Origin of the sequence: Pseudomonas sp. 2835 (assembly GCF_050435905.1) — a bacterium.
In the GTDB taxonomy this organism is placed as follows: domain Bacteria; phylum Pseudomonadota; class Gammaproteobacteria; order Pseudomonadales; family Pseudomonadaceae; genus Aquipseudomonas.
The window spans coordinates 224,243-277,980 of sequence record NZ_JBNDLE010000002.1 but is presented as its reverse complement, the minus strand read 5'-3'; the positions used below and the strand labels follow the sequence as shown (position 1 = coordinate 277,980).

Sequence of the window (53,738 nt, the reverse complement as noted above, 5' to 3'; positions counted from 1 at the left end):
TTCGCGCCTTCGAACGGGCAGGACGGCGGCTGGCTGGTGGGCTTTGCCAGCCAGAGCGGCTTTGCCGAGCAACTGGCCTGGCAGAGTGCCGGGCAACTGCAGGCTGCAGGTCTGCCGGTGCAAGTGCGGCCACTGGCCGAACTCACCGAACAGGACCTCAACCAAGTGCAAAAAGCGCTGTTCGTCGTCAGTACCTTTGGCGACGGCGAAGCCCCCGACAGCGCTCGCGCTTTCGAGCGCAAGGTGCTTGGCCAGCCTTTGGCGCTGGGCGACCTGAACTACGCCCTGCTGGCCCTTGGCGACCGCCAGTACCCGCACTTTTGCGGCTTTGCCCGGCGCTTGCAGGCCTGGCTCGGCGAACGCGGCGCCACCAGCGCCTTCACCCCGGTTGAAGTCGACAGCGCCGACCCGGCGGCCCTGCAACACTGGCAACAGCAATTGGCCCAACTGACCGGCAGCGCGCCTCCGGCAGCCTGGCAGGCACCCGAATTTGCCAGCTGGACCTTGATCAGTCGCGAACTGATGAACCCGGGCAGTCAGGGCTCGGCTGTCTATCTGCTCGGCCTCAGGCCTGAGCAACCTGCGCAGTGGGAAGCTGGAGACCTGGTGGAGATCCTGCCGCGTAACAGTGCCCACAGTCTTGAGCAGTTTCTCAAGGGCCTGGGGCTTGATGGCGAAACTCCCGTGCAGGTCGAAGGCCTGCAAGAGAGCCTGCTGCAGGCCCTGGCCAATCGTCAGTTGCCCAAAAGCCGCGAGCACCTGGTCGGCCTGCATGCACAAGCACTGGTCGATGCGTTGATTCCGCTGGCAGCGCGGGAATACTCGATTGCCTCGATCGCCAGTGACGGCGTGCTCGAGCTGATCGTGCGCCAGGAACGCCACCCCGATGGCAGCCTCGGCCTGGGCTCAGGCTGGCTGACAGAGCACCTGGCTGTGGATAACAGCGTCAGCCTGCGCCTGCGCCGCAACAGCGGCTTCCACCTGCCGCCACCCGCCACGCCGATGATCCTGATCGGCAACGGTACCGGGCTAGCCGGGCTGCGCAGCCTGCTCAAGGGCCGCATTGTGGCCGGCGAGCGGAGCAACTGGCTGCTGTTCGGCGAACGCAACCAGGCCTATGACTTCCTGTGTGGGGATGAACTGCAAGGCTGGCAGCGCAGCGGCGATCTGGCGCGGCTGGAGCTGGCCTTCTCCCGCGACCAGAGCCACAAGGTGTATGTGCAGGACCGTTTGCGCGAGCAGGCGACAGAACTGCGGCGCTGGCTCGACCAGGGTGCATCGATCTATATCTGCGGCAGTTTGCAGGGCATGGCCAGTGGCGTTGATGAGGTGCTCAACGAAGTGCTCGGGGCTGTCGAGGTTGAGCGGTTGATCGAGCAGGGGCGTTATCGGCGGGATGTGTACTAAGCCTTGAGGGCCTCATCGCTGGCAAGGCCAGCTCCCACAGGTCCGGTGTTCACCGATCCACTGTGGGAGCCGGCCTTGCCGGCGATTGCGATCAATGCAGATCGAAGGTGTCGGCATCCAGATTGGCCGGAAAACGCGTGCGATAGGCCGCGAGATCTGCCGCACTGAGCACCACGGTAAACACCCCGTCCGCCTCGCCTGCGCTCAGCAGGCTCTCACCCTGAAAGTCCAGCACCTGGCTGTCGCCGGTATAGGCAAAGCCCTTGCCGTCAGTGCCCACGCGGTTCACCGCAGCGACATAACACAGGTTCTCGATACCCCGCGCCGGCAACAGGCGGTTCCAGTGCTGGCGGCGGGCCGCCGGCCAGTTGGCGGTGTACAGCAGCAGGTCGGTATCCTGAGCATCGCGGCTCCACACCGGGAAGCGCAGGTCATAGCAGATCAACGGGCGTATCCGCCAGCCCTTGAGTTCGAACTGCACCTGGCGTTCGCCCGGGGTGTAGTGCTTGTGCTCTCCGGCCATGCGAAACAGGTGGCGCTTGTCATAGAACAGGATCTCGCCATCGGGCCGCGCCCACAGCAAACGGTTGCGGTGGCTGCCGTCGGCGGCCTGGATGATCACGCTGCCGGTAACCACTGCATCAAGCTTCTTGGCCTGGCTCTTGAGCCACTTGTAGGTCGGACCGTTCTCAGGCTCGGCGAGGCTCTCGGAGTCCATGGAAAAACCAGTGGTGAACATCTCCGGGAGGATGATCAGGTCGGCGCCACGGGCCTGTTCCAGCAGGCCTTCGAAGTGCTCGTAGTTGGCCAGGCGGTCCTGCCAGGCCAGGCTGGTCTGCACCAACGCGATGTTCAGGTTGGGCAGAGTACTCAGATCGCGCATAGTTTTTCCGCTGCCTGACGCAGCGTCTCCTCGCGTTTGGCAAAGCACAGGCGCACCAGGCGCTGCGCGGGGATGGGTTGCTGGTAGAACACCGATACTGGAATGGTCGCCACGCCATGCTCGCGGGTCAGCCACAGCGACATGTCGACGTCGTTCAGGTCCGGGCGAATCTGCGAGTAATCCACCAACTGGAAATATGTACCCGGAGTGGGCTTGAACTGAAAGCGCGAAGGCGTGAGCAATTCGCAGAACAGGTCGCGCTTAGCCTGGTAGAAGGCTGGCAGCTCTTCGACATGCTCGGGGTGCGCGGCCATGAAATCGGCCAGCGCCCATTGCAGCGGGGTCACGCCGCAGAAGTTGACGTATTGGTGGACCTTGCGCAGCTCGGCGCTGAGCGCCGCTGGCGCCACCACATAACCGGTTTTCCAGCCAGTGACGTGGTAGGTCTTGCCGAACGAGCTGACCACGAATGCACGTTGATACAGCGCCTCGTGGGCCAATACGCTGGCGTGCTGTACTCCGTCGAACACCAGGTGCTCGTAGACTTCGTCGCTGATCAAGTAGATGTCGCGGTCGGCGATCAACAGCGCCAGCGTGTCCAGATCATCGCGGCTGATCAAGGCGCCGCTGGGGTTGTGCGGCGAGTTGAGGATGATCATACGCGTACGCGGGCTGAGGGCGTCGGTGAGCTTCTGCCAGTCGATGGCAAACTCGCCGTCGGTCAGTTGCACATGCACGCAACGCCCGCCGGCCAGCTCCACCGAGGGCTCATAGCTGTCATAACTGGGATCGAAGACGATGACCTCGTCGCCCGCGCGGATCACTGCATGGATGGCGCAGAAGATCGCTTCGGTGGCACCCGGGGTGATGGTCACTTCATGCTCGGCATCGACGCTGACGCCATAGCTGCGGGCGATCTTGTTCGCCACCTGCTGGCGCAAGGCTGGCAAGCCGGTCATGGGGCTGTACTGGTTGTGCCCGGCACTGACATGCCGGCCGACCGCATCGAGCAGTGCTTGCGGGCCGTTGAAATCGGGGAAACCCTGGGACAGGTTCAAGGCGCCGGTTTGCGCGGCGAGCTGGGACATGGTGGTAAAGATGGTCGTGCCGACGTTCGGCAACTTGCTACTGATCATGGAGCCCTCTTTCCTGCAGCACTATCCGGCTCGAGGCGGCGCGGTCTGGGACCGAGCATAGCGGATTGATCGGTCAGGAAAAAGGTTGTTACGGTCGCAGGTCAATCGCGGGTCAAGCCCGCTCCCACAGAGTAGGAGCGGGCTTGCCCTGCGATGCTTTCTAGCGCTTGTCTTTACGCTTCTTCTCGGCTTTCTTGTGGTGCGACATCAAGCGACGCTTCTTGTTGACCTGGCGGTCGGTCAGCGTGTTCTTGTTGCCTTCGTACGGGTTGTCACTGCCCTTGTACTCGATGCGGATCGGCGTACCGACCAGCTTGAGCACGCGGCGGTAGGTGTTTTCCAGGTAGCGCGAGTAGGACTTGGGTACTTTCTCGACCTGGTTGCCGTGGATCACGATGATCGGCGGGTTGGCGCCACCGAGGTGGGCATAGCGCAGCTTGATCCGGCGGCTGTTGACCATCGGCGGCTGGTGCTCGCTGACCGCATCTTCGAGGATCTGGGTCAGGCGGCTGGTCGGCCAACGGGTAACCGCCGACTTGAAGGAGTTCTGCACCGACTGGTACAGGTTACCCACGCCAGTGCCGTGCAGCGCCGAGATGAAGTGGATGTCGGCAAAGTCGACGAAGAACAGCCGGCGTTCCAGCTCGGTCTTGACGTAGTCGCGCTCGCTCGGCTGCATGCCGTCCCACTTGTTCAGGGCGATAACGATGGCACGACCGGCTTCCAGGGCAAAGCCCAGCAGGTTCAGGTCATGGTCGACCACGCCTTCGCGGGCGTCCATGACGAAAATCACCACGTTGGCGTCCTTGATCGCCTGCAGGGTCTTGACCACGGAGAACTTCTCGACTTCTTCGTGGATCTTGCCGCGCTTGCGCACCCCGGCAGTGTCGATCAGGGTGTACTTCTCTTCGTTACGCTCGAAGGGAATGTAGATACTGTCGCGGGTGGTGCCGGGCTGGTCATAGACGATAACCCGCTCTTCACCGAGCATGCGGTTGACCAGGGTCGACTTGCCGACGTTCGGCCGGCCGATGATGGCGATCTTGATCCCGTCTTTTTCGCTCGGGCCAGGAATACGCACCGCTTCCTCGCCTTCGGCGACGTCGGTGTCGATCTCTTCCTCGTCCTTGTCCCGAGGGAAGTCGCTCAGCACGGCTTCCAGCAGGTTGTTGACGCCACGGCCCTGAGCGCCGGCAACACCGATGGCGTTACCCATGCCCAGCGGCGAGAATTCGGCGATGGCGGCCAGCGGATCGATGTTGTCGATCTTGTTGGCAACCAGGAACGAGCGTTTGTTGCGCTTGCGCAGGTGCTCGGAAATCATCTGGTCGGCGGCGGTCAGGCCGGCGCGGGCATCAACCAGGAACAGGACCACATCGGCTTCTTCGATGGCCAGCAGCGACTGCTCGGCCATCTTCTCGTCCATGCCTTCCTCGTCACCGGAAATACCACCGGTGTCGACCAGGATGTACGAACGGCCTTGCCAGCGCGCTTCACCGTACTGGCGGTCTCGGGTCAGCCCGGACAGGTCGCCGACGATAGCGTCGCGGGTCCTGGTCAGGCGGTTGAACATGGTGGATTTACCGACGTTCGGTCGGCCCACCAGGGCGATTACGGGAACCATTCGGCTCTCCACTTCATAAATTCGAAAAATACAAAGGCCGCTGCACTGCAGCGGCCGGAGTTCGAGCGGCACCGGAAGTGCCGCAGCCCGAGGCCGGCATGGCCTCAAGCATAGCCTCAGCGGATGGTCAGCGCCTCGAGCTTGCCGCTGTTGCCGTACACGTAGATGGTGTCACCCACCACCAGCGGACGGGCGCGCAGGCCATCGCTGTCGATACGCTCACGACCGACGAAACGACCATCGACCTGGCTGAGCAGGTGCAGGTAGCCTTCCAGGTCACCCACCGCTACATAGCTGGAGAACACTTCTGGCGCCGACAGCTGGCGGCGTGCCAGCGAATCGTTGCTCCACAAGGCGCTGGACGAACGCTCGTCGATGCCTTCCACGGTGCCCGAAGCCAGGCTCACGTAGACGTTACCGAAGCCCTGGGCCACACCGGTGTAGCTGGAAGCATCACGCTGCCACAGCAACCGGCCGCTCTCCAGGTCCAGGCCGGCAACGCGGCCCTGGTAGCTGGAAACGTAAAGGGTACCGCCGGACAGCAGCAGGCCGCCGTCGATATCCACAACACGGTCAAGCTCCGAGCGACCTTGCGGGATGGCCACACGCTGTTCCCAGACCGGCGCGCCGTTCTGGGTGTCGAGGGCAACCACCTTACCGGTCGAAAGGCCAGCAACGGCCAGACGGTTGGTCACGATCGGAGCGCCGGTACCGCGCAGGGTCAGTACCGCCGGGGTGCTTTCGTAGATCCAGCGACGGTCGCCGGTGCTGGCGTCCAGGCCAATGACGCGGTCGTCCTGGGTCTGTACTACCACCACGTCACCGTTGGTGGCCGGCGGTGCCAGCACCTCACTGGTAACGCGCGAGCGCCAGCGCTCTTCACCGGTGCTGGCATCCAGGGCAATCACTTCGCCCTTGAGGGTGCCAAGCATGACCATCCCGTAACCGACGCCGACGGCACCGGAAACCGGCAGTTCGAGGTCCTTCTTCCAGGCCACGTCGCCGTTGCTGCGATCCAGCGCCATTACCACGCCAGTGACATCGGCAGCGTAGATACGGTCGTTCTCGATCGCCGGCACCAGCATATTGAAGGTTTCGCCCTGACCGTCACCGATCGAGCGGCTCCACTGCTTCTTCAGGACCACTTCTTCGGTGAACTTGGTCAGTTCGGCCGGTGGCAATTCCTTTTTGCTGTTGCTGCTGCAACCCACGGCCAGAAGGGCCAGGGTCAGCACTGCTGCATGTTTCCAACCGATCACGTCACGCATCCCCTTTGGCCAGGTCGTCGAGCTTGAGTTGCAGGCCACCGATCGCGGCGTCATCAGACAGCGCAGCCTTGGCTTTTTCGTAAGCGGTATGGGCATCGCCAGCGCGGCCCAGTTGCACCAGCAGGTCGCCCTTGAGCTCTTCACGGCTGGCCAGGAACGCCTTGTCGGCATCGCCTTCAAGCAGCTTGAGCGCTTCGTCGACCTTCTTCTGCGCAGCCAGCACACGGGCCAGGCGCTGACGGGCGATTTCGCCCAGGGTCGCGTCGGCCGGCTTGTCCATCACCAGCTTCAGCTCGGCAGCGGCGTCGTCGAGCTTGCCGCTCTCGACTGCCACCTTGGCCACGAACAGGCTGGCGTACTGGGCATAGGCCGAGCCACCGAATTCGTTCTTCAGTTTGCCGGACAGCTCGGCAACCTTGGCCGCGTCAGGCTCGCCGCTTGGCGTCAGGGTAGTCTCCAGCAGGGCCTGGTAAAGGTTCGAGGCGCCTTGCGACTGGTTGGTCTGGTATTTCTGCCAGGCTTGCCAGCCGAACACCACGACCAGCGCCAGCAGGCCACCGGTTACCAGCGGCTTGCCATTGCGGTCCCACCAGTCCTTCATCGCGACCAGTTGTTCATCATCGGTACTCGACACCCCAATACTCCTTTTCACCAAATCGGCTGTTGACTCGCCTCACGCCTGCGCGAGCGAGGCTTCCAGGTGCTCTGCCAGAGCATCCCAGGCAATGTTTTGTTGTTCGCCCTGACCGCGCAGGGGTTTGAAACCTACCACTTGTTGCGCCAGCTCGTCGTCCCCCAGGATCAAGGCGAACAGCGCGTTGCTCTTGTCGGCTTTCTTGAACTGGCTCTTGAAGCTGCCGCCACCGGCGTTGACCTGCAGGCGCAGGTCCGGCAGACGGTCGCGCAGGCGTTCGCTCAGGGCCAGGCCGGCAAGCTCGGCCTGCTCGCCGAAGGCGCACAGGTAGACGTCGACCTGGCGGTTGATCGACTCAGGCACTTGTTCAAGGGTTTCCAGCAGCAGGATCAGACGTTCGATACCCATGGCGAAACCAACGCCCGTGGTCGGCTTGCCGCCCATCTGCTCGACCAGGCCGTCGTAGCGGCCACCGGCACACACGGTGCCCTGGGAGCCGAGCTTGTCGGTGACCCACTCGAAAACGGTCTTGCTGTAGTAGTCCAGGCCGCGCACCAGCTTGGTGTTGATCACAAACGGAATGCCGGCGGCATCCAGGCGCGCCTTCAGGCCCTCGAAGTGCACGCGGGACTCTTCGTCCAGGTAATCTTCGAGCTTCGGCGCGCCTACCAGTACGGCCTGGGTGTTGGCATCCTTGCTGTCGAGGATGCGCAGCGGGTTGCTCTTCAGGCGGCGCTGGCTGTCTTCGTCCAGTTGCTCCAGGCGCGCAGAGAGAAACTCGACCAGCGCGTCACGGTAGCGGGCACGTGCTTCGCTGGTGCCCAGGCTGTTGAGTTCGAGCTTGACCGCGTCACGGATGCCCAGCTGGCCCCAGAGGCGCCAGGTGAGCATGATCAGCTCGGCGTCGATGTCCGGACCGTCGAGGTTGAAGACTTCGACACCAATCTGGTTGAACTGGCGATAACGACCTTTTTGCGGGCGCTCGTGGCGAAACATCTGGCCGATGTACCAGAGCTTCTGTACCTGGCCGCTGCCGGTGATGCCGTGTTCGAGCACAGCGCGCACGCAGGCGGCGGTGCCTTCCGGACGCAGGGTCAGAGAGTCGCCGTTACGATCGTCGAAGGTGTACATCTCTTTTTCGACGATGTCGGTGACTTCGCCGATCGAGCGCTTGAACAGCTCGGTGAACTCGACGATCGGCGTGCGGATCTGGCGATAGCCATAGGTATCCAGCAGGCCGGCCACGGTGTTCTCGAAATAACGCCACAGCGGCGTCTGCTCGGGCAGGATGTCGTTCATGCCACGAATGGCTTGCAGCGATTTGCTCACGGAAAATCCCTTAACAATTCTGTGTCAGTCAGCCACGGGCGATCAGCGCCGCGTCGGCCTCGGCTTTTTCAGCCGCTTTCTGGCGGATGAGCTTTTCAAGCTCATCGACCAGGTTGTCATTGGTCAGCTTCTGCGCAGGCTTGCCGTCGATGTAGATCAGGTTCGGCGTGCCACCGGTAAGCCCCACGTGGGCTTCCTTGGCCTCGCCCGGACCGTTGACCACGCAACCGATCACAGCGACGTCCAGGGGTACCAGCAGGTCTTCCAGGCGCCCTTCCAGCTCGTTCATGGTCTTGACCACATCGAAGTTCTGCCGCGAGCAGCTCGGGCAGGCGATGAAGTTGATGCCACGCGAACGCAGGTGCAGGGACTTGAGGATGTCGTAGCCGACCTTGACCTCTTCGACCGGGTCGGCGGCCAGCGAAATGCGAATAGTATCGCCAATCCCGTCGGCAAGCAGCATACCGAGGCCCACCGCGGATTTCACCGTGCCTGAGCGCAGGCCGCCGGCTTCGGTGATGCCCAGGTGCAGCGGCTGGATGATCTGCTTGGCCAGCAGGCGATAGGCTTCGACGGCCATGAACACGTCGGACGCCTTTACGCTGACCTTGAAGTCCTGGAAATCCAGGCGGTCGAGGTGCTCGACGTGGCGCATGGCCGACTCGACCAGCGCCGCCGGGGTCGGCTCGCCGTACTTTTTCTGCAGGTCTTTTTCCAGGGAGCCGGCGTTGACACCGATACGGATCGGGATACCGCGGTCACGAGCGGCATCGACCACCGCACGGACGCGGTCTTCGCGACCGATGTTGCCCGGGTTGATGCGCAGGCAATCAACGCCCAGCTCGGCGACGCGCAAGGCGATGCGGTAGTCGAAATGGATGTCGGCAACCAGCGGTACGCTGACCTGTTGCTTGATCTTGCCGAAGGCTTCGGCAGCGTCCATGTCCGGTACCGAGACACGCACGATGTCGACGCCGGCATCGATCAGGCGGTTGATCTGCGCCACGGTCGCGGCCACATCATTGGTGTCGGTGTTGGTCATGCTCTGGACCGCGATGGGAGCATCGCCGCCAACAGGCACATTACCAACCCAGATTTTCCGGGATTCGCGACGTTTGATCGGAGATTCGCCGTGCATGACTTATTGTCCCAACTTCAGGCGAGCGGTCTCGCCACTGGTGAACGGCGCAACGTCGACAGGCTGGCCGTTGTAGCTGACCTGCACGCCGCGGGCAAAGCCCAGGCGTACCGAGAACGGCGGCTTGCCGGTCAGGTCCAGGCTGTCGCCTTTGCGCTTGATGGCGCTGAACAGCAGCTTGCCGTTGCCGTCGGTGACCGAGGTCCAGCAATCGGCGGTGAACTGCATGTGCAACTGGCCGCTACCGGCCGGGGCTGGAGCGGCGACAGCAGGTGCTGCTGGTGCGGCGGCAACCACTGCACTGTTGACCACTGGCGCCGCCGGGGCTGGCACAGGAGCCGGCACAACCGGGGCCACTGGCGTGGTCGCCGTGCTGGCAGCGGGCGCAACAGGTGCGGCGACCGGGCTGGCCGGTGCTTGCTCGGCCGGTGCGGCTGCGACCTGCTCGGCCGGTGCCGGAGCCTGCTCCAGGTTCAAGGTGGTGCTTTCCGGTTGCTGGCCAGCGGTCACAGCCTGGTCTTCAGGCTCGTCCAGCGGGTGAATCTGGGTGGTGCCGTCGGCGCTTTCAACTTCGACGTGCTCCAGGGCCATGTTGGCCAGGTCCTTGCCACGCAGGCTGGTCTGGTCCTGCCACCAGAAGAAGCCACCACCGATCACCACCACCAGCAGCACCAGGCTGACGATGCGCAGGATGTTGTGGGACAGGCGCACCGGTTCTTCGATGCGGCCAAGGGCGTGTACGTCGCTGCCCTGGGCGTGGGTGCCGGTGCACTGGTCGAAGGCTTGCACCAGGGCAGCCTGGTCCATGTCCAGCAGCTTGGCATAGGCACGGATGTAGCCACGGGCGAAGGTATGCCCCGGCAGCTTGTCGAAGGCGCCGGCTTCAAGATTGTTCAGGGAACTCACGGTGAGGTTGAGCTTGCGGGCCACTTCGGCCTGGGACCAGTCCCTGCTCTCGCGGGCCTGACGCAGGGTTTCACCGGGATTTTCGCGAGTCGCTGCTGCTGCTTCGGGATGCGCCGCTTTCATCATTGCTCCGACAGGTATTGCTGATATTCCGGCGTACCGGGATAAAGTCGTTGTAATTGCAGGCCCAGTTCGCTGGCCTTGTTCCGTTCTTCGAAGACGCTGGCCAGGCGACTGCCCAGCAGCAGGCTGCGGGCACTGTGGTCGCTCAGCTGGCTGAAACGATCGTAGTAGTCACGGGCCGGCACATAATGCCTGTCTTCGTAAGACAACTCAGCCATTTCCAGCAACGCGCGCGGCTGCTGCTGGTTGAGTCGCAAAGCTTTTACCAGGTATTCCTGCGCTTCGGCGCGCTGTCCCAGCCTGAGCGCGGTCAGGCCGAGGTTCTCGAACACCCGGGAGCGTTCAGGATACAGGGTATCGGCCGCCGCTTGGGCAAACATCTGCTGCGCCTGGGCGTATTGCCCACGAGCATAAAGGAAACTGCCGTAGTTGTTGCGAATTCGGGTGTCGTCCGGGCGGCGGGCCAGGGCCTTGCGAAAGTGCGCCTCGGCCAGTTCCGGCTCGTCTTCGGCCTGAAACACCAAAGCCAGGGCCGCATTGGCTGCGGCATCCTGGCTATCGAGGTCGAGGGCTTTTTTCAGCGGCGCCTTGGCCTGCTCGGTCAAACCTTGTTGCAAATAACCCAGGCCCAGCTGCACATAGGCCTGCCGTGCCTGCTCGCGACCTTCACGACTGCCCAGCGCGTCCGAACTCCCGCCGGACACGCAGCCTGCAAGCAGGGCGAGCGTCAGGATCGACAGCGCGAAGCGCAGGGTCATGGAGGTCCTCTCTTCAGTTGCGCGCGGCGCTTTCTTGCACTTCACCGTCGGCGTTCAACTGACGCACGGCGATATAGCGCTCGCTGCGGCGGGTGCGGTCCATCACCTGGCCAACCAGCTGGCCGCATGCCGCGTCGATGTCTTCACCACGGGTGGTGCGCACGGTGACGTTGTAGCCGGCGTGATGCAGGTGGTCCTGGAAGCGGCGGATGGCGTTGTTGCTCGGCCGCTCGTAACCGGAATGCGGGAACGGGTTGAACGGAATCAGGTTGATCTTGCACGGTACGTTCTTGAGCAGCTCGGCCATTTCCACGGCGTGTTCGAGCTTGTCGTTGACGTCCTTGAGCAGGGTGTACTCAATGGTCAGCACGCGCTTCTCGCCCAGCTGCGACATGTAGTTCATGCACGCTTCGAGCAAGACCTTTAGCGGGTACTTCTTGTTGATCGGCACCAGTTCGTTGCGCAGCGCATCGTTCGGCGCGTGCAGCGACAGGGCCAGGGAGACGTCGATGTGCTTGGCCAGCTCTTCGATCATCGGTACCACGCCGGAGGTGGACAGGGTCACCCGGCGCTTGGAAATGCCGTAGCCGAGGTCGTCCATCATCAGGTGCATGGCGGCGACCACGTTGTCGAAGTTCAGCAATGGCTCGCCCATGCCCATCATCACCACGTTGGTGATGGCGCGGTCGATGGTGGCCGGCACGCTGCCGAACGACTTGTTGGCAATCCACACCTGGCCGATCACTTCGGCGGCGGTGAGGTTGCTGTTGAATCCTTGCTTGCCGGTGGAGCAGAAACTGCAGTCCAGGGCGCAACCGGCCTGGGACGAGACACACAGGGTGCCACGCTTGCCCTGGGGGATGTACACGGTCTCGACGCAGCTGCCGGACGCCACGCGCACCACCCATTTACGGGTGCCGTCGCTGGAGATATCCTCGCTGACCACTTCCGGACCGCGAATCTCGGCAACAGCCTTGAGCTTTTCGCGCAAGGCCTTGCCGACATTCGTCATGGCGTCGAAATCATCGACGCCAAAGTGGTGAATCCATTTCATTACCTGACCGGCACGGAAACGCTTCTCCCCGATAGAGTCGAAGAATTTTTCCATTTCCGGCTGGGTCAGCCCCAACAGGTTAGTTTTGCCAGTCGATGTCGTCATGGATTCACCCTCACCCGTAAGCTTTCGCTTAGCGAGTGGTTACCTCGGTAGCTGCGAAGAAGTACGAGATTTCGCGAGCAGCAGCGGCTTCGGAGTCCGAACCGTGAACGGCGTTGGCGTCGATGGACTCGGCGAAGTCAGCACGGATGGTGCCGGCAGCAGCTTCTTTAGGGTTGGTAGCGCCCATCAGCTCACGGTTCAGAGCGATGGCGTTTTCGCCTTCCAGAACCTGAACAACAACAGGACCGGAGATCATGAAGGCAACCAGGTCGCCGAAGAAGCCGCGCTCTTTGTGCTCAGCGTAGAAGCCTTCGGCTTCGGCTTTGGACAGTTGCTTGAGTTTCGAGGCAACGACGCGCAGGCCGGCTTTTTCGAAACGGGTGGTGATCTCGCCGATCACGTTTTTAGCAACGGCGTCAGGCTTGATGATCGAGAAAGTACGTTGAACAGCCATGGTGAAACTCCAGAAACGTTGAGTGAAGCGAAAAATTAAACCCGCGAATTATACGCGGGTTCCGGGGGATTGCCTAACCTGCCGAGCGCGCTCAGTCGGCTTCTTCGATCCAGGCCGCCTGGATGGCTTCGAGAACCTTCTCGCCGCCACGGGTCGGATCGTCACTGAATTCCGGCAATGCCAGCACCCAACGGTGCAGATCGACGAAGTTCACATAACGAGGATCGACTTCCGGCTTGCTTTCGGCAAGCTGGATTGCAATTTCAAGTACATCAACCCATTTCAGGCTCATGTCGGCTCCAGGATCAATGCGGCGCTTCGGCAGCGTGGTTGAGCGAATATTTCGGAATCTCGACAGTCACATCCTCGGTACCGACAACGGCCTGACAGGTCAGGCGCGACGTTGGCTCAAGGCCCCATGCGCGATCCAGGAAGTCCTCTTCCAGCTCGTCAGCCTCATTGAGCGAATTGAAACCTTCGCGAATGACGCAGTGGCACGTGGTACAGGCACAGACGCCACCACAAGCGCTTTCGATCTCAATGTGGTTGTCATGGGCCACCTCGAGAATGGACTTCCCGGTCTCGGCCTCCACGACCATGCCATCCGGGCAGAATCTCTCGTGGGGCAGAAAAATCACCTGCGGCATCAGTTATTCCTCGATCTCATTCAGGTTGCGCCCGGCCAAAGCGGCTTTTACCGTCGAATCAAGGCGACGGGCGGCAAAGGCATCGGTCACCTGCGACAGACGCTTGGTCTGTTGCTCGATGGCCGCGCCATCGGTGCCGTTGATCAAATCACGCAAGTCTTGCATCTGTTGCTCGATTGCCAGGCGCTCTTCGGCGTCCAGCAGGCGCTCGCCATCGGCATCCAGGGCGCCCTGTACCGCTTCGAGCAGGCGCTCGGCGTCGACCTGGTGCTCGCGCAACTGGCGCGCCACCTTATCGAAACCGGCATGTTCGAAGGAATCCTTGAGCATGCGGGCGATTTCGCCGTCGGTCAGGCCGTAGGACGGCTTGACCTGGATGCTCGATTCGACGCCCGAGCCCAGCTCGCGCGCCGAAACGCTGAGCAAGCCGTCGGCATCGACCTGGAAGGTCACGCGGATCTTCGCCGCACCGGCGACCATCGCCGGAATCCCACGCAGTTCGAAGCGCGCCAGGGAGCGGCAGTCACTGATCAGTTCGCGCTCACCCTGCAGCACGTGAATCATCATGGCCGACTGGCCATCTTTGTAGGTGGTGAACTCCTGGGCGCGGGCAACCGGGATGGTGGTGTTGCGCGGAATCACCTTCTCCATCAGCCCACCCATGGTTTCCAGGCCCAGGGACAGCGGAATCACGTCGAGCAGAAGCAATTCGCCACCATCGCGGCGGTTGCCAGCCAGGGTATCGGCCTGGATGGCGGCGCCGATGGCGACTACCTGGTCCGGGTCGATTTCGGTCAGCGGGGTACGGCCAAAAAGCGCGCCGACGGCCTCGCGCACACGCGGCACGCGGGTCGAACCACCGACCATGACCACTGCAGCAACTTCTTCAAGCTCGACGCCGCTGTCACGCACGGCGCGGCGGCAGGCCTTGAGGCTGCGGGCAACCATTGGCTCGATCAGGGCATCGAAGGCACTGCGGGTCAGCTCGGCCTGCCAGTTGCCATAGGCGACCGTGACCACATCAGCATTGGTCAGGGCCTCTTTGGCCGCACAGGCGGTTTGCAGCAACTGACGCTGGGCGCCCGGATCGAGGTCCGAGGACAGCCCGGCCTGCTCGACGATCCAGCTGGCGATGGCATGGTCGAAGTCGTCGCCGCCCAGGGCGCTGTCGCCACCGGTGGCGAGCACCTCAAAGACACCGCCGGTCAGGCGCAGGATCGAGATATCGAAGGTACCGCCACCCAGGTCATAGATGGCCACCAGGCCTTCGGCATTCTGGTCCAGGCCATAGGCCACGGCGGCCGCGGTCGGCTCATTGAGCAGGCGCAATACGTTCAGACCGGCCAGACGCGCGGCGTCCTTGGTGGCCTGGCGCTGGGCGTCGTCGAAATAGGCCGGCACGGTGATCACCGCGCCAACCAGTTCGCCGCCGAGGGTCTCTTCGGCGCGCTGGCGCAGCACCTTGAGGATATCGGCCGAGACTTCCACCGGGCTTTTCGGGCCCTGGACGGTGTCGATGAACGGCATGTGCGACTCGCCACCGACAAAGCGGTACGGCAGCTGCTCGCCCAGTTGCTTGACGTCTGCCAGGCCACGGCCCATCAGGCGCTTGACCGAAAGCACAGCGTTGAGCGGGTCGCTGGAGGCGGCGTCGCGGGCGCTCTGGCCGACATCGATGTGGTCAGCGTGATAGCGCACTGCGGACGGCAGGATCACCCGGCCTTGGGCATCGGGCAGGGGCTCGCTGCGGCCGCTGCGCAGGGCAGCAACCAGGGAATTGGTGGTACCAAGGTCAATACCCACCGCCAGGCGACGCTGGTGCGGCTGGGGGCTCTGACCGGGTTCGGCGATCTGCAGTAGGGCCATGCTTATCTGAATACCAGGGGCGCCGCCAGAAGCAGCGCCGGGTTAATCGTCGAGGCGCTCTTCCAGCTGGCGCACTTCGTAGGCGAGCTTGTCGAGAAACTGCATGCGGCGCATCAGGCGCTCGGCCTGTTCACGCTGCGCAGGATCATCCCAGCAGGCGGCGAAGTCCTCGTTGAGTGCTTCCTGGGCTGCTTTCAAGCGACGCTTGAACACGGCCACGCCATCGAGGTCGGCACTGTCCTGGAGGTCTTCGAGCTCTTCACGCAGCTGCATCTGCTGCAGCAGGAACTCGGGATCATGGACGGTGACTTCCTGCGGCACTTCATGGCCGCCGATCGCCAACAGGTAGCGGGCACGCTGGGGCGCGCTCTTGAGAGTCTGGTAGGCCTCGTTCAGCGCAGCCGAACGCTCCAGCGCAATGCGCTGTTCACGTTCGGAGGCATCGGCGAAGCGATCCGGATGGACCTCGCGGGCCAGCTCGCGATAGCGAACGGCCAGCTTGTCGAGGTCCAGACGGAAGCCAGGTTGCAGGTCAAACAGGGCGAAATGACAAGGAGTACCCACGCGCAGCCTCAGACGTTGAAGCTTTCGCCGCAGCCACACTCACCGCGCACGTTGGGGTTGTTGAACTTGAAGCCTTCGTTCAACCCTTCCTTGACGAAATCCAGTTCGGTACCGTCGAGGTACGTCAGGCTTTTCGGATCGATGATGACCTTTTCGCCATGGCTTTCGAAGACCTGGTCATCGCAAGTTACTTCATCGACGAACTCCAGCACATAGGCCAGGCCCGAGCAGCCAGTGGTGCGCACGCCAAGGCGAATACCTTCACCCTTGCCGCGTCCGTCGAGGGAGCGCCGCACATGTTTGGCGGCGGCTTCTGTCATGCTGATAGCCATCGAGACTCCTTACCTGCAACAGGCGACCTTAGAGCAAACCTTTCTTCTGCTTGTAATCGCGCACGGCCGCCTTGATGGCGTCCTCGGCGAGTACCGAGCAGTGGATTTTAACCGGCGGCAGCGCCAGTTCTTCGGCCAGCTGGGTGTTCTTGATGGTTTCCGCTTCGTCCAGGGTCTTGCCCTTCATCCACTCGGTAGCGAGGGAGCTGGAAGCGATGGCCGAACCGCAGCCGTAGGTCTTGAACTTGGCGTCTTCGATGACGCCCTGCTCGTTGACCTTGATCTGCAGGCGCATGACGTCGCCGCACGCCGGAGCGCCGACCATGCCGGTGCCGACATCCGGGTCCTCGGCATTCATCTTGCCGACGTTACGCGGGTTTTCGTAGTGGTCGATGACCTTTTCACTGTATGCCATGGTGCAATTCCTTCCTCATCAGAGAGCCGCTCTTGCCGGCGACTACTTAGTGCGCAGCCCACTCGATCTTGGAGATGTCGACGCCGTCTTTGTACATATCCCACAGCGGCGACAATTCGCGCAGCTTGGTTACGGCCTCGCAAACCTTCTGCGCGGCGTAGTCGATTTCTTCTTCGGTGGTGAAGCGACCGAAGGTAAAGCGGATCGAGCTGTGTGCCAGTTCGTCGTTGCGGCCCAGGGCGCGCAGTACGTAGGACGGCTCGAGCGATGCCGAAGTACAGGCCGAGCCGGACGAAACGGCCAGGTCCTTGAGCGCCATGATCAGCGACTCGCCTTCGACGTAGTTGAAGCTCAGGTTCAGGTTGTGCGGAATGCGCGCGGTCATGCTGCCGTTGATGTACAGCTCTTCGAGGCCTTCAACCTGCTGGTAGAAGCGGTCGCTCAGGGCCTTGATGCGCACGTTCTCGCTGGCCATCAGCTCTTTGGCGATGGCGAAGGCTTCGCCCATGCCGACGATCTGATGGGTGGCCAGGGTGCCCGAACGCATGCCGCGTTCGTGACCGCCGCCGTGCATGGTGGCTTCCAGGCGCACGCGAGGCTTGCGGCTGACGTACAGTGCGCCGATGCCTTTAGGGCCGTAGGTCTTGTGCGCCGAGAACGACATCAGGTCGACTTTGAGCTTTTGCAGGTCGATTTCGACCTTGCCGGTGGACTGTGCGGCATCGACGTGGAACATGACGCCGCGGGCGCGGGTCAGCTCGCCGATGGCGGCGATGTCGTTGATGGTGCCGATTTCGTTGTTCACGTGCATGATCGACACCAGGATGGTGTCTTCACGCAGGGCAGCTTCAACCATGGCCGGGGTGATCAGGCCATCGGCGCCTGGCTCGATGTAGGTAACCTCAAAGCCTTCACGCTCCAGCTGACGAGTGCTGTCCAGAACAGCCTTGTGCTCGATCTTGGAGGTGATCAGGTGCTTGCCCTTGGTGCTGTAAAAGTGCGCGACGCCCTTGATTGCCAGGTTGTCGGACTCGGTGGCACCGCTGGTCCAGACAATTTCCCGCGGGTCGGCATTGACCAGGTCGGCGACCTGGCGACGGGCGTTCTCGACCGCCTCTTCGGCTTTCCAGCCAAAGACGTGGGAGCGCGACGCCGGGTTACCGAAGTTCCCGTCGACCAGCAGGCAGTCGCTCATCTTCTGGGCAACGCGGGGATCGACCGGTGTGGTCGCGGAGTAATCGAGGTAGATCGGCAACTTCATTGAATATCTCCTATCAGGCGGTCGCGCCGCGCGTCGAAACGGTCATTCGACGGCGGACGTCTCAATCTTGTCCAGCTGCGGTGCCCGGCCTGCGATACGACGCAGGTCCTGGCGCTGGGCGACTTCTTGTACCTCACGGCGAGTGACAAGGTCAGCCAGGCTGATGCCGCTGAGGAATTCGTGAATCTGCTGGCTGAGGTCGCACCACAGGTGGTGGGTCAGGCAGGTGTCGCCGGCGTGGCAATCACCCAGCCCCTGGCAGCGCGTGGCATCGACCGATTCGTTGACCGCGTCGATGACCTGGGCGACCTGAATGCTCTCCATGCTTCGCGACAGCTGATAGCCGCCGCCAGGGCCGCGCACGCTGGAAACCAGGCTGCTGCGGCGCAGCTTTGCAAACAGCTGCTCCAGATAAGAGAGGGAAATGCCTTGGCGCTCGGAAATGTCGGCCAGAGACACCGGCCCATTCTGCGCGTGCAACGCCAGGTCGAGCATGGCGGTCACGGCGTATCGGCCTTTTGTAGTCAGTCGCATGGCTAGTAGGTACCACGGGGTTACGGGATGGGAGCGAGTATGCTATTCCCGAGCATTTAAGTCAACTATAAGACCTAGTGCTTTAGTCGGGTTTACCGCAAGAGGGCGGCGGAATGATAGCAAACTAAGGGGCGCTTGCGCACGCCCCTTCTGTCAATGCGTCGACGCGTCGCTGCGGGCCTCGTCCTTGATCTCGGCGAAGTCCTCTTCACGCAGTGCCGGCAGCTCTTTGGCGCAGTAGTCGCTACCAAGATTCTTCAGCGCGCCGCACATGTCTTCCAGGCGCCCGTCGACCGCCTGCAGGTGATCGAGCAACTGACCAATGGCGCGGGCCACCGGGTCGGGCATGTCTTCGCTGACGCCATAGGCATCGAAGCCGATCTTCTCGGCCATGGCCTTGCGCCGGGCCTCGACCTCGGCATCGGTCTTGACGATGATCCGCCCCGGGATACCCACGGCGGTCGCCCCGGCCGGCACTGCCTTGGTGACCACCGCGTTGGAGCCGATCTTGGCCCCGGCGCCGACGGTGAAGGGCCCCAGGACCTTGGCCCCGGCACCGACGACCACGCCGTCTTCCAGGGTCGGGTGACGCTTGCCCTTGTTCCAGGTAGTACCGCCCAGGGTTACGCCTTGGTAAAGGGTGACGTCGTCGCCGATCTCTGCAGTTTCGCCGATGACGATACCCATGCCGTGGTCAATAAAGAAGCGCCGGCCCACCTTGGCACCGGGATGGATCTCGATCCCGGTCAGCCAACGACCGAAGTTCGACACCAGCCGCGCCAGCCACTTCCAGTCCCGCCGCCACAGGGCATGCGCTGCGCGATGCAGCCAGATCGCGTGCATGCCCGGGTAGCAGGTCAGCACTTCAAAGGCATTGCGCGCCGCCGGGTCACGGTGGAAAACGCTCTGGATATCTTCACGCAGACGCTCGAACATCTATTGATCCTTGCGCTTATGCGGCTCGCCGCGGGCCGCTTTCTGGGTTTCGGTGAGAATGCCGCGCAAAATACTCATTTCCGAACGATCGACCGAGCTGCGCCCGTACAGGCGACGCAGGCGCGGCATCAGGTGCCTGGGCTTGAGCGGATCGAGAAAGCCGATATCGACCAGGGTTTTTTCCAGGTGCTGGTAGAACAATTCCATTTCATCCATGGTCGCCAGCTCGCTGCTGTCGACCGCCTCCACCGGCGTCGCCTGCCCTTCTTGCGCCAGCCAGGCCATGCGCACCTCGTAGGCCAGCACCTGCACCGCAGCACCGAGGTTCAGCGAGCTGAAGTCCGGATTGGAAGGGATGTGTACGTGAAAGTGGCAACGCTGCAGCTCTTCGTTGGTCAGGCCGGCGTGCTCACGACCGAACACCAGGGCAATCTCCTCACCCTGGACGGCATGCTCGATGACCTTGCTGGCGCACTCGCGCGGGTCGACCAGCGGCCAGGGGATGCGTCGCTCGCGGGCGCTGGTGCCGAACACCAGGTTGCAACCGACCAGCGCCTCTTCAAGGGTGGCGACCACTTGTGCGCCGCCCAGCACGTCATCGGCACCCGACGCACGGGCATCGGCCTCTGGCGAGGGGAAATGCTGCGGATCGACCAGCACCAAACGCGACAAGCCCATGTTTTTCATGGCACGCGCAGCGCCGCCGATATTGCCGGGGTGGCTGGTATTGACCAGAACAACACGAATATTTTGCAGCAAGGCGAGCGCTCACAGACGTTGCGAAGGGGGAGCAAATATTACAGAAGCGACCGACTTTACGCTACGAAAGCAAATGTCACCCTTCTTCGCGCAAAGTTTTCTGCTAGAATGTTCGGCTTTCTTTAACGACCCAGGTGAAACGTCCATGCAGCCCATGCTGAATATCGCGCTGCGCGCCGCCCGCAGCGCCAGTGAATTGATTTTCCGCTCCATCGAGCGCCTGGATAGCATCAAGGTTGATGAAAAAGACGCCAAGGATTACGTCTCCGAAGTCGATCGCGCCGCAGAGCAGAAAATCATCGATGCCCTGCGCAAGGCCTACCCGAACCACTCCATCTACGGCGAAGAGACCGGCCTGCATGCCGGTAGCGGCGAAGAAGGCAAGGACTACCTGTGGATCATCGACCCACTGGATGGCACCACCAACTTCCTGCGCGGCGTTCCGCACTTTGCTGTCAGCATTGCCTGCAAATACCGTGGCCGCCTTGAGCACGCCGTGGTACTGGACCCTGTCCGCCAGGAAGAATTCACCGCCAGCCGTGGCCGTGGCGCCCAGCTGAACGGCCGCCGCCTGCGCGTCAGCCCTCGCACCAGTCTGGAAGGCGCCCTGCTGGGTACCGGCTTCCCGTTCCGCGACAACCAGATGGCTGACCTGGACAACTACCTGGGCATGTTCCGCGCCCTGGTCGGCCAGACCGCCGGCATCCGCCGCGCTGGCGCTGCCAGCCTGGACCTGGCCTACGTTGCCGCCGGTCGTTTCGATGCCTTCTGGGAATCGGGCCTGTCGGAATGGGACATGGCTGCAGGCGCCCTGCTGATCCAGGAAGCTGGCGGCCTGGTGAGCGACTTCACCGGCGGCCACGACTTCCTCGAGAAGGGTCACATCGTTGCCGGTAACACCAAGTGCTTCAAGGCCGTTCTGACTGCTATCCAGCCGCACCTGCCTGCTTCGATCAAACGCTGAGTTTCTTCGGGCACAAAAAAAGCACCCTTCGGGGTGCTTTTTTTGGGCCTTATGAACCACCTTCTCTCTGTGGGAGCTGGCTTGCCAGCGATGAGGCCGGTATAGCCAACACTGTAGCCGGTGCCTGGTTTACGACCGCTTCGCGCTCGATCGCCGGCAAGGCCAGCTCCCACAGAGACCGCGCCGTTACTGGCTTGGCTGAGCCTGGCTCAGTACCAGCTTGCCCTCTTTATCCAGCGGAATTTGCGAGCCCGGGTCACGCTCCATGCGCACCTGACCGACCTTGTCGCCGATAGAGTACTTCACGTCATAGCCGACCACCTTCTCACTCAGGTCGTTGACCGTGTTGCAGCGGGTTTGCGTGGTGGTATAGGTATCACGCTCCTGCATGCCTTCCTGCACCTTGTTACCGGCATAGCCGCCACCGACCGCACCGGCCACGGTAGCGATCTTCTTGCCGGTACCGCCGCCGATCTGGTTACCCAGCAAGCCACCTGCCAGCGCACCGACCACGGTACCGGCGATCTGGTGCTGATCCTTCACCGGCGCCTGACGCGTCACGGTAACGTCCTTGCACACTTCACGGGGTGTCTTGACCGTCTGCTTGACCGGCTGCACCGCCAATACCTCGGCGTATTCCGGCCCGCCCTTGACCAGGCTGTAGGTGGCAACAGCACCTCCGGCTGTTACACCGACAGCACCCAGAACCGCACCCACCAGCATCGATTTGTTCACCTGAACCTCCTGATCGTACCTGCGGAACATTGCCCGCCTTCTCCCTGCCTTGGAGCATAAAAAAAGGCGCGAGTTCAACACTCGCGCCCTTTTGTACGACCAACAGCGTGGGAAAAAACCTTATGGACGGTCGTCCACACCTTCGGCTTTCACCGTCGGGATCAGGTCTTCACTGTTCAGGTTCAGCCAGATCAGCACCACGTTGGCGATGTAGATCGACGAGTAGGTACCGGCCATGACACCAATGAACAGCGCCAGGGAGAAGCCCCACAGGTTGTCGCCACCGAAGAACAGCAGCGCGGCAATGGCCAGCAAGGTCGATACCGAGGTCGCCACGGTCCGCAGCAGGGTCTGGGTGGTCGAGATGTTGATGTTCTCGATCAGCGAAGCCTTGCGCAGTACCCGGAAGTTCTCACGCACCCGGTCGAAGACGACGATGGTGTCGTTGAGCGAGTAGCCGATGATCGCCAGCACCGCCGCCAGCACCGTCAGGTCGAAGGTGATCTGGAAGAACGAGAGGATACCCATGGTCACGACCACGTCGTGGATCAGCGACAGGATCGCACCCAAGGCGAATTTCCACTGAAAGCGGAAAGCCAGGTAGATCATGATGCCGCCCAGGGCCAGGAGCATGCCCAGGCCGCCCTGGTCGCGCAGCTCTTCACCGACCTGCGGGCCGACGAACTCAACGCGCTTGACCACCGCCGGGTTGTCGGTGTTGACCTTCTGCAGCGCCTCGGACACGCGGTTACCCAGTTGCGGATCATCGCCCGGCATGCGCACCAGCAGGTCGGTGGTAGCACCGAAGCTCTGTACCACGGCATCCTCGAAGCCGGCCTTGACCAGCTCCTCACGGACCTCGCCGAGATTGGCCGGACGCTCGTAGGTCAGCTCGATGAGCGTACCACCGGTGAAGTCAAGGCCGAAGTTGAGGCCTTTGTAGAACCAGCTGAACAGCGCCAGCACGGTCAGAAGCAGGGTGATGCCGAACGCAAGGTTGCGCACACCCATGAAGTTGATTGTACGTAACATGGCAGCCCCTTATACCCACAGCTTCTTGATATCACGCCCGCCGCAGGTCAGGTTGACCATTGCGCGGGTGACCATGACGGCCGTGAACATCGAGGTGAAAATCCCGAGGGACATGGTAACCGCGAAGCCCTTGACCGGACCGGTACCCATAGCGAAGAGGATGCCGCCGACCAGCAAGGTGGTCAGGTTGGCGTCGACAATCGCCGTGTAGGCACGGTTGAAGCCTTCGTGGATGGCGCGCTGCACCGACATGCCATTGGCCAGCTCTTCGCGGATCCGCGAGAAGATCAGCACGTTGGCGTCAACCGCCATACCCATGGTCAGGACGATACCGGCGATACCCGGCAGGGTCAGCGTTGCCCCCAGCAGCGACATCAGCGCCAGCAGCATGACCATGTTACCGGCCAGGGCGATGGTGGCGATCAGGCCAAAGAAGCGATAGATGGCCATGATGAACAGCGAGACGAACAGCATGCCCCACAGCGAAGCATCGATACCCTTGGTGATGTTGTCGGCACCCAGGCTCGGGCCAATGGTGCGCTCTTCAGCAAAGTACATCGGTGCCGCCAGGCCACCAGCGCGCAGCAGCAGGGCCAGTTCCGACGATTCGCCCTGGCCGTTCAGGCCGGTGATGCGGAACTGGCTACCCAGTGGCGACTGGATGGTCGCCAGGCTGATGATCTTCTTCTCTTCGGTGAAGGTCTGCACGGCAACGTCTTTCTCGACACCGTCGACCATCTGCTTGACATAGCGGGTGGTTGGACGCTGCTCGATGAAGATCACCGCCATGCTGCGGCCGACGTTGCTACGGGTAGCACGGCTCATCAGCTCGCCGCCATGACCATCCAGACGGATGTTCACCTGCGGACGACCCTGCTCGTCGAAACTGGCCTGGGCGTCGGTCACCTGGTCACCGGTGATGATCAGGCCACGCTCGACCGCAGCCGAACGACCGCCTTCACGGAACTCGAAGGTTTCGGTGGTGGCTTTCGAGGCACCAGGCTCGGCGCCCAGGCGGAATTCGAGGTTGGCGGTCTTGCCGAGAATACGCTTGGCTTCGGCGGTGTCCTGCACACCTGGCAGCTCGACCACGATGCGGTTGGCACCCTGACGCTGAACCAGTGGCTCGGCTACACCCAGTTCGTTGACGCGGTTACGTACCGTGGTCAAGTTCTGCTTGATCGAGTATTCACGGATTTCCGCGACCTTGGCCGGGGTAATCGCCAGGCGCAGCACCGACAGGCCGTTGCGCTCGGTGGTGGTCAGCTCGAAATCGTTGAAATTCTTGCGGATCAGGCTACGGGCCTGTTCGCGGGAGTCATCATCGGAGAAGCCCAGCTGAATGCCGCCATCTTGTTGCGGCAGGCTGCGGTAGCGCACGCGCTCTTTGCGCAGCAGGCTTTTGACTTCGCCTTCGTAGACTTTCAGGCGGGCCGACATGGCCTTGTCCATGTCCACTTCAAGCAGGAAGTGCACACCACCGGAAAGGTCCAGGCCCAGCTTCATCGGGCTTGCGCCCAGGTTGCGCAGCCATTGCGGGGTAGTCGGGGCCAGATTGAGCGCTACTACATAGTCGTCGCCCAGTGCCTTGCGCACTACATCCTTGGCTGGCAGCTGGTCTTCCTGTTTGGTCAGGCGCACCAGACCAACCTTGCCCTTCTCGCCCAGGCTCGCGGCCTTGACCTGGATACCGGACTCGTTGAGCGCTTTGCTCACGCGGTCCAGATCGGCCTGAGTGACCTGCAGTGCAGTACTGGCACCGCTGACCTGAACGGCCGGATCATCAGGGTAGAGGTTGGGAGCGGAATAAATAAAACCGATCGCCAGTACCACCAGGATCAGTACGTATTTCCACAGAGGGTATTTGTTCAGCATCACGCCGCCCGTTCAAGACGCGGGGCGCCTTGCGCGCCCCGTCGATTGGTAAAAAACTGAAACTTAGATCGCTTTGAGCGTGCCTTTAGGCAGGGTCGCGGCCACGGCGCCCTTCTGGAACTTCAGTTCGACGTTGTCGGACACTTCCAGAACCACGAAGTCGTCGGCAACTTTGACGATCTTGCCGGCGATACCGCCGTTGGTGACAACTTCGTCACCTTTTTGCAGGTTGCTCAGCAGGTTCTTCTGCTCTTTTGCACGTTTGGCCTGCGGGCGCCAGATCATCAGGTAGAAGATGACCAGGAAGCCGACCAGGAAAATCCACTCGAAGCCAGTACCGGCTGGGCCGGCGGCTGGGGCAGCTGCGTCCGCGTATGCGGCAGGGATCAGAAAGCTCATTTAGCACTCCAGTTGCAAATCAGTACTTGTTAGGGATCGACAAAACATCAGTCCAAGGGCGGCACAGGCAGCCCGCGCTTGGCGTAAAAGGCATCGACAAAGGCGGCCAATGTACCTTGTTGAATAGCCTCGCGTAAACCAGCCATCAACCGCTGGTAATGGCGCAAGTTATGGATCGTATTCAACATACTGCCCAACATTTCGCCGCACTTATCCAGGTGATGCAGATAAGCGCGGGAGAAGTTCTGGCAGGTATAGCAATCGCAGGTCGCGTCCAGCGGCGAATCATCATGGCGATGGAACGCGTTACGGATTTTCAGCACGCCGGTATCGACAAACAGATGACCGTTGCGCGCGTTGCGCGTGGGCATCACGCAATCGAACATGTCGACGCCGCGGCGCACACCCTCAACGAGATCTTCCGGCTTGCCTACCCCCATAAGGTAACGAGGTTTGTCAGCCGGCATGCGCCCTGGCAGGTAATCCAGGACCTTGATCATTTCATGCTTGGGCTCGCCCACCGACAGGCCGCCGATGGCCAGGCCATCGAAGCCGATCTTTTCCAGGCCTTCGAGCGAGCGCATGCGCAGGTTCTCGTGCATGCCGCCCTGAACGATGCCGAACAGCGCCGCGGTGCTGTCGCCGTGGGCATTCTTCGAGCGCTGGGCCCAGCGCAGGGACAACTCCATGGACACCCGGGCGACGTCTTCATCGGCCGGGTACGGGGTGCATTCGTCAAAGATCATCACCACGTCCGAGCCCAGGTCACGCTGGACCTGCATCGACTCTTCCGGGCCCATGAACACCTTGGAGCCGTCGACCGGCGAGGCGAAGGTCACGCCCTCTTCGCGGATCTTGCGCATGGCACCCAGGCTGAACACCTGGAAACCGCCGGAGTCGGTGAGGATCGGGCCCTGCCACTTCATGAAGTCGTGCAGGTCGCCGTGGGCTTTGATCACCTCGGTGCCCGGGCGCAGCCACAGGTGGAAAGTGTTGCCGAGGATCATGTGCGCGCCGATCGCCTCGATGTCGCGCGGCAGCATGCCCTTGACCGTGCCATAGGTGCCCACCGGCATGAACGCCGGGGTCTCGACCACGCCACGCGGGAAAGTCAGGCGGCCGCGACGGGCCTTGCCGTCGGTGGCGAGCAATTCGAAGGACATACGACAGGTGCGACTCATGCTTGATCCTCGGGGCCGCGTGGCGCCGGATTGCGGGTGATGAACATGGCATCACCGTAACTGAAGAAGCGGTACCCGTTTTCGACCGCCGCCGCGTAGGCAGCCATGGTCTCGGGGTAACCGGCGAAGGCCGAAACCAGCATCAGCAGCGTGGATTCAGGCAAATGGAAGTTGGTCACCAGGGCATCGACCACATGAAACGGCCGGCCCGGGAAGATAAAGATGTCGGTATCGCCGCTGAACGCCTTGAGCTCGCCATCGCGGGCGGCGCTTTCCAGCGAGCGCACGCTGGTGGTGCCCACGGCAACCACCCGACCGCCACGGGCACGGCAGGCGGCCACCGCGTCGACCACATCCTGGCCGACCTCCAGCCACTCTTTATGCATGTGGTGGTCTTCGATGCGCTCGACCCGCACCGGCTGGAAAGTGCCAGCCCCCACGTGCAGAGTGACAAAGGCGGTTTCCACGCCCTTGGCGGCGATCTTGGCCAGCAGCTCTTCATCGAAGTGCAGGCCGGCGGTGGGCGCGGCCACGGCGCCGGCGCGCTCGGCGTACACCGTCTGGTAGCGCTCGCGGTCGGCGCCTTCATCCGGACGGTCGATGTACGGCGGCAGCGGCATGTGGCCTACACGATCAAGTAGCGGCAGCACCTCTTCGGCGAAACGCAGCTCGAACAGCGCGTCGTGACGAGCGACCATCTCGGCTTCGCCACCGCCATCGATGAGAATCTGCGCACCAGCCTTGGGCGCCTTGCTCGAACGCACGTGGGCCAGTACCCGGTGGCTGTCGAGCACGCGCTCGACGAGGATCTCCAGCTTGCCGCCGCTGACCTTCTGGCCGAACAGACGCGCCGGAATCACCCGGGTATTGTTGAACACCATCAGATCGCCCGGGCGCAGATGCTCGAGCAGGTCAGTGAACTGGCGATGCGCCAGTGCCCCGCTCGGCCCGTCCAGGGTCAACAGCCGGCTGCTATGGCGCTGCGCCAGCGGATGGCGAGCGATCAGGGAATCAGGAAGCTCAAAGAAGAAATCGGCGACGCGCATGATGGTGTTCGGTTCGACAGGGCCGGAAAGTTTAGCCGAAACCGTGAAAATTGACCATGAAAGCTGATTGACCAACGGTAGGCGCCTCTCTATACTTCGCCGCCACAAGCCCTGATGGCGGAATTGGTAGACGCGGCGGATTCAAAATCCGTTTTCGAAAGGAGTGGGAGTTCGAGTCTCCCTCGGGGCACCATCACATAGTTCCAAGCGGTCCCTACCAGACCCGGAACACCAGAGAAACCGGCCACTGAGCCGGTTTTTTTGTGCCCATCGTTCCCAGCGATTCCCTTGTAAGCCCCAAAGTATGTGAGTAGATTTGTGAGTAGGACGAGTTCGGTCCAGAATCCTACTCACACACCGACCGCAATCCAACGCGGTTCGGCACTGCAAGGGAATAGCCGTGGCGCTCACAGATACCGCCATCCGCACCGCCAAACCCCGCGACAAGCTCTATCGCCTCGCTGACGCCCAAGGCCTTTGCCTTGAAGTTACGACCGCTGGCGGGAAGCAATGGCGCCTTCGCTACCGATTCGAGGGCAAGGCCAAGATGCTGGGCCTGGGCGCCTATCCCGCTGTGACACTTGCCCAGGCACGCGAGCGCCGGGATGCCGCGCGAAAATTGCTGGCCCAGGACATAGACCCAAGCGCACATAAACAGCAGGAAAAGGCCGCTGCTGCTGCCCTGGTGCTGACGTTCGAAGTTCTGGCGCGGGAATGGTACGACTACAACCAGCCACGATGGGCGCCAGCCACCGCATCGAAAGCGCTGCAGTATCTGGAGTCGGACATATTCCCGGTGATTGGCAAACGGCCCGCTGCTGAGGTGCAACGCCCTGAGCTGGTCGACCTGGTGCGCAAGATCGAGCGGCGCGAGGCATTTAACGTCGCCCGTAAGGTTCGCCAGTGGCTGAGCCAGATATTTCGTTTCGGCTTGGCCAAGGGCGTGGTACCCGGCAACCCCGCCACCGATCTGGACGTGGTAGCCGCGCACGCCCCGCGCACTCGCCACCATCCGCACGTATCAGAAGGCGAACTGCCCGAGCTGCTGGAGAAACTGGACGCGGCCCAGTGCGATATCACCAGCAAGATCGCCATTCGCCTGCTACTGCTGACAGCAGTGCGACCCGGTGAGCTGCGGCTGGCACCCTGGGACGAGTTCGACCTGGAGTCAGCTACCTGGACGATCCCTGCAGCACGGATGAAGGCACGGCGCCCTCACATCGTCCCGCTCCCACGTCAGGCCGTGGTTCTGCTGCGTGCCCTGCATGAGCTGACCGGCTCCTATCCCCTCGCCTTCCCTGGCCGCAATGATCGGTCCAGGCCAATGAGCGAGAACACGGTGAATAAGGCGCTCTCCACTATGGGTTACGAGGGGCGTCAGACTGGCCACGGCTTCCGCCATATGCTGAGTACCAGCCTCAACACCCGGGGCTACAACCGCGACTGGATCGAGCGACAACTGGCACACGGCGATCAAGACTCAATCCGCGACACGTACAACCATGCGCACTATCTGGAGCAGCGAAGGGAAATGATGCAGAACTGGGCAGATGAGATTGACGCGCTGTGCGCTGGCGCGAACATAGTATCTATTCGGAGCGCTTCCTGATGAGCAAACTCAGTAAGTTTAAAAGACTTATCTCCATTACGGAGGCCGCAGATCTACTTTCTAGACTGATAGATCAAAAGGTTAGCGTAGATGACATCAGAGACCTAGTACTAGAAGGTTGTCTTCACGCCAACATACCATGCTCAGCAGAACTATTCAGAGTAGATTTTTTCTACAACAGCGATGACGCTGAAATGCCCAATCTAACACTCAGCACATCTTTGGGGGAAAAATTTGGTGAGTGCTCATATATCGACGCACCATTATTCAACTTAGCTATAGGCAATGAGGGCTCCTCCTATATTTTAGTGGATGAAGCTTTGAATTTCTACGCGCTCCGAAGCACCGAAACCGGCGAACTCATAAGCGACGACAGAGCAACAGGGCCTCAACTAGACGACGCAAGATTCTACCCCAAAGAAATTTATGACCTAGCTGCGAATGCTAATAATGACTCTTGGAGTGAGCCGGTAGAACATAAGCCTCTCGAAAATTTAGGTGGCAACTATCCTAACCGCCTATACAACATGCCTTTAACCCCCAGCGACAAGTTTCTACTACCCTCTACTCTACCTATGCACAAGCCAGAATCACCATCTTCAATACTGGCTCTTGGGGCGATAATTGAAGTAGTTACAAGTACAGAATCCAAAAACCGTAATCAATCCTCACTAATAGAAGAAATACTTGATGGGTATGATCTTCGCGGTTTGAGCAAAAGCAATCTTGAGAAAATGTTCTCGCAGGCCAACCGCAAGCTGATCGAAGCAAGGGCAGCGAAAGACTGACTGCAATTGCAACTGCAAAACTGATTTTTGCAGTTGCAGTGACTCTCCGATCACCACCCGCCAGCATTGCCATCGTCGATTACCGAAACCGCCCAAGGAGGCGCAGACGATGGCCACCCCTGCCAATACCACCCTACCCGCTCGCCGCTTCATCAAGCGCCAAGACGTTGAGTCGATCACCGGCCTGTCCTGCACCGAGATTTACCGCCGTATCGCCAATGGCGCTTTCCCCAAGCAAGTCACGCTCGGCCCGAAGTGCGTCGTGTGGATCGAGGCCGAGATTCACACCTGGTGCGATGAGCAGATCGCAGCCAGCCGTGGCGAGGTGGCGTGATGACCTACCCCGCCTTCACTGATGCCCTTTCTCCTTACTCGTGCCCAAATTTCTCACTCGTGCCCACGCACAGGGATGGGCACGAGTGGGAAAAATGGGCACGAGTAAGACTTGCACCCATCCAACGCTCGCTGTATCGTCCGGTTGTCGCTGCAAATTCAGCGACCGGGTTTGGCGACCCGTACAAATCAAGGCGCATAAGCGCCCCAACTGAATCTGGCGCTTTTTTTGTGCCCAGCATTCGGCTTTATGGTGGCTGTGCGCGGGAGACCTTCGGGTCTGCCGGGTTCCTTGATTCCCGGTTCGCCAACCTGCGTACAGCTGCCACCCTAAATCGTTTGGCGACGATCCGTGGCAGCTCCCCAAATCAAGGAGCTACAACCATGACCGCCCTCATTCCGTCCAAAATCCGCGCCCTTGCCCACCGAAAGATGGCCCTCAGCGCCCTTCGCGCAAACTCGTCCCTGTCCGTCCGTTTGAAGCGCTACAACCATCACATGGATCAAGCTCGCGCCCTGGAAGCCCAAGGAGGTGAGCAATGATCCGTGGTCCGAAGCAGACAGTGCTGGAGCCGGCCGTTCTCGCCGATTTCGAATGCCATCACCAAAACCAGGCTAGGGAGGCGTTCAAAAAGCTCGAATGTATCCTTACGGCGATGATTATCCCGGCTCTTGGTCAGCAGCATCCGATCTCGAAAGACCTTTACGCGCAACTCGATAACGTCAAACTCGGCTCGCAGAACTTTTGCTGGCGGCACCGGTATGTCGGCTATAGCTACAGCGCGAACGAAGTCGGGGGTGTGCAATGAGCTGCTGGAACGATCTCCTACCACGCCACGAAGCGCTAAAGAACATGACTCCCGGTCAGCTTAAAGCGACAGAGCAGGCGACTGAAACCTGTGTGTCGGTACTCGCGCATGGGATATCAGGCATAGGCCATTTGTTGGCTTGTACAGCGTCCAACGGTGAAACCGGCCTTAGCCCTGTGGCGGTAACCGATATAGGCTGGCTCCTAGAGAGCCTAGGCAGTCTAGTCAGCAACTTGTCCGACACTGGCGCTGCCGCGACTCTCCATTTGTCCGAAGTCAAACCCGGAGCATAACCATGAACATCCAAAACGGTGCACATGCGCCGACGGGCTCGGCTTGCCTGGATAAAGTGCTTAACCGATTAGACAAAGTTAAGTCTGCTGGCGCCAACAAGTGGAAAGCATGCTGCCCCGCACACAATGACAAGCATCCCAGTTTGGCAATTAGCGAAACTTCAGACGGTGTCGTCTTGCTCAAATGCTGGGCCGGATGCACAACAAAAGAAATTGTCTCGGCAATTGGTCTGGACTTGCGAGACTTGTTTCCCAGCGATAAACAACCGCGGCGAGGCCCAAGTAAGGCGGCGATTGAACATGAGCGCATGGTTTATCGGATCGGCCACCCTCTCCAGCGACAAGGGAAGTTGGAGGGTGACGACCTGGCGCGCTTCAACCTTGCCAAGCTGCGCCTGGGGGTCAAATGACTACAGATCGCTTTGCACAAGAATGGACTGAGCCTCTGAGCCCCATCAATCGTGAAAACGTAACTCCCTTATGGCGCGTCAATGCGGTTAAGGCGTCGACAATCAAGGCCGTTCCCATCCGCTGGCTGTGGCCTGGCTGGCTGGCCAAAGGAAAGCTGCACATCCTCGCCGGCGCTGGCGGCACCGGGAAGACCACGCTGCTGATCGGTCTAATCGCCACCCTCACCACTGGTGGACGCTGGCCAGATGGCAGCCCCTGTAGCGAGCCGGGTAATGCACTCATCTGGTCGAGTGAGGATGATCCAGCCGATACGCTGATCCCCCGCTTGACCGCGGCTGGCGCTGACATGAGCCGCGTCTACATCATCCAGGGGCTCACGAACGCCAGGGGCGACGCCGATCCATTCGACCCAGCTAACGACATTGTCCGTTTGCGTGAAACGGCCAGCGAGATTGGCGGTGTGTCGCTTCTCATGCTCGACCCCATCGTCAGCGCGGTGAAGGGTGACATGCACAAAGCCAATGACGTGCGTCGGGCGCTGCAAGGTGTGGTGGACTTCGCCGAGCAGAACCATTGCGCCGTAGTGGGAATCTCCCACTTCGCCAAGGGTGGCGCTGGCTCGTCGCCTGCTGATCGAGTTATTGGCTCGCAAGCGTTCTCGGCACTGGCGCGCACAGTACTGGTAGCTGCCAAGCAGGAAAACTCCGACCAACGCGTGCTGGCGCGAGCGAAGTCGAACATAGGCGCTGACGAGGGAGGTGTCTCCTACACCATCGAGCCATGTGACATCGGAGATGGGATCGAAGCCACTCGCGTGGTGTGGGGCGCAGCCATCGAAGGTAGTGCCCGGGAGATCTTGGGAGAAGCGGAGGCATCCAGTGATGAGGAGTCACAAGACCTAGATGATCCCAGCGACTGCCTATACCGAATCTTAAAGGACAACCCACTCGAAAGTAATGAAGCAAAAGCCCTGATGAGGCGCAATGGATACACCGAAAAACAGATCCGCCGAGCCAGGGAAAAGCTGTCTGTTGTCACCGCCAGAACCGGCAACAAAAAGGACGTGAAGTCGTTCTGGTCATTACCCCAAGCGGGTGGCTCATTCGCGCCCTTTCAACCACTCGTGCCCTCAGAATCCTACTCGTGCCCATCCTCTGGCGTGGGCACGAGTAAGGAAAATGGGCACGAGTGGGAGAATCAGCAGGAAGATCCGCTGCCGGTTGGCGCGTCGCTTCCATCGCTGGATGATGACGCGGAGGACCTGTGATGGCCGCGCTCGACTACCTGCTGGAACGTGGATTTTCCGCAAAGAAGCAAGGTATGCGGGTGCGGATCTCCCCCGCCTCAAAGCTGACCGACGATGTGCGCAAGTACGTCAAAGCTAACCGGCTGACGCTGCTGGCGGAACTGGCCGCGAATGACGGTCTGGAACGCCGCTGCAACTGGACGGTGCTGGTGCCTGGGTGCCGACCGTTCACCATGATCAGTGAGCCGATCACCCGCGACGAAGCGCTGGCCGACGTCCGTTTGCGCTGGCCAGGTGCGGAGGTGGGACCGTGACGAGGCTCAGTGAACACCTGGCGAGCGCTCGACGAGGTGGGCGGGAATTCGCGCTTTGGCAAAATACGGGATTTTCCCACTGTACCGGATCGCCCGACCACGTTCGCCACTGTGTAGGAAACGCCACGGTGTGTTGCTTTCTACACAGTGGCGCCCTGAGCCGAATCGGCTCATTTGGTCCGATTCGGATCACCTCGCCAGGTTCGGTGAAACGACACCCTCAGTTTGAGGAGCAAGCATGACTACTAAACACGTCACATTCACTGACGCAGAGATCCGCAAGCAGGCGGGCCAGCCGGTGCGCCAGTTGCGTGACCCGCGTTACCCCGAGCTGCGATTTCGGTACTCCACCGTCGACCGTACCCGGGGCGCCTGGCACGTTGTTGTCAGGGGGAAATGGGGCAAGGCCGGTGACTTCCCCAGCTTGACCACCAAAGCCATGCTGACCGCGCTTCCGGCCATCCTGGGGCGCCGTGCCGCAGACGTCGAGGCCACCTCGCTGACGAGCACCTGGAGCCGTACCGGTGAGCTGCTGGACTGGTATCTGGATCGCATGCTGCGCGACCGCAACTTGTCGGCCAAGCGCAAGGCCGGTGCGAAATCGGCCATCACCTGCCACCTGGTGCCGCGGCTGCATGACTTGCCGCTGGCCGAGGTGAGTAAGGCCACGCTCGACCAACGGCTGATGTGGCCACTGCAGGAGCGCTATGCCCTGTCGTTCGTGCGCCTGGTGTTCAACGTGCTGGCAGTGGCCATGCGCAAGGCCCACCGGCTCGGGATGATCGAGCAGAACCCCATGGGCTCGCTGCGCTTCGGGGATTTCGTTGCAGTGCGGATCAAGCCGAAGTCGTCACGACTGCGGGAGCGAGGCTTGCCCGATCTGTTGGCCAAGCTGGCAGGCTGGAGCGAGGCGCGGCCCGGTGACGCCCTGCTGGCGCTGATGATGCTGTGCCACGGCACCCGCTTGGGCGAGACACGTAACGCGCTGTGGCGCAACGTCGATCTGCAGGCGGGCCAGTGGTTCATCCCCGCCGACGACACCAAGACCAAGCAGAACCACACCCTGCCACTCACCCGCCAGGCCTGTGCGCTGTTGAGCCGCTATCAGGCCCAGCAGGCCGCCCAGGGCTACCAAGGCGCCTACCTGTTCCCGGCCAGCCGGCGTGGGCCACTGGGTGCCACGGCAGCGAGCCAGGTGTTTGCCGAACTGAGCGACCGCCAGTGGACCAGCCACGACGTGCGCAAGGTCGCCCGCACCTGCTGGATGGACTTGGGCGTGGATTACCTGGTGGGCGAGATGCTGGTGAACCACGCCCTACGCAACATGGACGCGACCTACATTCACACCACCGCCGAAGCGCTAAAGCGCCAAGCCCTCGAACGCTGGCACGACCATTTAGACGGGCTCGGGTTGAGCGCACTCACAGGCGAGACATACCCGAGATACGCAATTTCACAGAATCCGACACAGGCCACAGATTACGCGGCCTCTAGCGAAATTCAGGATGCATCACAGAGGAGCATGTAAATCATGGTCAACGTTGAACAGGACGTTACCCAGCGGTTGGCCCAGGCCGGCATCACCCCGCTGATTGGTGGCCTGGTGCCTGAGCCGGCCACGGCAGACCTGCTGGGATATGCCCCCAGCTACCTGCGCCGCCTGGCTGCTGAGGGTCGTTCGCCACTGCCATTCATACGCCGGGGCAACCGTAGGTTCTACAAAATCGCCGACATAGTGCGCTTTGCGACGGATACCGACTGAGGACGTCGAAGTTAACCGCTGACCGGGGTGTGCGTGCGCGCATAGGGTAGAGGACATCAACTCAACACCCCGGAGAATCCTATGCCAGACCCGTATCAGCAGGACGTCAGCCAGCTGAACCAAGCCATCACCAAGATCGGTGCGCAGATCACCGAGTTCAAAGAGGGCGTCAACACCAAGCAGGCCGAGCTCAACGCCCGCTTGCTGGAAACCGAGCAGAAGCTCGCCTCTGGCCGCCACGGCAGCGCAGCCCCAAGCGGCGGCACTGATCGCAACGTCGTCACTGCTAGCGTTCTCGAAGCAGACGGCGTAGGCGAAATGCGCAATGGTCGCCAGAAGTCCACCGGGCAAATCAATTGCGAGGTGGGCATCCGCGCGGCGATCACCAACCCGAACAAGGGCGGTGCCGATTCCACCAGCTATCCAACCGCACCACAGCGTGACGGTGCTGGCATCCGTGGCATTCCCCAGCCGCGCCTCACCTTGCTCGACGTGCTGCCAGTCATCCCGGTGACCAGCGCCACCTAGGAGTTCATCCGCCTCGATGGCTACCTTAATGGTGCGGCCTACCAGAAGAAAGAAGGCGACGAGAAGGCCGAGGGTGAAGTGGCGGGTAAGCCGGTGCGCGCCGAGATCGCCACCATCGCCACCTGGATTCCAGCAAGCCTGCAGGTGCTTCAGGACAATGACCAGCTCAGTGGCCAAGTGGATCTGCTGCTGGGCGTGGGGGTGCGTCAGAAGCTGGAGGCTGAACTGATCACCGGCGCTGGCGGCGATGGCGAGATCCTCGGCTTTAACGCCCAGGCCACTGCCGCAGGGATCACCACCGGCCAGCCAGTTGACCGCATCGGCGCCGCGCTCACTGACCTCAAGGCCGAAGGCTGGAATCCGAACGTTATCGTGATGAACCCACGTGACTGGTTCGCCATCGAGAGCGAGCGGGCCGAGGATGGTGATGGCCAGTATGTGATAGGCACGCCACGCGATCCCGCGCCGCCTAGCCTGTGGGGTACACCTGTTGTGGTCACCAACGGCATGCCGCAGGGCAAAGCGCTGATCCTCGACACCACCACCGCCGCGCTGCTGGACCGTCAGCAGGTAACTGTCGAGGCCAGCCGCCACGACGGTGACAACTTCCGCCGCAACCTGGTGACCATTCTGGCCGAGCTGCGCGCCGGCCTGGCGGTGTTCGCTCCTACCGCCACTCGCCTGGTGACGCTGACCGGTGCGCCGACTCCGTAAGCGCAAGCGTGGGTTAGCTGTGAGTGCCACGTAACCCATAACCGCAGCAGCCAGAGCCCTGCCTTTTCCTTGTGGGGTGATCTGGCACTGGCCCGCACTCGCGGGCCTTTTCATTCACACCGGAGAAGACCATGAGCCATCCCCAACTATCCAAGCCCATTCAACGAGCGCTCAACCAGATCGCTCACAGCCGTGCCCTGCTGCGCCAGATGGAAGAGCGTGAGCGGTTGAGCAAAGAGATCGATCGCCTGTTGGCCAGCGGCCTGAGCGCAGCAGAAGCGCTGGAGCAGATTCGGTCGGCGCCGCCTTACAAAGCGCCGGACTACTGAGGGGGGGCGGGTCGAAAGTCTGGAAGGTCCGCTGACCTAGACCGCCTCCGACCCCACGCACAGATTTTTTCCTGCTTTAACAAAAAATGTTAATCCGACGTTAACACCATGCCGAAAGTGCATGGGGCTGGAAGCCCCGGAAACAGCGGCGTAGAGGCCAGCCAAGCGCCTCAAGGAGTGTTAATTGAGTTAACACCTTTAACCTCGAAAAGTTAACGTTTTCACACTGACGCGTTAACACCCGGAGACGACCAATCTATGAGCGCCTATCAAGATCGTTTCACAGCGGCATGTATGAGCACAGACTTTGAAGGGCACCCAACAATGGTGGCTGGCTACAAGGTCTGGAACGTGAGCGACATTGTGAAGGGGGGACGTCAAGACTTCGACGGCCCTTACTTCACTGAGGAAGAGGCCCGGATAGCGACAGAGCTTTGGCAAGCAACACCAGAGCGCAAGTGCGCCCGTGCGGAAGTGACCTTCCACTGTGCGGCCTGGAACCCTGATCCACGACGCGAGAAGGCCATCCGAGAGGATGCGATGGCCGCCCGGATGATCCTTGCCGAGTTGATCGGCGTCGAAATCCCCAAACCAGGCGCCGCAGGTGCATAGGAGAAATCACGATGGCCGCAGTCGTTCGTAGTGCCCCAGAAATGACCACTGTGTACTTGTCAGGGCCGCTGATTCGGAAGTTCTTCCGCAAGAAAGATTATTTGTTGGATGGCCGGAACACCTGGGAGGTGTTCCGTGCCTTAAAGGCAACGTTGAAAGGGTTTGAGCAGGAGATTAAGCGCCTTGAGGCGCTCGGCATGCGGTTCGCGATTTTCAGGAACCGGAAGAACGTTGGGGCGGAGGAGTTTGCCCGCTGCGGGGCTAAAGAGGTGCGTATCATCCCTGTCATTCAAGGGAGCAAGCGGGCCGGTCTACTGCAGATAATCGTCGGCGCAGTCTTGATTGTCATGACTCCGCTAACGGGCGGCGCGACCACAGGCCCTGGCATTGCTTTGGTAGCGGGCGGCGTCCTCCAGATGCTCAGTCCCCAAGCAACGGGCCTGTCCCAAAGCGCCGCACCTGAGAACCTGCCGTCGTATGCCTTCGGCAGCGCCAAGAACACCACCGCCAGCGGAAACCTTGTCCCAATCTGCATCGGTCATCGCCGCTGGGGTGGGGCGATCATCTCGGCATCAATCGTGGCTCAGGACAAGGCTTAAAGTGAGCCAGGGTCACGTTACATACCCGTAATTCGGGGTATGGGGGGACTCAGTTTTGAGGACACCCCATAGCCCGGGTCAGACGAGTGAACTGTCAGAGTTTTGCTGCGACGGATTTCTAATATGCCACGTTTCTGGAAGACTAGGATCTCGCCGTTGTCATGGCATACTGCCCTATCTCCTCAAGGACGCTTGGAAACATGGATATTGACACGTTTTCCCAATGCCTCAGTTATATTCAAAGCACATCCACTAAGTCATCGATGGACAAGTATCTTCCTTTAGTAGGTACAGTGATCGGTGCCGGATTAGCGTTTGGCCTAAATTTTTTTTCAACATCCCGAAAAGAGGCCAAGACGAAAATAAAGAAAAAAGACTGTTGCGAAGAAGATTGTCATGAATTAATGAATATCTGTCACCAGTCTATAGCAAGCTTGATGGAGCATTGCGAACCCTTGGCAACCAAAAAAAGGCCGACGGGGCACAACCTAATTTCTGCGGTGAGCTTGCCTTTGCTGGATAAATATTATGCAGAAATTGCGCACTCCTTCAGCGTTGATCAGCGCTATTGGATAAAGCTGGTATTTCGATATGTCGAAACCATTAACAAGGGTTTGAATAAGCTCCTCGAGGCAGAGGACGAAACCTCTCTCTATCGAATATCAGTTGAGTTAATAAACTTGCAGTCCACTATGCTTGAGACTTATAAGCTGTGTTACTGCATACTTGGCGACAAGAAGTATGAATTTTCTGAAAACGAGGAGGCGTTAGTTGAGCTTGGAATTCCTGCTGATAGGATTGGTTGGCTGAAAATGCTTCAAGAAAATGCAGACAGCGGCAATGCTAAGCTGGGGATACCAAATAACTAGCTATAAAAACATCCAGCGGTGCGATAGAGATGCGCCGCTGGGCAAGTATTATTCTTTGATTTCAGCTGAATGGTAAGTGCGGAAGTCCGCAATCGACTCCGGGATCAACACCCCAAGTCGACCAGTCGCGGAGTTAAAACCGAGATGAGAAATAGTCATGAGGTGCCGAATTTCAGCGGCCACGTTGCTATCCAAGTGCCCAATTATATATTCGATGAATGTTTCTACTGTTTTATGGTCACTGTGAACTGTGGCAAATCGGACCGAGTTCATAGACGCGCCTATCGAAACGCTCCATATGTCATCATACTCTATAAATAGCGGGGTTTTATCTTGAAAATAAATATCACCAATAGATAGTTTATTAACCTCAACGTTTCCATGGAGTAGGTCGTTGCGGTCATTCATGAGTGTATGAAACTGCTTGCACTCAGTTGCGGTGTAGTCGATTGGCTTTTGAAAGCCCAAGCAGTTTAAGTGCAATGATTGCACGCGTATATCGATTGCCTGCCTAACAGTAGAATTAAACAGTCTCTCATTGCTTTTAATTTCTGGCTTGGCTAATAAAAAAATGAGGAAATTTATAAAGGACTCAGCCAGGACGGGAAGCATCGCTCTTAGACCAAAAACCAGTCCAACGCCAGCACTGTATCTTGCGCTTAAGGCTAGCCATCGATCACGGAATTCATTTGACTCATCTAAGGTTTTCGGGCTGGCAAATCTGTCTGCCGATGGATTTAGGTTTAGAGCGTCTAGCTGTCTAAAACTTTCACCAACTGCTCGGCGAATTCTGTGGTGCGGGTTTACAAATTGCGTCCATTTTTCAAGCGACTTCTTAAAGATACTCATATCTTTGCCATGATTAACAAAGTCGGCCTTTATCTGCTGGATAAACATTTCAAGGGACAGTCCTCTGTCTTTGTAGTCGCCCATTAAATGGACTTCAGTTCTAAAATTCATTCCCATCACAGTTATCAGACCGTGCTCATTAGCAAACGTCCAGTCCCAATGAATAAGGTTGTCTGAGTCGTTGCTTTTTAAAAGCGTTTGAACTCCGTTCGGCTTCCCATACTTTGCATGTAGGTAACAATACAGATCTACAGGTTTAATCTCGTTGGTGAATTCCCATATCATCCCATTTTTAGGCAATAGGCCACCGGTGATGATCTTGGTTATGCAAGAGGTTGGAACTAATTCGAGGTTAATAAAGTATTGGTGCATTGCGCTCTCGCCTTTCGAGTCAGCTCCTCAATATGCCGACAGATTGGCACAAAAAAGGTCTGACAGGGAGCCTCTGACAAGGCTTGCGTGGCCGTCGTCTATTTGAGAATTACCGCCATACCATCGGGAAGCACACACCGGAGCGCGGGCACTTTTTGACGCCCCATCGTCACGACTGATTCCTAGCAATGTCTGCGGAGTGGCCAGCGGGACCTTGGCCCCTGCCCCTTGCACCAGGATACGCTCTGGTTGCTAAGGTCGCCGGGTGATTTCGGGGAAACGGGGAAGGAATGGGAAAGCTGCAGTCGAAAAACGCAAATGGCTTACGCTGGTTAGGCGTAAGCCATTGATTCTGTTGGTTGGCCCACACGGACTCGAACCGTGGACCAAAGGATGATGAGACGGGCGATCGCAGCGCCAACATGTAGAAATTTTCCCATTACCAGAAACGCATGATATACGTCGCGATCCGCCAACCAATGAAGATGAGCCTATGCCCAGCCTACCCTTGCCCAGCGTCGCGGTAATCGAAAGCGCTGATAGCTACCTCGATTCCGCCTTGATTCTGACACGAGAGTCGCGGACGAACCTTGAGCTGTTCCGACCAGCCTGCGTGTTAGCAGCGCTGGCCATTGAAATCTACCTGAAGGCATTCACCGCAAAGGATCAGAGCGTTGCAATAGCGGAGATGAACGGCATCACGATCTACGGGGGTGCGCTGGGCACAGCTCATGGACACCCTCTCACCAAAATCTTTAACAACAAAATTTCAGCGGACTGGCGCAAGGAAATTTTGGACCAGTCAGCGGCTATGAACGACGGGGTCGATTTGGTGGCTGGGTTGGCCGAGTACGACGAATTCTTTACCACCGCCCGCTACGGCCATGAAGCCGATACAGTTGGAGTCCTGCGCAGCGATTTGATTGACCTGGCGGTGCACGTCCGCGACTGCTGCAAGGCGCTTCAGCCTACCGCTGTTCAAATGGATTAGAGGCCTTTCACTCACAGCAAATTGTGAGTAGGAAAGTGAGTAGCCGATAACGGAAAATCCAGAACGATCAGTAATCTCAGGGGTTGAAGGCTAGTCTTCGAGTCTCCCTCGGGCACCAAACGCAAAAAGAAACCGACCCTAGGGTCGGTTTTTTTGTGCCCGGCAATTCAAGCACAAGCCACCAGGCGCTGCACTTGCCGGTGGATCTCATCGCCGTGATTCAACTCGGCCGTGCGCAGGTCAAACGCCGTCTGCAGGTTGAGCCAGAGCTCCGGCGTGGTATCCAGGCAAGTGGCGAGGCGCAATGCCATGTCTGCCGAAACGCCGCGACGCCGAGAAAGAACCGCATTTATCGCAGAGGCAGACACGCCCAACGCGCGAGCCAAAGCGGCGACACTAACACCCATCTCACTCTGAAAATCTTCGCGCAGGACTTCCCCTGGGTGTACCGGACGCATGGCGTTTTTGCAGATCATGATGCACCTCAGTGAAAGTCCGTTATTGCAACACGTGCAGGCCTAGCGCATTGCGCAGTGGATAGCCCCTTATTGCACCACCCCACACGCAATCCGCGCCCCACCACCACCCAACACCTGCGGGTGATCGCTGTGGTTATCGCCGCCGCCATGCACCATCAGCGCATGGCCCTTGAACTCGTCGGCCTTCAGGCGCGGGGCCAGGACCGGGTAGCGGGCGGTGCCGTCGGCGCTGACATACAGGGCGGGCAAGTCGCCCTTGTGCCCGGCATCGTCGTACGGGCCCAGGTGTTTTTTACTCTGTTGCGGGTCCCAATGCCCGCCCGCAGCACCTGCCGGGGTGGCCTTGCCGTCGGCGGTGGCCGGTGCGCAGGAGGGGTTTTCGTGCAGGTGAAAGCCGTGTACGCCCGGCGGCAAGTCGCGCAGGTCAGGCGTGAGCAAAGTGCCGTACTTGTTCTGCTCAAGGGTAATGGTACCGACCGGTTTGGCGCTGCCGTCGGCGCCCACCAGGGCCATTTCCACGGTCTGGGCCTGGGCCAGGCCCGCTGTTGCCAGAGCGGCAGTGAACAGAAGTGCTTTCATGATGTTGCTCCTTGTGGGTCGATGCAGCCGAAGGGCACCTTATCAAGGTGGACCCTGGCGCAGCGTGGGGATTCCATTACCAGCTTTGTCGAAGTGTGTAGGATCACCGTTCCCCTCATTTGCTGATCGAGTCGCGCCATGCAACTGACCCACCGCCCCGTCCAGCCCCAGGACATCGCTGCCATCTGCTGCTTCCCCCAAGGCCCGGACGAGCTGTTCTACATGTTCCCCAAAGCTACGTACCCGCTGACACCCGCGCAATTGAGCGAGGCCATCGCCCAGCGCAGCGGCTCCACTGTGGTCGAGGGCGACGGTACGCTGGTGGCCTTTGCCAACTTCTACAAGGCCGAGCATGGCGGCATGTGCGCCCTCGGCAACGTGGTGGTGACTCCCGCCGCGCGCGGTCATGGCGTGGCGCGTTTTCTGGTGCAGAGCATGATCGAGCTGGCACGCAACCAGTTCGAGGCCCGCGAGGTGCAGGTGTCGTGTTTCAACAGCAACACCGCCGGGCTGCTGCTGTATCCACAGCTGGGCTTTAAACCTTTTGCCATCGAGGAGCGCCAGGGCCCCGGCAATACCCGGGTGGCGCTGGTGCAGATGAAGCAGGCGCTGTAGCCGATCGAGCACCAGATTCAGATGGATGCGATTTGTGAAACCATTGAAAGAAATCTGGAGTCGATGCAGCGAGATGCGCAGCGTGGGGAGCTGGTTGGCGAATCTGCCCACTAACCCGAGTGGAGTACGAGCGGCTCAGAGCCTCGAGGAAGTGTGAGGATGAGCCAGAAGATCAATCCCTAACGCTCGAATGACCTTCAGTACAGTATCAAAACGAGGCTTCGCACCCGGGGTTAATGCCTTGTACAGACTCTCGCGCCCCAACCCACTTGCGCTTGCAATCTGACTCATGCCGCGCGCCTTGGCGATATGGCCAAGGGCACGTATCAGTTCGTCATGATCTCCATCCGCCAGAACTTGGGAAAGGTACTCGCTGATAGCTTCATCACTATCGAGCAAGGCTGCCATATCAAAGGTGGTGAGTGACAAGCTCATATCAGATTTCCTTGGCCAACTTCCTGGCTAGTTGGATATCAGCAGATTGAGATGACTTGTCACCCCCTGCCAACAAAACAATGACCATCCCGTCCCGAACCGTGAAGTACACCCGACAACCCGCGCCCACATCGATGCGCATCTCGGAAACCTGGCCACCGACGGACTTCACATCCCCGGGCATGCAGGTGCCTGAAGATCGCACAATGACACTAAGAAAAAGGTTGCTGGGTACTGCTGCTTCGCTGTTTCGCGTAGTCCATTTCTCAAGCACAATCCCTCGTATGTGCCAGGGCCACTGATTACGAGCGCTCCCTAAGAACGCACCAACCAAAACCCAGTGATGATTTCCCCGGCGCGGCCGTTATCCTCATGGTAAGCACCTGCCCATGAGGTAACGATGTTTCAACAATGGAGCGAAATGCTGCAGCTCTACAAACGCAGCCGTCCGAACTATTGGCACGCCATCCGCAACAATCCGCTGGCCCCGCACCTGTTGCCGACCTGGCTGGTGGTGCTGGCAACCATCCTGGTGGTCGGCGCGTCCTTTAGCGTGCAACAGCACCCGCTGGGCCCGGTCACGGTCATGCTCAGCACCAGCCTGTGCATGTGGGCGCTGTTGCTGGCCCGCGAGTACTTTGTCGCCGAGCAGTTCAAAAGCCTGTATCAACGCCACGCCATTGCCAGCCAGCCGCTGCTGCAGCGCGACAGCTACCTGCGCTACGCGCACTTCCTGCAGATGCTTGAGCAGAACGCTATCAATGCGGACCAGGCTGGCGAGATTGCGGCGTTTGCGAAGATCTCCGAGAACCCGCCCAAGTCGTTGAACCTGACCCAGAACGCGATGTTCGTGGCGATCATGACCTTCCTCGCCACCATCGCCGCCGAGAAGGCCAAGCTGACTGAGCTGTGGGCGTTCGGCAAAGGCAACCTGGTGATCCTGCTGACCTTCGCCGTGTTGCTGGTGCTGTGGTTCGGCCTGATCGTGGTGCGCGATCACCTGCATTTCAAGCAGCGGATCATCCGCTACCTGGAATGGGCCAGTCATGATCTGCCCAAACCCTGAGCAATGCGCAGGTTTCAGGCCCGCACAAAGCGCTGCCTGAGCACATCGCTCAAGGCATCGACCAGCAATACCAGCACCAGCATGGCGATGATCACCGTGCTGGCCTGGGATTCCTGGAACAGGCTCAGGGTGGTGTAGAGCATCTGCCCCAGGCCACCGGCGCCGACGAAACCCAGCACGCTGGCCATGCGGATGTTGTTCTCCCAGCGGTACAGGCTGTAGGCCAGCAGCTGCGGCCAGAGGTTGGGCAAGGTGCCGAAGCAGAACGCAATAACCTGGCTGCCGCCTTGCAGGCGAATGGCCGCGGCAGGTTCTGGCGGGGCGTTTTCCAGCGCTTCGGCGAACAGCCGGCCAAGTACGCCCGAGGTGTGCAAGGCCAGGGCCAGGGTGCCGGCATTGGGCCCGAGGCCTGCGGCCAGGACGGTCAAAGCCGCCCACACCAGCTCCGGAATCGCTCGCAGGGCGTTGAGCAGCAAGCGCGCCACGCCTTGCAGCGGCCAGCCAAAACGCCCGGCGGCAGGTAAGGCCTGCACCAGGCCGAGCAGCACCGCAAGCAAGGTGCCCAGGCCCGACATCGCCAGGGTTTCCAGTGCGCCCTTGACGACCGCCCGCAGGTGCTCGGGGCTCAGGTCTGGGCTGAGGAATCGCAGTGCATAAGCCCCCATCTGCCCTAGCCCGCCATCGCCAAACAGTGCCTGCAGATCAAGGCTCAGGTAAGCGAACGAACCTGCCACCGCCACCACTAGCGCCAGCACCAGCGCGGTATTGATCAACGCTCTCATGCCAGCCTCCCGCGCAGCAGGCGGCTGAGCTGGTCGGCCAGCCACACCAGCAGCACAAATGTCAGCAGCATGCTCGCAACCTCGGCCCCGGCGAACATGCGCATCGACAGGTCGATCTGCTGCCCCAGGCCGCCCGCCCCGACAAAGCCCATCACCACCGAGGCGCGGATCGCGCACTCCCAGCGGTACACCGTGTAAGACACCAGCTCCGCCGCTGCAGCCGGCAGGATGCCGTAGCAGAACGCGCTCAAGCGGCTGCTGCCGGCCTGCAACAAGGCATGCGCCGGGCGCTGGTCGACCGATTCGAAAATCTCGGCATAGACCTTGCCGAGCATGCCGCTGTAGGTGATGGCGATGGCCAGCACCCCGGCGGTCGGGCCCAGGCCGACGGCCCGCACAAACAGCAGTGCCCAGACGATCTCCGGCACACTGCGCAAAAAGATCAACAGGCCGCGCACCGGCAGGCGCAAGGTGCGCGACCAGAAGCCCAGGCGCCCGCCCCGTGAGGCTGCACGCAACGACAGCGCCCGGCTGGCCAGCAGGCTGGCCGGGATCGCCAGCAGCAAGGCCAGGGTCATGCCGGCGGTGGCCACGGCCAGGGTCTGCAAGGTGGCGTCAAACAGCAGCCGAAGAAAATCCGCATCATGGGCCGGCGGCCAGAAGGCGCTGACAAAATTGCCCATCTCCCGGCGGTTATCGGCCTGTAGCAACACCCCGGGGTTAAGCTCGCTGAGGCGGATGCCCGGCCACAGCAAGGCTATCGCCAGCAGCCCCAGCAACAGCCTGGGCAGCGCCGCCGGGTCGCGCTGATCAGCCCTCAGCATCGAGGAATCTGCAGGTTCAATGCCGGCAGCGGTAACGCCGGCGGCAGCAGTTGTTCGTTGGCATACAAGGCATCGAGCATGTCGCTGCTGACCTCATCCGCCGGGCGATCAAAGGCGATGCGCCCCTCGCGAATACCGATCACCCGTGGGAAATGCGCCAACGCCAGCTCTACCGCATGCAGGCTGGCGATCAGGGTCACGCCGCGCTCGCCGGCATGTTGGCTGAGGGTTTTCAGGCTGTGTTCGGCCAGCACCGGGTCCATGGCCGATACCGGCTCGTCAGCCAGCATTATCTGTGCTTGCTGGTACAGCGCCCGGGCGATGCCGACCCGCTGCAACTGGCCACCGGACAGTTGCCCGCACTGGACAAAAATCTTCTCGGCCATGCCAAGGGTCGTCAGCACTTCGCGCACCCCGGCAACATCCGCTGGGTACAGCAGGTTGAACAGCCCGCGCAAGGTGCTCCACTGCCCCAGGCGCCCGGCCAGCACTGCGGTCACCACGCGCTGACGCGGCGGCAACGGCGGCGCCTGGTGGATCAGGGCGATGCGGGCGCGCAAGCGCTGAAGTGCAGCGGCCGACAAGCGCCAGGGCGCTACGTCAAGCAGCTCGACGGTGCCGGTGCTGGGCGCAAGGGCCGTGCCCAGCAATTGCAGCAAGCTCGACTTGCCCGCGCCCGACGGGCCGATGATCGCCACCCGCTCGCCGGCGCCAACCTGCAGGTCGATGCCGTGCAGGGCCTGGACCTGGCCGTGGCGCAGGCTGGCGCCGGTCAAACGGATGGTCATTTCAGCAGTTCGGCGGCGCGCGCGGCCTCTTCGATGCCCTTGTAGTTGTCCGGGCTGGTTTCGATGAAGCGGCTCGCGGCCTGCAGGTCGAGGATGGCTTTGTCGGCGGGCTTGGCCGGATCAAGGTCGAGGAAGGCCTGCTTGATCCTGGCTTTGAGCGCCGGCTCGAGGCTGCCGCGCACAGTCCAGTTGTAGTCGTAGTAGCTTGGGGTTGTGGCGAATACCTTGACCTTGTTGGTATCGACCTTGCCCGCAGCCACCAGTTTGTCCCAGACGCTGGCGTTGAGCACGCCTGCATCGACCTTGCCGGCCTGGACCCAGGCGGCAGTGGCGTCATGAGCCCCGGAATAGGCAACGCGGCTGAAGTAAGTCTCCGGCTTGATGTTGTCATTCTTGAGCATGAAGTAGCGCGGCATCAGGCTGCCCGAGGTGGACGAAACAGAACCGAAGGCAAAGGTCTTGCCCTTGAGGTCGGCCAGGCTCTTCACATCAGGATTGGCAGTGATGAATTTGCTGGTGAATCTGGCGTCCTGCTCACGCTGCACCAAGGGCGTTGCCGTCGGATCCTTGAGGTGCACCTGCACGAAAGTGAACCCGCCGAGCCAGGCCAGATCCAGCTTGTTGGCCACCAGCGACTCGACCACTGCCGGGTAATCGGCCACCGGCACGAACTCGACCTTCATCCCCAGCTTCTGCTCCAGGTACTCGCCCAATGGCTTGAACTTGCGCAGCAGTTCGGTGGGCGCTTCGTCAGGGATGGCACTGACTCGCAGTGTGTCGGCCGCCATGGCCAGGTAGGACGAGCACGACAATACCAGGCCGGCAAACAGCGCCAGGGGACGTTTGAGCATGGGGATTCTCCGGTTCAATAGCGGGGAAAGGGCCACACGGGCCACCCCGGAAATTATAAGAGGCATCGGCGTAAAGACCAGCTTTGCTACACTCGGGCCTTCACGAATTTTCGAGGTGCGTATGAGCGAGCCGATTCGCCTGACCCAGTACAGCCATGGCGCCGGCTGTGGCTGCAAGATCTCTCCGAAGATGCTCGAGGTGATCCTCGCCGAAAGCGGCACCCAGGCCCTGGACCCCAAGCTCTGGGTCGGCAACGCCTCGCGCGACGACGCAGCCGTCTACGCCCTCGATGACGAACGCGGTGTGGTTTCGACCACTGACTTTTTCATGCCCATCGTCGATGACCCATATGACTTCGGCCGCATCGCCGCCACCAACGCCATCAGCGACATCTACGCCATGGGCGGTGACCCGCTGATGGCCATCGCCATTCTTGGCTGGCCGGTCAACGTGCTGGCCCCGGAAGTGGCCCGCGAAGTGATCCGCGGCGGTCGTGCCGTCTGCGCCGAAGCCGGTATTCCACTCGCCGGGGGCCACTCCATCGATGCCCCCGAGCCGATCTTCGGCCTGGCGGTAACCGGCGTGGTGCAAAAGCGCCACATGAAGCGCAACGACACCGCCACCGTCGGCTGTCGCCTGTACCTGACCAAGCCGCTGGGCATCGGCATCCTCACCACCGCCGAGAAGAAAGCCAAGCTGCGCGACCAGGACAAGGGCCTGGCCCGCGACTGGATGTGCACCTTGAACACCCCGGGCAGCCGCTTCGGCAAGCTGGCCGGGGTCAAGGCCATGACCGACGTCACCGGCTTCGGCCTGCTCGGCCACCTGGTGGAACTGGCCGACGGCAGCGGCCTCAGCGCCCGCCTGAACTACAGCGCGGTGCCGCGCCTGCCGAGCGTCGAGCACTACCTGAATGAAGGTTGCGTGCCGGGTGGCACCCTGCGTAACTTCGACAGTTATGGCGAGAAAATCGCCCCGCTGAGTGACGAGCAAAAGCACCTGCTGTGCGACCCGCAAACCAGCGGCGGCCTGCTGGTGGCGGTAGCGCCAGAGGGTGAAGCGGAGTTTCTCGCCGTGGCCGGCGAACTGGGCCTGAACCTGGCGCCGATCGGCGAGCTGGTCGAGCGACAGAGCCATGCAGTTGAGGTGCTTTGATGCGCGACAACTGCACTGACTACCGCCAGCTGTTTCTTAACGATGTAGCCATGATGGACATGCGCGCTCCGGTCGAATTCAGCAAGGGCGCCTTCCCCAACGTGATCAACCTGCCGCTGATGAACGACCTCGAACGGCAAAAGGTCGGCACCTGCTACAAGCAGCAGGGCCAGCAGGCCGCCATCGCCCTCGGCCATCAACTGGTCAGCGGCCCGCTCAAGGACCAACGCATTGCCGCCTGGGCCACCTTCGCCCGGGCCAACCCCGAGGGTTACCTCTACTGTTTTCGCGGCGGCCTGCGCTCGCAGATCGCCCAGCAGTGGCTCAAGGCTGAAGCCGGTATCCACTACCCCAAGGTGGTCGGCGGCTACAAGGCGATGCGCAATTTCCTGCTTCATACCACCCAGCAAGCGGTAACCGACTGTGACTTCGTGCTGATCGGCGGCCTCACCGGCACCGGCAAGACCGAAGTGCTGCAACAGTTGGACAACGCGCTTGATCTGGAAGGCCATGCCAATCACCGCGGCTCCAGCTTCGGCAAGCGCGCCACCGGCCAACCGGCGCAGATCAACTTCGAGAACCAGCTGGCCATCGATGTGCTGAAAAAGCGCGCAGGCGGCGTCGAGCAGTTCGTGCTGGAGGACGAAGGCCGTATCGTCGGCAGTTGCACGCTGCCGCTGGAGCTTTACCAGGGCATGCAGCGCTACCCGCTGGTGTGGCTGGAAGACAGCTTTGACAACCGCGTTGAACGGATTCTGCGCGATTACGTGATCGACCTGAGTGCCGAGTTCGTTGCCTTGCACGGGGATGAAAACGGCCTGCCGCGGTTTGCCGAACGCCTGATCCAAAGCATGGCCAACATTCTCAAGCGCCTCGGCGGCGAGCGTTACCAGCGGCTCTCGGCGTTACTCGGGCAAGCGTTGCAAGAGCAGCTTCACACGGGTGAGGTGGACCTGCACCGAGCCTGGATCAGCGGCCTGCTCAACGAGTACTACGACCCGATGTACGCCTACCAGCGCCAGAGCAAGGCCGAGCGTATCGAGTTTGCCGGCGACCAGCGCGAAGTGCGCGAGTACCTGCGCGCCCGCGCCGCCCGGCGCTGACCTCAAGGCTGCAGCAAAGCCTGCAGTTCGTCGGCCCGGTCGCGGGTGCTGCCGAGGATGCAACCGGCGCCATTGAGCTGGTCCATGGTGCCGCCGGTGAGGCTGTAATACAGGTTGCAGTTGGCGTCGCGGTATTTGATCCATGCGCGCTGGGCTTCACGCAACTGGGTTTGCTGGGGCCCTTCGAGGCTGGCCATGGCCTTTTTGTAGGCACTGTTGAGGCGGCTGTCCTGACGTTTGATCTCGGCGCCGTTGCAGTTGTTCATGGCCAGGGTGGATTCGGCGGTTTTCATGCAGGCGCTGTAGGCCGGGGAATATTCGTCCTGGGCCTGGGCTATTGAAGAACAACAGACCAACAGGCCGACAAGCAAAAATGGATGTTTCATTCTGCGGACTCCTTCTTGGGTGGGAGCGGCGGTGCGACGCCTCGACTTGCCCCGCGATCAGGCCGGCCATATTGACACACCTGCATCACCTTCTCGCGCAACCAGCGGTGCCCCGCCTCCCCCTCGCGGCGCTGATGCCAGGCCTGCTGGAAGGCAAACGGTTTGATTGCCAGCGGTGGCGCAAACCTGCGCAGGCGTGAATCCAGCTTGCCGCTGTCCAGGCTGCGCCGGGCCACGGTAAGGATCAGGTCGGTGCCGGCAATCACTTCCTGGGCCGCTGCCCAATGGGGCAAGGCCAGCGCCACCCGGCGCCGGGCACCGATGCCCTGGAGCGCCAGGTCGATTTCGTTGTCGATCCCCGGACGCACCGCCACCAGGACATGCGGCCGCGCCAGCCACGCATCCAGGCTCAGGCCGCCCCGCGCAGGCAAACTGTTGCGATCGGCGACACAGGTGAACGACTCTTCGAACAGCGTCTGCGCCCGCAGCTCTGCTGCCATCTGCGGAAATACCGCCAGGGCCAGATCGGCCTCGCCGTCGAACAACTGGCCGAGCATGGCCTCCCGGCTGCCCTGGGAAACAATCAAATCAATCCCCGGCGCCTCTTCGCGCAGCATGCGCATCAACCCGGGCAACACCACCCGCGCACCGTAATCAGACATCGCCAAGCGAAAACTGCGCTGTGCCCGGCGCGGATCGAAACCGGGGCTGCCGAGCAGGCCGTCGAGCTGCTCCAGCGCCTGCTGCAAAGGCTCGATCAGGGCCTGGGCGCGCGCCGTAACGTGCAAACGACCACCACGACGCACCAGCAACGGATCACCGAACAGCTCACGCAACTGCGCCAGGGCATGGCTGACCGCCGGCTGGCTACGATGCAGGCGCAAGGCCGCGCGCGAGACATGCTGCTCGGCCAGCAACGCGTGCAGGGTCAACAGCAGGTTGAGGTCGATCCGGCGCAGATCATCCATCAGACGAATAACTCCTGTGCAGCATTCGAATTTCCATTATTGGGATGGATAGCAAAGACTTTGGCAAGCCACATTTGAGAGCCATGCCATGAACCTGCCCGCTATTACCGCCACCTTGCTGCCCCTGACCATCGCCCTGCTGGCCGGTGCCGCCGTGCCGTTTCAGGCCGGCAGCAACGCAGCGCTCGGCCGCCTGCTCGGGCATCCGTTGTGGGCGTCGCTGGTGTCGCTGGCGGTGAGTATGCTGATGGTGATCCTGGCATTGCTGGTGTTGCGCGCGCAGCTGCCGCACCTCAACACGTTGGCCCAAGCCCCTTGGTGGGCCTGGCTGGGCGGCGTTGCCGGGGTCGCCTACATCACCGCCGCACTGGTGCTGACGCCAAGGCTGGGCGCCGCCGGCTTCATCGTTTGCGTGATTGCCGGGCAAGTGCTGTCGTCGCTGATCATCGACCAATGGGGCTTGATGGGCTTGCCCGAACGCCCGGTCAACGGCCTGCGCCTGGCCGGGGTCGGGTTGATCGTGGTCGGCATGCTGGTGGTGCAATGGGGCACGTCGACATCGGCCCGCTAAATGGCGTCCTTGTCTATCTGCACCGGCGGCGGCTCGATCATTTTCTTTAGCTGAAAGTGCAGGCTGGGGGTCTGGATCGCATAGACGATGGCAATGTTGAGTACGATTGCCAGGCCACCGTCCAGCCAGCGCCAGCCCGGCACCGGCGCGCCTTTGAGCGCCTGCCGGCACCACCAGGCCTGCGCCCCGCAGAAGAAACTGATCGACAGCAGCCAGAGGTAATAGCCAGGACCAAAGCCGGTGACGTCGAGAAAGCTGTAACTGTGGTTATCCGGCAGACGCTCCACCCGCAGCGCGCTGAGCGCCAGGTACAAGGCGCCAAGACCCAGCACCAATGCCAGCCAGCGCCAGCGCCGGTGCATCAGGATCGCCAACCCCAGCAGCGGGTTGGCGAACCAGCTGAATATCTGCATGACGACGCCCCAAGGTCCCAGCAACAGTATCTGCAGGGCCAGCAGGCGGCTATCGCCTGACAGGTAGATGGCATCGAAGCACAGGCTCAGCAGGTACAACGCCAGGGTGATAGCAACGTAGAACCGGGCCATCAGTTGCCTCCACATTCGCTGCAGGATGCTTGCTCAGGCACTGAACGAAACGGCACTTTACTCCAGGGTGTGAAGGCCAGCGGCACGGTCAAAACGATGCCAGCGATCAGCGCCCACGCCGGCCAGCCCAGCAGCGGCACCTTGCTGCTGTTCGCCGGTTCACGGCGGTAACGCCACTGGCCGAGAATGAACACCAGCATCGCCAGCAGCCACACGTAATAACCAATCAACAGCCCCGGACCGTTGGGCGAATCAGGCACCGGGGTCAAGCCGAGCCAGCCCAGCGGTACCATCAGGCCACTGAGCGCCAACGCCGCGCAGCCCAGGTACAGGGCCACCTGCGGCTTTGTCCGGTGCATCACCAGGGCGGCGAAATACAGCGGGTTGGCAAACCAGAAGGACCCGTTCAACACCCCCAGGGCCAGGGCGTGCATGCCGCGCATTACGTCGTGCTCACGGGCGCAGGCCTGGAGGAACAGGCTGGTGAGGTAGCAGGCCAGGCTTAAGGTCAGGTAATTGAGTGGCACCAGTAAATCCATTTGGCTGGTCAAAGTGCGCGCGACAATAACCCAGACAGCGCTGCCGCGCTTGAGTATTCAACCTTCCAGCGGCGCCTGATCGAGCAGCAGCCCGTACAATCCCGAGTCCGATAACTCACCGGCAACACACCAGCGCTGGCGCAGCAGCCCTTCGAGCACAAAACCCTGACGTTCCAGGGTACGTGCCGAGCCGTGGTTACGCGGGTCGATTTCAGCCTCCAGGCGGCGCAAGTGCAGGCCATGGGCCAGGTAATCGATGAAACAGGTCAGTGCCTCGTCCATGAAGCCACGGCCTTGCGCGGTGCTGGCCAGGCAATAACCGATTTCGCCACGGCGCGAGACGGGGTCGAGGTTGAACAGCTGGGTCATGCCGATCAGTTCGCCATTGTCACGCCGGTAGATGCCAAGTTTAAGCAACTGGCCGGCGGCATAGGCGTCACGGTCTTCGGCCAGTGCGGCCTGTGCCTGCGCCAGCGCTTGCCAGGGGCTGTGGTGCCAGTAACGCATGACCTGCGGGTCGGCCATGATGGCAAACCACGCTTCGGCATCCTCGGGCAACATCGGGCGCAGTTGCAGGCGCGGGCTTTCGAGGCACAGGTCAGCGGGAAAACTGTACATGCGGGTCACGCGGGACCTCCTGTCCGATTCATCAACCCGGCAGTGTACCCCTCAAGTCGCGCCTCAGGCGACTTCGGCGCCCTCGTCCGGCCAGATCGGTTCGTTGGCCTCAAGCGGTGGCAGGCCGTAGGCGGCACGGGCGGCATCGCAGCTGGGGTTGGCTTCACCGTTGACCCAGGCCGCATCAAACTCGCGGCACGGGGTAGAGCGCTGTTCATACAGGCTGCAGCTGACCCCTTTGCCGATCTCGCCTTCGAGCCCGATGCAGCGACAGGGTTTGCTGTCGGTGCCGATCATCGCTACGCGGCTGGGGCTGATCTGGACCACCAGATCGTCGGGCACGACACCACCCGCCGACGTGCACTCACCCCAGAAGAAAGACACACGGAAATACCCGCAGCAGGCGCCGCAGTTCAAACAAGGATTATGTTCGGACATGATGAGAAGGGGGGAGGTTGATTATCGTTATAGGGAGAAACCCGCCGCCATTCTATGCTTTGCCGGATGTTTGAGAAGGGGGGTAATGCAGAAATAAATCGCCGCTGACGGACGGTGGTGATGGCGCCCTGCCCAGCGTTAAAATTGCCCTGTCGGGGCTGCTTTGCAGCCCTTTCGCCGGCAAGGCCGGCTCCCACGTGCT

The 53,738-nt window shown here is 61.0% G+C and carries 65 protein-coding genes, 1 tRNA gene and 1 pseudogene (1 of these 67 cut by a window edge); 25 read left to right on the top strand and 42 right to left on the bottom strand.

Annotation, left to right across the window (positions count from 1 at the left end; all coding sequences use genetic code 11):
- A protein-coding gene (locus ABIE20_RS03375) for a PepSY domain-containing protein (RefSeq protein ID WP_429502780.1) crosses the window boundary here: on the top strand, positions 1 to 1,407 show its 3' portion. Its footprint begins 1,149 nt before the window's first position; 1,407 of the gene's 2,556 nt are visible here — the last part of the coding sequence; the start codon falls outside the window, past its left edge; it ends in the stop codon at positions 1,405 to 1,407.
- A gap of 91 nt (positions 1,408 to 1,498) precedes the next feature.
- Here ABIE20_RS03375 and ABIE20_RS03370 read toward each other — a convergent pair whose 3' ends face one another.
- From ABIE20_RS03370 to trmJ, 21 genes are all read right to left on the bottom strand, one after another.
- On the bottom strand, positions 1,499 to 2,290 hold the full coding sequence (locus ABIE20_RS03370) for an amidohydrolase (RefSeq protein ID WP_429502778.1): 792 nt from the start codon (positions 2,288 to 2,290) through the stop codon (positions 1,499 to 1,501).
- Entirely contained in the window at positions 2,278 to 3,426 is a 1,149-nt protein-coding gene (locus ABIE20_RS03365) for a pyridoxal phosphate-dependent aminotransferase (RefSeq protein ID WP_429502776.1), read from the bottom strand. The genes ABIE20_RS03370 and ABIE20_RS03365 overlap by 13 nt, the downstream gene beginning before the upstream one ends.
- A 160-nt stretch (positions 3,427 to 3,586) precedes the next feature.
- A complete protein-coding gene (der, locus tag ABIE20_RS03360; RefSeq protein WP_045196227.1) occupies positions 3,587 to 5,050 on the bottom strand; it encodes a ribosome biogenesis GTPase Der in 1,464 nt (487 codons plus the stop codon).
- 116 nt (positions 5,051 to 5,166) lie between these two features.
- A complete protein-coding gene (gene bamB, locus ABIE20_RS03355; RefSeq protein WP_045196225.1) occupies positions 5,167 to 6,318 on the bottom strand; it encodes an outer membrane protein assembly factor BamB in 1,152 nt (383 codons plus the stop codon).
- Positions 6,311 to 6,952 (bottom strand): YfgM family protein, encoded by a 642-nt coding sequence (locus ABIE20_RS03350; RefSeq protein WP_429502773.1) that lies wholly within the window; start codon positions 6,950 to 6,952, stop codon positions 6,311 to 6,313. The genes bamB and ABIE20_RS03350 overlap by 8 nt, the downstream gene beginning before the upstream one ends.
- Before the next feature lie 39 nt (positions 6,953 to 6,991).
- Positions 6,992 to 8,281 carry a histidine--tRNA ligase gene (gene hisS, locus ABIE20_RS03345; protein ID WP_429502771.1) on the bottom strand — a complete coding sequence of 430 codons (1,290 nt, stop codon included), beginning with the start codon at positions 8,279 to 8,281 and terminating at the stop codon, positions 6,992 to 6,994.
- A gap of 28 nt (positions 8,282 to 8,309) precedes the next feature.
- Positions 8,310 to 9,419: a flavodoxin-dependent (E)-4-hydroxy-3-methylbut-2-enyl-diphosphate synthase gene (gene ispG / locus ABIE20_RS03340; RefSeq protein WP_038997015.1), complete on the bottom strand. Its 1,110-nt coding sequence runs from the start codon at positions 9,417 to 9,419 to the stop codon at positions 8,310 to 8,312.
- A gap of 3 nt (positions 9,420 to 9,422) precedes the next feature.
- Positions 9,423 to 10,448, bottom strand: coding sequence for a RodZ domain-containing protein (locus ABIE20_RS03335; protein WP_429502769.1), 1,026 nt, complete (start codon positions 10,446 to 10,448; stop codon positions 9,423 to 9,425).
- Positions 10,448 to 11,206, bottom strand: coding sequence for a type IV pilus biogenesis/stability protein PilW (pilW, locus tag ABIE20_RS03330; RefSeq protein WP_429502767.1), 759 nt, complete (start codon positions 11,204 to 11,206; stop codon positions 10,448 to 10,450). The genes ABIE20_RS03335 and pilW overlap by 1 nt, the downstream gene beginning before the upstream one ends.
- Before the next feature lie 13 nt (positions 11,207 to 11,219).
- Positions 11,220 to 12,365: a 23S rRNA (adenine(2503)-C(2))-methyltransferase RlmN gene (gene rlmN, locus ABIE20_RS03325; protein WP_038997019.1), complete on the bottom strand. Its 1,146-nt coding sequence runs from the start codon at positions 12,363 to 12,365 to the stop codon at positions 11,220 to 11,222.
- Positions 12,366 to 12,393: 28 nt separating this feature from the next.
- Positions 12,394 to 12,819 (bottom strand): nucleoside-diphosphate kinase, encoded by a 426-nt coding sequence (ndk, locus tag ABIE20_RS03320; RefSeq protein WP_007964426.1) that lies wholly within the window; start codon positions 12,817 to 12,819, stop codon positions 12,394 to 12,396.
- Positions 12,820 to 12,910: 91 nt separating this feature from the next.
- Complete coding sequence (gene iscX, locus ABIE20_RS03315; protein WP_045196212.1) at positions 12,911 to 13,111, bottom strand: Fe-S cluster assembly protein IscX; 201 nt, start codon at positions 13,109 to 13,111, stop codon at positions 12,911 to 12,913.
- A 13-nt stretch (positions 13,112 to 13,124) separates the two neighbouring features.
- Positions 13,125 to 13,466: an ISC system 2Fe-2S type ferredoxin gene (gene fdx, locus ABIE20_RS03310; protein WP_045196210.1), complete on the bottom strand. Its 342-nt coding sequence runs from the start codon at positions 13,464 to 13,466 to the stop codon at positions 13,125 to 13,127.
- A 3-nt stretch (positions 13,467 to 13,469) separates the two neighbouring features.
- Positions 13,470 to 15,332, bottom strand: a complete 1,863-nt coding sequence (gene hscA / locus ABIE20_RS03305; protein ID WP_429502765.1) for a Fe-S protein assembly chaperone HscA — start codon at positions 15,330 to 15,332, stop codon at positions 13,470 to 13,472.
- 42 nt (positions 15,333 to 15,374) lie between these two features.
- On the bottom strand, positions 15,375 to 15,896 hold the full coding sequence (gene hscB / locus ABIE20_RS03300; RefSeq protein ID WP_429502763.1) for a co-chaperone HscB: 522 nt from the start codon (positions 15,894 to 15,896) through the stop codon (positions 15,375 to 15,377).
- Between the two features lie 8 nt (positions 15,897 to 15,904).
- Positions 15,905 to 16,228, bottom strand: a complete 324-nt coding sequence (gene iscA, locus ABIE20_RS03295; protein ID WP_429502761.1) for an iron-sulfur cluster assembly protein IscA — start codon at positions 16,226 to 16,228, stop codon at positions 15,905 to 15,907.
- A 28-nt stretch (positions 16,229 to 16,256) separates the two neighbouring features.
- Positions 16,257 to 16,643, bottom strand: a complete 387-nt coding sequence (gene iscU / locus ABIE20_RS03290; protein WP_002552476.1) for a Fe-S cluster assembly scaffold IscU — start codon at positions 16,641 to 16,643, stop codon at positions 16,257 to 16,259.
- A gap of 46 nt (positions 16,644 to 16,689) precedes the next feature.
- Positions 16,690 to 17,904, bottom strand: a complete 1,215-nt coding sequence (locus tag ABIE20_RS03285) for an IscS subfamily cysteine desulfurase (protein WP_429502759.1) — start codon at positions 17,902 to 17,904, stop codon at positions 16,690 to 16,692.
- A gap of 42 nt (positions 17,905 to 17,946) precedes the next feature.
- Positions 17,947 to 18,438, bottom strand: a complete 492-nt coding sequence (iscR, locus tag ABIE20_RS03280) for a Fe-S cluster assembly transcriptional regulator IscR (RefSeq protein ID WP_036993915.1) — start codon at positions 18,436 to 18,438, stop codon at positions 17,947 to 17,949.
- Positions 18,439 to 18,591: 153 nt separating this feature from the next.
- Positions 18,592 to 19,374, bottom strand: a complete 783-nt coding sequence (gene cysE / locus ABIE20_RS03275) for a serine O-acetyltransferase (protein WP_115088644.1) — start codon at positions 19,372 to 19,374, stop codon at positions 18,592 to 18,594.
- Positions 19,375 to 20,133, bottom strand: coding sequence for a tRNA (cytosine(32)/uridine(32)-2'-O)-methyltransferase TrmJ (trmJ, locus tag ABIE20_RS03270; protein WP_429502756.1), 759 nt, complete (start codon positions 20,131 to 20,133; stop codon positions 19,375 to 19,377). It abuts the gene before it with no gap.
- A gap of 145 nt (positions 20,134 to 20,278) precedes the next feature.
- Here trmJ and suhB point away from each other — a divergent pair, with 145 nt between their 5' ends.
- A complete protein-coding gene (suhB, locus tag ABIE20_RS03265; RefSeq protein WP_010223469.1) occupies positions 20,279 to 21,097 on the top strand; it encodes a type III secretion system regulator SuhB in 819 nt (272 codons plus the stop codon).
- A 186-nt stretch (positions 21,098 to 21,283) separates the two neighbouring features.
- Here the strand turns inward: suhB and ABIE20_RS03260 are convergent, their stop codons facing one another.
- The 6 genes from ABIE20_RS03260 to queA all read right to left on the bottom strand — a co-directional run bounded on the left by ABIE20_RS03260 (position 21,284) and on the right by queA (position 27,365).
- Complete coding sequence (locus ABIE20_RS03260; RefSeq protein ID WP_429502753.1) at positions 21,284 to 21,832, bottom strand: glycine zipper 2TM domain-containing protein; 549 nt, start codon at positions 21,830 to 21,832, stop codon at positions 21,284 to 21,286.
- 120 nt (positions 21,833 to 21,952) lie between these two features.
- A complete protein-coding gene (secF, locus tag ABIE20_RS03255) occupies positions 21,953 to 22,864 on the bottom strand; it encodes a protein translocase subunit SecF (RefSeq protein ID WP_038997033.1) in 912 nt (303 codons plus the stop codon).
- Positions 22,865 to 22,873: 9 nt separating this feature from the next.
- Positions 22,874 to 24,739 carry a protein translocase subunit SecD gene (gene secD, locus ABIE20_RS03250; protein WP_429502751.1) on the bottom strand — a complete coding sequence of 622 codons (1,866 nt, stop codon included), beginning with the start codon at positions 24,737 to 24,739 and terminating at the stop codon, positions 22,874 to 22,876.
- A 63-nt stretch (positions 24,740 to 24,802) separates the two neighbouring features.
- Complete coding sequence (gene yajC / locus ABIE20_RS03245; RefSeq protein ID WP_010223473.1) at positions 24,803 to 25,138, bottom strand: preprotein translocase subunit YajC; 336 nt, start codon at positions 25,136 to 25,138, stop codon at positions 24,803 to 24,805.
- Between the two features lie 47 nt (positions 25,139 to 25,185).
- A complete protein-coding gene (gene tgt / locus ABIE20_RS03240; RefSeq protein ID WP_162195925.1) occupies positions 25,186 to 26,301 on the bottom strand; it encodes a tRNA guanosine(34) transglycosylase Tgt in 1,116 nt (371 codons plus the stop codon).
- A 14-nt stretch (positions 26,302 to 26,315) separates the two neighbouring features.
- Positions 26,316 to 27,365: a tRNA preQ1(34) S-adenosylmethionine ribosyltransferase-isomerase QueA gene (gene queA, locus ABIE20_RS03235; protein WP_429502748.1), complete on the bottom strand. Its 1,050-nt coding sequence runs from the start codon at positions 27,363 to 27,365 to the stop codon at positions 26,316 to 26,318.
- A gap of 108 nt (positions 27,366 to 27,473) precedes the next feature.
- On the opposite strand from queA, the gene ABIE20_RS03230 reads away from it, so the two are divergent.
- The 17 genes from ABIE20_RS03230 (at position 27,474) to ABIE20_RS03150 (ending at position 38,581) form a co-directional block, all read left to right on the top strand.
- Positions 27,474 to 27,558 (top strand) — tRNA-Leu (locus tag ABIE20_RS03230).
- A gap of 207 nt (positions 27,559 to 27,765) precedes the next feature.
- Positions 27,766 to 28,974 (top strand): tyrosine-type recombinase/integrase, encoded by a 1,209-nt coding sequence (locus tag ABIE20_RS03225; RefSeq protein ID WP_429502746.1) that lies wholly within the window; start codon positions 27,766 to 27,768, stop codon positions 28,972 to 28,974.
- Positions 28,974 to 29,762 (top strand): hypothetical protein, encoded by a 789-nt coding sequence (locus ABIE20_RS03220; RefSeq protein WP_429502744.1) that lies wholly within the window; start codon positions 28,974 to 28,976, stop codon positions 29,760 to 29,762. The genes ABIE20_RS03225 and ABIE20_RS03220 overlap by 1 nt, the downstream gene beginning before the upstream one ends.
- A 109-nt stretch (positions 29,763 to 29,871) precedes the next feature.
- Positions 29,872 to 30,096, top strand: a complete 225-nt coding sequence (locus ABIE20_RS03215; RefSeq protein ID WP_429502742.1) for a helix-turn-helix transcriptional regulator — start codon at positions 29,872 to 29,874, stop codon at positions 30,094 to 30,096.
- Between the two features lie 383 nt (positions 30,097 to 30,479).
- Entirely contained in the window at positions 30,480 to 30,638 is a 159-nt protein-coding gene (locus ABIE20_RS03210; RefSeq protein ID WP_186661797.1) for a hypothetical protein, read from the top strand.
- Positions 30,635 to 30,904, top strand: a complete 270-nt coding sequence (locus tag ABIE20_RS03205; protein ID WP_186661799.1) for a hypothetical protein — start codon at positions 30,635 to 30,637, stop codon at positions 30,902 to 30,904. Before ABIE20_RS03210 ends, ABIE20_RS03205 begins: the two co-directional genes overlap by 4 nt.
- A gap of 295 nt (positions 30,905 to 31,199) precedes the next feature.
- Positions 31,200 to 31,607 (top strand): virulence-associated protein E, encoded by a 408-nt coding sequence (locus ABIE20_RS03200; protein ID WP_429502739.1) that lies wholly within the window; start codon positions 31,200 to 31,202, stop codon positions 31,605 to 31,607.
- A complete protein-coding gene (locus tag ABIE20_RS03195) occupies positions 31,604 to 32,875 on the top strand; it encodes an AAA family ATPase (protein ID WP_429502737.1) in 1,272 nt (423 codons plus the stop codon). The genes ABIE20_RS03200 and ABIE20_RS03195 overlap by 4 nt, the downstream gene beginning before the upstream one ends.
- Positions 32,875 to 33,168 (top strand): hypothetical protein, encoded by a 294-nt coding sequence (locus ABIE20_RS03190; RefSeq protein WP_429502735.1) that lies wholly within the window; start codon positions 32,875 to 32,877, stop codon positions 33,166 to 33,168. Before ABIE20_RS03195 ends, ABIE20_RS03190 begins: the two co-directional genes overlap by 1 nt.
- A 238-nt stretch (positions 33,169 to 33,406) precedes the next feature.
- A complete protein-coding gene (locus tag ABIE20_RS03185) occupies positions 33,407 to 34,696 on the top strand; it encodes a tyrosine-type recombinase/integrase (protein WP_429502733.1) in 1,290 nt (429 codons plus the stop codon).
- A gap of 3 nt (positions 34,697 to 34,699) precedes the next feature.
- The gene (locus ABIE20_RS03180) at positions 34,700 to 34,930 is read left to right on the top strand and encodes a helix-turn-helix domain-containing protein (RefSeq protein ID WP_224372439.1); all 231 of its coding nucleotides are present in this window, start codon (positions 34,700 to 34,702) and stop codon (positions 34,928 to 34,930) included.
- Positions 34,931 to 35,011: 81 nt separating this feature from the next.
- A complete protein-coding gene (locus ABIE20_RS03175) occupies positions 35,012 to 35,458 on the top strand; it encodes a hypothetical protein (protein ID WP_429502730.1) in 447 nt (148 codons plus the stop codon).
- Between the two features lie 6 nt (positions 35,459 to 35,464).
- A complete protein-coding gene (locus ABIE20_RS03170) occupies positions 35,465 to 36,172 on the top strand; it encodes a phage major capsid protein (protein ID WP_429503012.1) in 708 nt (235 codons plus the stop codon).
- A 131-nt stretch (positions 36,173 to 36,303) separates the two neighbouring features.
- Positions 36,304 to 36,501: a hypothetical protein gene (locus tag ABIE20_RS03165; protein WP_429502728.1), complete on the top strand. Its 198-nt coding sequence runs from the start codon at positions 36,304 to 36,306 to the stop codon at positions 36,499 to 36,501.
- 258 nt (positions 36,502 to 36,759) lie between these two features.
- Positions 36,760 to 37,113 (top strand): hypothetical protein, encoded by a 354-nt coding sequence (locus ABIE20_RS03160; RefSeq protein ID WP_429502726.1) that lies wholly within the window; start codon positions 36,760 to 36,762, stop codon positions 37,111 to 37,113.
- 11 nt (positions 37,114 to 37,124) lie between these two features.
- A complete protein-coding gene (locus tag ABIE20_RS03155; RefSeq protein WP_429502724.1) occupies positions 37,125 to 37,712 on the top strand; it encodes a tail assembly protein in 588 nt (195 codons plus the stop codon).
- A gap of 200 nt (positions 37,713 to 37,912) precedes the next feature.
- Entirely contained in the window at positions 37,913 to 38,581 is a 669-nt protein-coding gene (locus ABIE20_RS03150; protein ID WP_429502722.1) for a hypothetical protein, read from the top strand.
- 48 nt (positions 38,582 to 38,629) lie between these two features.
- Here the strand turns inward: ABIE20_RS03150 and ABIE20_RS03145 are convergent, their stop codons facing one another.
- On the bottom strand, positions 38,630 to 39,802 hold the full coding sequence (locus ABIE20_RS03145) for a hypothetical protein (RefSeq protein WP_429502721.1): 1,173 nt from the start codon (positions 39,800 to 39,802) through the stop codon (positions 38,630 to 38,632).
- A gap of 493 nt (positions 39,803 to 40,295) precedes the next feature.
- Here ABIE20_RS03145 and ABIE20_RS03140 point away from each other — a divergent pair, with 493 nt between their 5' ends.
- Positions 40,296 to 40,793 carry a hypothetical protein gene (locus ABIE20_RS03140; RefSeq protein ID WP_426428313.1) on the top strand — a complete coding sequence of 166 codons (498 nt, stop codon included), beginning with the start codon at positions 40,296 to 40,298 and terminating at the stop codon, positions 40,791 to 40,793.
- 167 nt (positions 40,794 to 40,960) lie between these two features.
- Here ABIE20_RS03140 and ABIE20_RS03135 read toward each other — a convergent pair whose 3' ends face one another.
- Both ABIE20_RS03135 and sodC read right to left on the bottom strand, forming a co-directional pair.
- Positions 40,961 to 41,266 carry a HigA family addiction module antitoxin gene (locus ABIE20_RS03135; RefSeq protein ID WP_429503010.1) on the bottom strand — a complete coding sequence of 102 codons (306 nt, stop codon included), beginning with the start codon at positions 41,264 to 41,266 and terminating at the stop codon, positions 40,961 to 40,963.
- 72 nt (positions 41,267 to 41,338) lie between these two features.
- On the bottom strand, positions 41,339 to 41,851 hold the full coding sequence (sodC, locus tag ABIE20_RS03130) for a superoxide dismutase [Cu-Zn] SodC (protein ID WP_429502719.1): 513 nt from the start codon (positions 41,849 to 41,851) through the stop codon (positions 41,339 to 41,341).
- Positions 41,852 to 41,989: 138 nt separating this feature from the next.
- Here sodC and ABIE20_RS03125 point away from each other — a divergent pair, with 138 nt between their 5' ends.
- Positions 41,990 to 42,466 (top strand): N-acetyltransferase family protein, encoded by a 477-nt coding sequence (locus ABIE20_RS03125; RefSeq protein ID WP_429502717.1) that lies wholly within the window; start codon positions 41,990 to 41,992, stop codon positions 42,464 to 42,466.
- A 135-nt stretch (positions 42,467 to 42,601) separates the two neighbouring features.
- On the opposite strand, the gene ABIE20_RS03120 is transcribed toward ABIE20_RS03125, so the two are convergent.
- Together ABIE20_RS03120 and ABIE20_RS03115 are read right to left on the bottom strand one after the other, a co-directional pair.
- On the bottom strand, positions 42,602 to 42,901 hold the full coding sequence (locus ABIE20_RS03120) for an addiction module antidote protein (RefSeq protein WP_045196178.1): 300 nt from the start codon (positions 42,899 to 42,901) through the stop codon (positions 42,602 to 42,604).
- Position 42,902: 1 nt separating this feature from the next.
- Positions 42,903 to 43,079, bottom strand: a pseudogene (locus ABIE20_RS03115) (type II toxin-antitoxin system RelE/ParE family toxin); the annotation flags it as partial.
- A gap of 222 nt (positions 43,080 to 43,301) precedes the next feature.
- Here ABIE20_RS03115 and ABIE20_RS03110 point away from each other — a divergent pair.
- Positions 43,302 to 43,967 carry a hypothetical protein gene (locus tag ABIE20_RS03110; protein WP_429502715.1) on the top strand — a complete coding sequence of 222 codons (666 nt, stop codon included), beginning with the start codon at positions 43,302 to 43,304 and terminating at the stop codon, positions 43,965 to 43,967.
- Positions 43,968 to 43,981: 14 nt separating this feature from the next.
- On the opposite strand, the gene phnE is transcribed toward ABIE20_RS03110, so the two are convergent.
- Genes phnE through ABIE20_RS03090 form a run of 4 tightly spaced genes read right to left on the bottom strand, consistent with a single transcriptional unit; the run spans position 43,982 to position 47,212 of the window.
- On the bottom strand, positions 43,982 to 44,749 hold the full coding sequence (gene phnE, locus ABIE20_RS03105; protein ID WP_429502713.1) for a phosphonate ABC transporter, permease protein PhnE: 768 nt from the start codon (positions 44,747 to 44,749) through the stop codon (positions 43,982 to 43,984).
- A complete protein-coding gene (locus ABIE20_RS03100; protein WP_429502711.1) occupies positions 44,746 to 45,573 on the bottom strand; it encodes a PhnE/PtxC family ABC transporter permease in 828 nt (275 codons plus the stop codon). The genes phnE and ABIE20_RS03100 overlap by 4 nt, the downstream gene beginning before the upstream one ends.
- Positions 45,567 to 46,361: a phosphonate ABC transporter ATP-binding protein gene (locus ABIE20_RS03095; protein WP_429502709.1), complete on the bottom strand. Its 795-nt coding sequence runs from the start codon at positions 46,359 to 46,361 to the stop codon at positions 45,567 to 45,569. Before ABIE20_RS03095 ends, ABIE20_RS03100 begins: the two co-directional genes overlap by 7 nt.
- Positions 46,358 to 47,212: a putative selenate ABC transporter substrate-binding protein gene (locus ABIE20_RS03090; protein WP_429502707.1), complete on the bottom strand. Its 855-nt coding sequence runs from the start codon at positions 47,210 to 47,212 to the stop codon at positions 46,358 to 46,360. The genes ABIE20_RS03095 and ABIE20_RS03090 overlap by 4 nt, the downstream gene beginning before the upstream one ends.
- Positions 47,213 to 47,333: 121 nt before the next feature.
- Between ABIE20_RS03090 and selD the strand changes: the two genes are divergently transcribed.
- Positions 47,334 to 48,368 (top strand): selenide, water dikinase SelD, encoded by a 1,035-nt coding sequence (selD, locus tag ABIE20_RS03085; protein WP_429502705.1) that lies wholly within the window; start codon positions 47,334 to 47,336, stop codon positions 48,366 to 48,368.
- Positions 48,368 to 49,471, top strand: coding sequence for a tRNA 2-selenouridine(34) synthase MnmH (gene mnmH, locus ABIE20_RS03080; RefSeq protein WP_429502703.1), 1,104 nt, complete (start codon positions 48,368 to 48,370; stop codon positions 49,469 to 49,471). Before selD ends, mnmH begins: the two co-directional genes overlap by 1 nt.
- 2 nt (positions 49,472 to 49,473) lie before the next feature.
- On the opposite strand, the gene ABIE20_RS03075 is transcribed toward mnmH, so the two are convergent.
- Both ABIE20_RS03075 and ABIE20_RS03070 read right to left on the bottom strand, forming a co-directional pair.
- A complete protein-coding gene (locus ABIE20_RS03075; protein ID WP_429502701.1) occupies positions 49,474 to 49,857 on the bottom strand; it encodes a lysozyme inhibitor LprI family protein in 384 nt (127 codons plus the stop codon).
- On the bottom strand, positions 49,854 to 50,825 hold the full coding sequence (locus tag ABIE20_RS03070; RefSeq protein WP_429502699.1) for a LysR family transcriptional regulator: 972 nt from the start codon (positions 50,823 to 50,825) through the stop codon (positions 49,854 to 49,856). The genes ABIE20_RS03075 and ABIE20_RS03070 overlap by 4 nt, the downstream gene beginning before the upstream one ends.
- 88 nt (positions 50,826 to 50,913) lie before the next feature.
- Between ABIE20_RS03070 and ABIE20_RS03065 the strand changes: the two genes are divergently transcribed.
- Positions 50,914 to 51,396: a DMT family transporter gene (locus tag ABIE20_RS03065; RefSeq protein ID WP_429502697.1), complete on the top strand. Its 483-nt coding sequence runs from the start codon at positions 50,914 to 50,916 to the stop codon at positions 51,394 to 51,396.
- On the opposite strand, the gene ABIE20_RS03060 is transcribed toward ABIE20_RS03065, so the two are convergent.
- The 4 genes from ABIE20_RS03060 to ABIE20_RS03045 form a co-directional block, all read right to left on the bottom strand.
- A complete protein-coding gene (locus tag ABIE20_RS03060) occupies positions 51,393 to 51,941 on the bottom strand; it encodes a hypothetical protein (protein ID WP_429502695.1) in 549 nt (182 codons plus the stop codon). The genes ABIE20_RS03065 and ABIE20_RS03060 overlap by 4 nt on opposite strands.
- The gene (locus tag ABIE20_RS03055; protein ID WP_429502693.1) at positions 51,941 to 52,468 is read right to left on the bottom strand and encodes a hypothetical protein; all 528 of its coding nucleotides are present in this window, start codon (positions 52,466 to 52,468) and stop codon (positions 51,941 to 51,943) included. The genes ABIE20_RS03060 and ABIE20_RS03055 overlap by 1 nt, the downstream gene beginning before the upstream one ends.
- Before the next feature lie 69 nt (positions 52,469 to 52,537).
- Positions 52,538 to 53,107 carry a GNAT family N-acetyltransferase gene (locus ABIE20_RS03050; protein WP_429502692.1) on the bottom strand — a complete coding sequence of 190 codons (570 nt, stop codon included), beginning with the start codon at positions 53,105 to 53,107 and terminating at the stop codon, positions 52,538 to 52,540.
- A 54-nt stretch (positions 53,108 to 53,161) separates the two neighbouring features.
- The gene (locus ABIE20_RS03045) at positions 53,162 to 53,536 is read right to left on the bottom strand and encodes a YkgJ family cysteine cluster protein (RefSeq protein WP_045196148.1); all 375 of its coding nucleotides are present in this window, start codon (positions 53,534 to 53,536) and stop codon (positions 53,162 to 53,164) included.
- Positions 53,537 to 53,738 lie beyond the last annotated feature (202 nt).

Coding starts and splice junctions, on each gene's coding strand:
- pilW (WP_429502767.1), bottom strand. CDS start 11,206: ATGACCCTGCGCTTCGCGCTGTCGATCCTGACGCTCGCCCTGCTTGCA.
- ABIE20_RS03070 (WP_429502699.1), bottom strand. CDS start 50,825: ATGGATGATCTGCGCCGGATCGACCTCAACCTGCTGTTGACCCTGCAC.
- selD (WP_429502705.1), top strand. CDS start 47,334: ATGAGCGAGCCGATTCGCCTGACCCAGTACAGCCATGGCGCCGGCTGT.
- ABIE20_RS03220 (WP_429502744.1), top strand. CDS start 28,974: ATGAGCAAACTCAGTAAGTTTAAAAGACTTATCTCCATTACGGAGGCC.
- bamB (WP_045196225.1), bottom strand. CDS start 6,318: ATGCGTGACGTGATCGGTTGGAAACATGCAGCAGTGCTGACCCTGGCC.
- ABIE20_RS03365 (WP_429502776.1), bottom strand. CDS start 3,426: ATGATCAGTAGCAAGTTGCCGAACGTCGGCACGACCATCTTTACCACC.
- ndk (WP_007964426.1), bottom strand. CDS start 12,819: ATGGCTGTTCAACGTACTTTCTCGATCATCAAGCCTGACGCCGTTGCT.
- ABIE20_RS03285 (WP_429502759.1), bottom strand. CDS start 17,904: ATGAAGTTGCCGATCTACCTCGATTACTCCGCGACCACACCGGTCGAT.
- ABIE20_RS03120 (WP_045196178.1), bottom strand. CDS start 42,901: ATGAGCTTGTCACTCACCACCTTTGATATGGCAGCCTTGCTCGATAGT.
- ABIE20_RS03370 (WP_429502778.1), bottom strand. CDS start 2,290: ATGCGCGATCTGAGTACTCTGCCCAACCTGAACATCGCGTTGGTGCAG.
- yajC (WP_010223473.1), bottom strand. CDS start 25,138: ATGAGCTTTCTGATCCCTGCCGCATACGCGGACGCAGCTGCCCCAGCC.
- ABIE20_RS03150 (WP_429502722.1), top strand. CDS start 37,913: ATGGATATTGACACGTTTTCCCAATGCCTCAGTTATATTCAAAGCACA.
- ABIE20_RS03045 (WP_045196148.1), bottom strand. CDS start 53,536: ATGTCCGAACATAATCCTTGTTTGAACTGCGGCGCCTGCTGCGGGTAT.
- ABIE20_RS03125 (WP_429502717.1), top strand. CDS start 41,990: ATGCAACTGACCCACCGCCCCGTCCAGCCCCAGGACATCGCTGCCATC.
- ABIE20_RS03335 (WP_429502769.1), bottom strand. CDS start 10,448: ATGAAAGCGGCGCATCCCGAAGCAGCAGCAGCGACTCGCGAAAATCCC.
- phnE (WP_429502713.1), bottom strand. CDS start 44,749: ATGAGAGCGTTGATCAATACCGCGCTGGTGCTGGCGCTAGTGGTGGCG.
- suhB (WP_010223469.1), top strand. CDS start 20,279: ATGCAGCCCATGCTGAATATCGCGCTGCGCGCCGCCCGCAGCGCCAGT.
- ABIE20_RS03110 (WP_429502715.1), top strand. CDS start 43,302: ATGTTTCAACAATGGAGCGAAATGCTGCAGCTCTACAAACGCAGCCGT.
- sodC (WP_429502719.1), bottom strand. CDS start 41,851: ATGAAAGCACTTCTGTTCACTGCCGCTCTGGCAACAGCGGGCCTGGCC.
- ABIE20_RS03100 (WP_429502711.1), bottom strand. CDS start 45,573: ATGCTGAGGGCTGATCAGCGCGACCCGGCGGCGCTGCCCAGGCTGTTG.
- ABIE20_RS03065 (WP_429502697.1), top strand. CDS start 50,914: ATGAACCTGCCCGCTATTACCGCCACCTTGCTGCCCCTGACCATCGCC.
- iscX (WP_045196212.1), bottom strand. CDS start 13,111: ATGAGCCTGAAATGGGTTGATGTACTTGAAATTGCAATCCAGCTTGCC.
- tgt (WP_162195925.1), bottom strand. CDS start 26,301: ATGTCCTTCGAATTGCTCGCCACCGACGGCAAGGCCCGTCGCGGCCGC.
- queA (WP_429502748.1), bottom strand. CDS start 27,365: ATGCGCGTCGCCGATTTCTTCTTTGAGCTTCCTGATTCCCTGATCGCT.
- mnmH (WP_429502703.1), top strand. CDS start 48,368: ATGCGCGACAACTGCACTGACTACCGCCAGCTGTTTCTTAACGATGTA.
- secD (WP_429502751.1), bottom strand. CDS start 24,739: ATGCTGAACAAATACCCTCTGTGGAAATACGTACTGATCCTGGTGGTA.
- ABIE20_RS03060 (WP_429502695.1), bottom strand. CDS start 51,941: ATGGCCCGGTTCTACGTTGCTATCACCCTGGCGTTGTACCTGCTGAGC.
- iscA (WP_429502761.1), bottom strand. CDS start 16,228: ATGGCTATCAGCATGACAGAAGCCGCCGCCAAACATGTGCGGCGCTCC.
- ABIE20_RS03140 (WP_426428313.1), top strand. CDS start 40,296: ATGCCCAGCCTACCCTTGCCCAGCGTCGCGGTAATCGAAAGCGCTGAT.
- iscR (WP_036993915.1), bottom strand. CDS start 18,438: ATGCGACTGACTACAAAAGGCCGATACGCCGTGACCGCCATGCTCGAC.
- iscU (WP_002552476.1), bottom strand. CDS start 16,643: ATGGCATACAGTGAAAAGGTCATCGACCACTACGAAAACCCGCGTAAC.
- ABIE20_RS03145 (WP_429502721.1), bottom strand. CDS start 39,802: ATGCACCAATACTTTATTAACCTCGAATTAGTTCCAACCTCTTGCATA.
- ABIE20_RS03175 (WP_429502730.1), top strand. CDS start 35,012: ATGCCAGACCCGTATCAGCAGGACGTCAGCCAGCTGAACCAAGCCATC.
- ABIE20_RS03090 (WP_429502707.1), bottom strand. CDS start 47,212: ATGCTCAAACGTCCCCTGGCGCTGTTTGCCGGCCTGGTATTGTCGTGC.
- fdx (WP_045196210.1), bottom strand. CDS start 13,466: ATGCCGCAGGTGATTTTTCTGCCCCACGAGAGATTCTGCCCGGATGGC.
- ABIE20_RS03195 (WP_429502737.1), top strand. CDS start 31,604: ATGACTACAGATCGCTTTGCACAAGAATGGACTGAGCCTCTGAGCCCC.
- ABIE20_RS03210 (WP_186661797.1), top strand. CDS start 30,480: ATGACCGCCCTCATTCCGTCCAAAATCCGCGCCCTTGCCCACCGAAAG.
- ABIE20_RS03185 (WP_429502733.1), top strand. CDS start 33,407: ATGACTACTAAACACGTCACATTCACTGACGCAGAGATCCGCAAGCAG.
- rlmN (WP_038997019.1), bottom strand. CDS start 12,365: ATGACGACATCGACTGGCAAAACTAACCTGTTGGGGCTGACCCAGCCG.
- ABIE20_RS03155 (WP_429502724.1), top strand. CDS start 37,125: ATGGCCGCAGTCGTTCGTAGTGCCCCAGAAATGACCACTGTGTACTTG.
- ABIE20_RS03160 (WP_429502726.1), top strand. CDS start 36,760: ATGAGCGCCTATCAAGATCGTTTCACAGCGGCATGTATGAGCACAGAC.
- secF (WP_038997033.1), bottom strand. CDS start 22,864: ATGTTACGTACAATCAACTTCATGGGTGTGCGCAACCTTGCGTTCGGC.
- hscA (WP_429502765.1), bottom strand. CDS start 15,332: ATGGCCCTACTGCAGATCGCCGAACCCGGTCAGAGCCCCCAGCCGCAC.
- ABIE20_RS03190 (WP_429502735.1), top strand. CDS start 32,875: ATGGCCGCGCTCGACTACCTGCTGGAACGTGGATTTTCCGCAAAGAAG.
- ABIE20_RS03180 (WP_224372439.1), top strand. CDS start 34,700: ATGGTCAACGTTGAACAGGACGTTACCCAGCGGTTGGCCCAGGCCGGC.
- cysE (WP_115088644.1), bottom strand. CDS start 19,374: ATGTTCGAGCGTCTGCGTGAAGATATCCAGAGCGTTTTCCACCGTGAC.
- der (WP_045196227.1), bottom strand. CDS start 5,050: ATGGTTCCCGTAATCGCCCTGGTGGGCCGACCGAACGTCGGTAAATCC.
- ABIE20_RS03200 (WP_429502739.1), top strand. CDS start 31,200: ATGAACATCCAAAACGGTGCACATGCGCCGACGGGCTCGGCTTGCCTG.
- ABIE20_RS03095 (WP_429502709.1), bottom strand. CDS start 46,361: ATGACCATCCGTTTGACCGGCGCCAGCCTGCGCCACGGCCAGGTCCAG.
- ispG (WP_038997015.1), bottom strand. CDS start 9,419: ATGCACGGCGAATCTCCGATCAAACGTCGCGAATCCCGGAAAATCTGG.
- ABIE20_RS03075 (WP_429502701.1), bottom strand. CDS start 49,857: ATGAAACATCCATTTTTGCTTGTCGGCCTGTTGGTCTGTTGTTCTTCA.
- ABIE20_RS03205 (WP_186661799.1), top strand. CDS start 30,635: ATGATCCGTGGTCCGAAGCAGACAGTGCTGGAGCCGGCCGTTCTCGCC.
- ABIE20_RS03165 (WP_429502728.1), top strand. CDS start 36,304: ATGAGCCATCCCCAACTATCCAAGCCCATTCAACGAGCGCTCAACCAG.
- ABIE20_RS03215 (WP_429502742.1), top strand. CDS start 29,872: ATGGCCACCCCTGCCAATACCACCCTACCCGCTCGCCGCTTCATCAAG.